This is a genomic window from Tateyamaria pelophila (assembly GCF_019966495.1).
Taxonomy (GTDB): Bacteria; Pseudomonadota; Alphaproteobacteria; order Rhodobacterales; family Rhodobacteraceae; genus Tateyamaria; species Tateyamaria pelophila.
In genome coordinates, this window is sequence record NZ_JAIMIA010000026.1 from 1 (window position 1) to 56109 (window position 56109).

The window sequence follows — 56109 nt, forward strand, 5'->3', positions numbered from 1 at the left end:
GCCTGTTCTCAGACGAGGAATGCTATAACTTCTTCAGAGCAGCAGGCTATGAGGCCAATTAAGTGCAACACGCTCTAGACGCTGTAGGGTATTTTCACGCAAGCGTCTGCCATTCGACGGCAGCGTCGAACATCGCCTCAGCCTGTTTTTTCAAGTCGAGCAGGGTCGATCGCGGGTCCATGGCCTCGTTGCCTTCAAAGCTACAGCGCGCGCAGACGAACCGCACGAAGGGCGGATCGGCGCTACCTTTGTCGGCAAGCATGAACTGCATTTCCTTCGTGCAGATTTCCAGTTCGTCTGCCAAATTGTCGGCAGCAAGAGATAGGTGGGTCATGGGTTTTTCCTTTCTGAAAAATCGCGTGTGTTTGCCCTGTCCGACGCTGCAGTAGAGTCCGGGGTCATGACAGCTTCTATTCGGCCTGGGCTCCATGTAGAGGGCTAAAAAGCGCTGAAACGAGACCGCGACCTGATCATCTAACAAAGGGCCAGTGGTACGAATAAGCGGGCTGATCGCACGGCACGACGGCGTCAGCGGAGTTCGCCGTCCTGACCTTTGCTCGGAAACGAACCCGAATTCGTTTCATTGATCCGAAAATTTGCCAGCCAACTCCATCATGGATACTGGCACGCTGCCGTAACTGACAATGACAATCTCCAGGCCACTTTTCTGAAACTTATGGAGTGCCGTCTCCATGGCTTCATCGATCCAAAAACTCCGGTTCCCGAATGCACCGCCGCCCAAGCGGGTTAGCAAGACCCTATTGGACCTACCGTTCATAGCGTTTTTCAGTCCCACCCAAAGCGTCGCTTCATAGGCAGCGTTTAGCACAAGTTTGGCGAGCGGTTCCCAATACTTTGCGTCAATTCCAGAATAGGCCACAGGCATCGCTGAGCAAAAGGCTTGGGTGACAAGCAGCGGTTCACGCGCCACCACGTCCGTGACTTCAACATCAGTATGAACGCCAATTTCGAGGTATTCAGCGAGCCTGTCTTGCTCTTCTGAGGGCATCTCGTCCAGTATGTTCGCAATTGCCAACAAGTTCGCATGAGTTGGTAAGGCGTATCCGTTCCTTACTGGGAGGATATCCTCCCCTCTTTTCCCCAGCAGCGCCCCAAGGCCGTCCGCCAAGCCTGTTAACCCGTTCATCTGGTTGGACGCGGTTTGCCCATATTTTCCGCCTACAGGGACAAAATAATTTCTGTAAATTGTCGCGGCTCCGGCCGCCATCGCACATGCTGGACCTTGCGTGCGATCAAATTGATACCTTGTGACACCGTCCTCTGGCGTGACATCTGGGCCTATCATTTCAAGCATGTTGACTTGCGAGGCGACTTGGAAAAGAGCGCCTTCATTCTCCGGGTCGGAATGCAGCTTGCGCACATCTGCAACGATGTTTGAGACATGCACTGGTTTTTCCTGATTGCATTCAATGCCAGAGTTTCGAAGGTCTCGCAGATTGGACAGAGTAAATTTGCCCACAGCAGATCGGCGATTATTTCTTGCGGAGACCAACGATCCCTCATTTACGGATAGCAGAGACTTGGTCGTCGCGTAGTCGATCTCGGTAAACCCCGTAATTTCGTAAAACCAGTCCACTTCCATTTCTCCTCTTACGTAAGTGAGTGCTAAGGTATTCTGCGCCCTAGCTTGGTTACTCAGCAGCCATCGCCACGACGGACGCTTCGACCCGAACCCCGTCGAGCCAATCAGCTCAGACTTGCATCATCGCCCGGCGTTCGACGCACCACGTCGTCCGATTATCCGACCGGGGGCATTGTTGTTTCGAACGGATACTATCAGATCACGCCCCCGCAGCGCACTCGACCCCAGCAACAAACAGCGCCTTGGCCTGCGCGTTCACATCCTCCAAGGACGTCAACGGCCCGAAAGCTTCCTCGCCCTCGAAGCCACAACGGGCACAGACGAAGCGGGCAAAATACGGATCACCCGAACCTTTCTCGGGAAACATGAACTGGAATTCCCGGTCGCAGATTTCTGCGTTGAGCGTTTCGATATCGGAAGCGAGCGATAAATGGGACATGAGCGGACCTTTCTGAGAAAAACGGTCGCACGGTATGGCATCCGCCAACACCAAAAGCAAACCCCATAAAACTGCCCACAGGTTGCCCACCCTGAGACAGCCACGATGGGCAAAATCTGCTTGATCTTTGATTTAATGGTGAGCCGTGCAGGATTCGAACCTGCGACCCGCTGATTAAAAGTCAGCTGCTCTACCAACTGAGCTAACGGCCCCACTAGGCGGGTCAATTAGAGAGGGTCAGAGCCCGGGTCAAGCCAAAAGCCAAAGGTTTCGCTGCGACATACTGGATTCCTTGAAATCACACCGCTATATGCGGCGGATGCACGATCACACTCCCTCTGATTGGCCGTTCATGAAAATGCACGGCCTCGGCAACGACTTTGTCGTGATAGATACACGCGTGTCTGCAGGCCGGGTGACGCCTGCTTTGGTCCAATCGCTCGCGGATCGGCATCGCGGTGTCGGGTTCGACCAACTCGCGGTGATCTCGGAAGGTCAGGATGTGACCATTACGTTTTACAATGCAGACGGTTCGCAGTCTGCGGCGTGCGGGAATGCCACGCGCTGTATCGCTGCCCGGGAAATGGCCCTGACCGGCGCTTCAAAACTTGACATAACAGTGACAGGGCGCGGCGCGCTTTGCGCTGTGCGGGGCGATGACGGCATGACTTCCGTCAACATGGGGCATCCTCAACTCGACTGGCAAGACATCCCACTGGCTCAGGTCACAGATACCCTGGCATTGCCCATTGACGGAACGCCCGTCGCAACCGGCATGGGCAACCCGCATTGCACTTTTTTTGTCGATGACGTGCATGCCATCGATCTCGCCCGGCGCGGTGCCGAGATGGAGCGTCACCCGCTCTTTCCCGAACGGACGAATGTACAATTTGCCCAGATCATCGGCCACGATCATATCCGCATGCGCGTGTGGGAGCGCGGCACAGGCATCACACTGGCCTCTGGCTCGTCCTCCTGTGCCACGGCCGTCGCAGCGGCGCGTCTGGGCCTCACCGGGCGGGCTGTGCGCATCGACCTTGATGGCGGCACGCTGCATGTGGAGTGGCGCGAAGACGGCGTGTGGATGTCCGGACCTACAGCACATGTTTTTGATGGCGTTCTGACACAAGCTTTCCTGGACGGGCTATGACGGCGCCCGTCTTCTCCAATCACGGGTGCCGCCTGAACGCCTACGAAACCAAGGCGATGCAGGAATTGGCAGCACAAGCGGGGCTTGGCAATGCCGTCGTGGTAAACACCTGCGCCGTGACGGCGGAGGCGGTGCGCAAAGCCCGTCAGGACATCCGCAAATTACGCCGGGACCACCCGGATGCAAAGATCATCGTCACAGGCTGCGCGGCACAAACAGAACCCGGTACATTCGCGGCCATGGACGAGGTCAATGCCGTCATCGGCAACACCGAAAAAATGCAGGCGGCCACGTGGGCAGGCCTTGCCGGTGACTTCGGAACCGAAGCCGTGCAGGTCGACGATATCATGTCCGTGACCGAAACCGCAGGACACCTGATTGACGGCTTCGGGACGCGCAGCCGGGCCTATGTTCAGGTCCAGAATGGGTGCGATCACCGTTGCACCTTCTGCATCATTCCGTTTGGGCGCGGCAACTCGCGCTCGGTGCCTGCCGGTGTTGTTGTGGACCAGATCAAGCGACTGGTGGACCGCGGCTTTAACGAGGTCGTGCTGACCGGGGTCGACCTGACATCATGGGGCGCAGATTTGCCTTCTGCTCCGCGACTGGGGGATCTGGTGTTACGGATCCTGAAACTGGTGCCCGATCTGGCGCGGCTTCGGATCAGTTCAATCGACTCGATCGAAGTGGATGATGCGTTGATGGAGGCCATCGCAAGCGAGCAACGGCTTATGCCACACCTCCATCTCAGCCTGCAACACGGCGACGACCTGATACTCAAGCGCATGAAGCGACGGCATTTGCGGGACGACGCAATCAACTTTGCGCAAGAGGCCCGGAAGTTGCGACCCGATATGACATTCGGTGCAGATATCATCGCGGGCTTTCCGACAGAAACCGAAGCGCATTTCGCCAATTCATTGAAATTGGTCGAAGACTGCGATCTGACCTGGCTGCATGTGTTCCCCTATTCGCCACGGCCGGGAACCCCTGCGGCCCGCATGCCTCAGGTGCACGGTGCCGTGATCAAGGACCGCGCCGCACAATTGCGAGCGGTCGGTACGCGACAGGTGACCCGGCACCTCGCGGCACAGATTGGACGGACCCATCAGATCCTGATGGAAAACCCGCATATGGGCCGCACCGCGCAATTCACCGAAGTCGCCTTCGATGCGCCGCAGTCCGAAGGGCAGATTGTCGCGGCCATGATCAAGTCTCATACGGAAACGCAACTCGTGGCCTGAGCGATGGCGTGGGATGCCTGCGCCCGATTGTGTTGGAGTGAACATTCCCTGATCTCTGATCTGATAGGGTTGCGAGATGGAAACCATCATAAGGTCAATAAACTGGAAACTATGGATATTGTCGGCATAGATATGGCGAAGAGTGTTTTTTAACTTCACGGCTCTAGCTCAAAGCCGCTGCCACTTTGGCGGGCATCGAAGACGTTCTTATGATCCCCAAAAGACAATTAGACTGACCGAGGCTATCCGGCTCTGGGCAATTCGCTGGATAATTGTGTCTGGCTGAAGGCCCCACTCTCTTAACGACAGAGTATTCGACACAATCCCGGCAAAGCTACTCGCGGTTTCAAAAGGAAACGCAATGACGTGCACGTCATTCTACATTTTGTACGGATCGATTTTGTCGGCAGAAAGTGCATACCCGATATCGGCAAGTTGGGTCGACAAGGATGACACCCCGAACATGCCAACCACGGTAACCGGCTCGAAGAGCCCGCTACTCTCATAGGGCTCTTCGGTTGTGACAAACACCAGTTGATTGGCGGGCGGCGGCGGAACATGCACGCAGGCCCCGACATAGGGAACAAGTATGAATGCAGTGACACCCACGCCTTGATAATCAATGGGAACAATAAAGCCGGATAAGCTGACTGTTTGACCGTTCCAATCTGGCCTCACACCGCTGGACTCCGGTTGTTGGCTCAAGAGCGGCGCGTTTTCATGCTCGATGACACCTTGCAGGACATCAGGCACAAAGGGTTCATTCTCTGGGAGCAGGTCACTCCAATTCAGAGTCACGATTTTCTCTGCAAAGGCGAGCTTCGGGAAGGCTACGGTTGCCGTGAGGACCGTCAGAACCGTACTGCGCGAAAGTGATCGTACAGTCGGAGTAGAGTTGAAGCTGAAAGACGTGGATCGCATTTCTAGTCCTCGATCTTGAGTGTGCTTTGCAATGCTGCATTCCGACCCTGTGCCACATAGACAGCAACCTGGAGAATATCCTGGCCGTTTGACAAGGCTCTTTCCCTGACGACCGATTCCAGCGCAAGCGCTTGGGACCAATCCTGGCGGTTTCCGAACTGGCGTGCAACAAGCGGTGCCGTCTCGGGACGCAAAGCGACAAGCCGGGCAATCGACGCGCTGATCACCGATCTCAGGTCCGGTGTGCCAATGTCGTTGTGAATGGCCAATGCTTCGACGACTTGCTCCAGTTTATCGAGCGGTTGGGAGGTGTCCGAAAGAAATTTCTCTTCCAACACTTCAACGCCAACGCCGCCGTCAATTTCCACCAACGCGGTTGCATAAGCCCCAAGGTTGTTCGCCCAGTTCCACGACGCGACGCGATCAATGAAATCGTACAGTTCGTCGCGTGCTTCCTGGTCATCCGTCAAGCCCAACAGCAGGACCCTGATCGGTTGATACGGATATCCGTTCAGGCTCCACAATTCCGCCAGCAAGTCATCTGTTGGAATACGAACATCCATGGTCCTGAGCAGGCCATAAGGGGCCTGGTCGATTTCCCGCAAGGCCAGCATACGAAGCACTTCATCTGGGTGATCCTGAAGCGCTTCGAAGAACTGGAAGCGATCGGGATCATACGTGTCCTGCCAGTTTGGTGCGCGTGCAAGCACCTCATCGACCACGTTTCTGTAGTCAGGCGTGAGATATGCCACAAACTTCCAGTCTTGCGCGTCCTGATCAAAGGCAAACAAAGAGGCATCCTGCGGGTTTGCCGCAAATCGGGTGCGCGTGCGCGTATCGACCAGATGGGTGATCTTGACGGATGGCGCTGTCCCGCGAAGCGTTTGCAGAACCTCAAACTGGAATTCATTTTCCGGCGAATTTCGGGCTACGATCAAATGATCGCTATTGATAATCCAATCCACGGCCGTTTTTTCTGGCAGATAGGTGTGAAATCCACAGGCCAGCGACGCTGTTGCTCCAAAAGTCATCATCACGGCGCAGACCGTTCCACGCAATTTGCGATCCCACCGCAATTGTTTGCGTGCGAATGCACTGTCGGCGTTGAAGGCTCTATTGCGAGGTTTGGTGACCATTCAAGAAACTCCATCTTGCCGACCTTGATTGGCGGTCAATTTCACCTGAAAACGGGCGTTATGTTTTAACCATCATACCATCCGCAAGGGACATCCGATAGGCCCGCAGGGCTGGCACCAAGCTCACAATTACGCCAGCGAGGACAACAACAAGGGTGACCCACACCTCGTGCATACTTGGGGCATCTATGGGAAGCCAAAGGCCAAACGCGCTGTCGACAAGCGGCCGCGCGAGACTGAGACCAAGGTAAAGCAGTGCAAGCCCCAGAACCGCACCAACGGCGGCCATCAACATCGCCTCCAACACCAACAGGCTCAGGATTGTCACCGGACTTGCTCCCATGGCGCGAAATATCGCCATTTCTCGACGTCGTTCATTCAGGCTGGAAAAGATCGTGGCCATCATGCCGATCAAGGCAGTGACTACCACCATGGCCGAAACAGCCAACAGCGCCGTCTCTGCAATGCCCACGATCCCCCATAGCTCCTGCAACGCGACACCGGGCAAGATCGCGAGCAAGGGTTCCTCGGGATACTCATTGATCGCGCGTTGCAGCGCAAAGGTTTGCAGCGGGCTGGCAACGCCAACCAAAGCGGCAGTCACGGCTTTGGGTTTCAGGTCCATCGTGCGAATGACGTCCGCCGGGGTTGCCTGACCGGGACGCTGTGCGCCGCTTTGCCAGTCCACATGGATCGCCTCGATCGCTTCAAGGCTGACGATGACTGTTCGGTCCACGGGTGTCCCGGTCTTGGCAAGAATGCCCGAGACCCGAAACGGGTGGTCTTCGTGCTCGGTAAAAGACGCAAGACCATGGGAGACCACGATAGGATCATCTACGCTATAGCCCAACGTAGATGCGACATCCGCTCCAATGACCGTGTCAAAAAGATCCGTCATGGTGGCGCCATCTGCAACTTCAAGTGCGCGACCCTGACGGTATTTGTAGTGTTCAAAAAAGCCCTGGGTGGTGCCCATCACGCGAAACTGTCGGTGACTGTCGCCAAGCGAGATCGGCACGATCCACTCAACGTCCGCGCGCGCCGCGATATCGTTGTAACTTTCCCAAGTGACATTGTTCGTCGCGTTCCCGATCCGAAAAACGGAATACAGCAGCAATTGCACTGATCCCGATCGGGCGCCCACAATCAGATCGGTGCCGGAGATTGTATCGGCAAAGCTGGCCTTTGCGCCCGTGCGTACCTTTTCCACACCAAGAAAGAGTGCAACCGAAAGCGCAATGGCGAGCACGGTCATGGCCACCGTAAGCGCCCGCGCGGCCAGCGATGCGATGGCAAGGCGCAGGATCACGCGGCAGCCCGTTCGATCTGGGCTATATCTTCCATGTGGACCACCCGGTCGAACCGCGCACTCAACCGCGGATCGTGGCTGACCATAAGCAGAGCGGCGTTGTTTGCCCGGGTCTGGGCAATGAGAACATCGAGAAATGCCGCCTGGCTGTTCGCATCCAGTGCCGAAGTGGGTTCATCCGCGACGATCAGCGGCGGTTGCCCAATCAACGCACGTGCCACTGCAACCCTTTGTTGCTGGCCGACACTCAGGGTATGGGCCCGCGTTGTGAAGAGGTCTTGTGGCAATCCTAGGGCAGCACAGAGGTCCACAGCGGTGGCCCTTGCGTCGCCCGCCCTCAGGCGCCGCTTTGGGGCAAAGCGCAGCGGTAACAGGATATTATCGGCAACCGTGCCAAAGGGCAGCAGGTTGAACTGTTGAAAGATCACCCCGATTTGCTCTGCCCGAAACCTGTCACGACCGCCACCTGACAGTGTCGCAAGGTCGGTTCCTGCAACAAAGACCTTTCCGTCATCGGCGAGCATGGTGCCGCAGATCAGTGACAGAAGCGTGGATTTGCCGGACCCGCTTTCTCCAAGCAGCAGCACCGTTTCACCCGACGCGACGCTGAAGTTCGGTACTGCCAAAGTAAAAGCCGCGCGGCCGGGCCATTGAAAGTGGACGCCCCTTAAATGCAGGACTCTGTCTGGCAATTTTAAAACAAGCTCCGCAAATCGAGAGTTGGTGCATCACGTTCCACTTCAAAGGCCTGAGCGCCGGATCCGGTTATGATCTGCACCTCAACCTCACGTGCATTTTCGAACGCGTCGAAATATGCAAACTCAATCTGCGTCAACGCTTCGGGCTGCGCGCAGGTGAGTGTGTACTCCGCATGAAATTCCGTATGACCAGACTGTTCGGCATGGTCGTCATCATCGGCATGCGCATGTTCGTCATCGTGATCGCTGTGGTCCGCGTGTGCGTCATGCCTATCGTGACCGTCGTCGCTCTCCAGTTCAGCGCTGGCCTTGGTGACGGAACACGCGGCCGCTGCGGGCAGCACAAACAGATCCAATGGGCGGGCAAGTGTTGCGACTGCGGCATCGACCGTGGCCCGGTCGGCTTCACTTTTTTGCGGCATACTCAAACCCGACAATATCAGCACCGGGGGCTTGAAACGCCATCACAACCGTCGGGCCGTCGATGGCAATGTTAAGCGCGCCAACACCGTGCTCGTGTGGGTCCAGCTGGCGGGTTTCATCGGCCAGCAGGGGGGGCGCGGAGAACATAAAAAGCAGAGGGATTATTTGTTTCATCGTCTGATCCAATGTTTTTGAGAGTAGAATGTTTCATCCGGTGCGCGCTCGGAACACTGCTTCATTCATATCTGTTGCAACCTGTTTTTGACGTTGCAATAGTTGTCTCGCAAATTCAACGCCGAACGCCTTGACGAGATCCGAAGACAGCACTCACAGGTGACATATTGGGCTGAAAACAACGATGGGCCATGGCGATATCTGTTTACAGAGCCTTGTTGCAAAGACCCTGCACGGTAAAGCTTGGAATCTCAAGGGTCTGAAAAATCGGTCTGACAATTCTCACTAACCGACACGGCGACGGGGGATGAATAATTACAAATCGCCCAGCCATTTGCAGCAATTTTCTGGCCATCCATGATCCTCCCGCCAACCTGTTTCACCTTTCACACCATGAAATGTCATCCACGGACGCCCGCGACAGGAGATCACTGGCCCTCCAAATCTGGCGCGATGTCACTTGTATTGAAGTGACGGTAAACTTCGATTGTCAGGCATCCGTGACCAACGTCAGGAAACTTTACGATACCATTTCGTCCTTATGACAAAAGCCTGCCTGCAAATGCGTTCAACGGCAATTTTTGGCTGCTTTAGAGGAAACACCCGCTGTCAGGCATCGCCATCCGTAAAGGTGCAAAACCATAGCCTGCTCTGCATGGCGCTACTGCGCATCATTCAGCAGATAACGTTAACTGCGGCTTGGCGGTCTCTGATTTGATGTGCAGGTCCTGCTGTGGGTAAGGGATGGAAATTCCCGCGGCGTCGAAGTTTTCCTTTATCTGCCGCGTGAGATCCCAATAGACATCCCAGTAGTCGGAAGTTTTCGCCCATGGACGACAAATAAAGTTGACGGAACTGTCGGCCAACTCATTCACGCGGATCACCGGTTCGGGATGGTCCATAACCAGAGGGTGTGCCTTTGTGGTTTCCTCTATGACCCGCAGCGCATCCGGGATCGAATCCTCGTATGCGATACCGAATACCAGATCAACACGACGCGTCAGACTCGCGGTCACATTGGTGATCACATTTCCCCAGACGTTTTTGTTTGGAATGACAATAACCTGGTTATCTGGGGTCACGACCGTCGTCGCCACGATACTCACGGATTTCACCGTCCCTGCGACACCGCCGACATCTACATAGTGGCCTTCGTCAAATGGCCGGTTGATCATGATCATCAAGCCACTGGCAAGGTTTCCCAAGGTGTCCTGAAAGGCAAATGCCATGATAAAGGACGCGCCGCCAATCAGCGCAAAAACCGGCGAGATATCTATGCCCAGGCCTGAAAGCACGACCATCAGGCCGATGGCCAGCACCAGCCAGTAAACTGCAGTGGCCAGAAAGACCTGCAACAGCTTGGACAAGTTTGGAACATGGACGAACCACTTGCGCGCAAATCCTCGCACGATTCTGGCAGCAATCAACAGTGCGGTCAGCGAGGCGACGATAATACCGACCTGGATCGCAAATTGAATGCCGCCCTCCCGATCCGTCGCCCAGCTCAGCACTTGCGAAGCCAACGTCCGGAAATCGGATGTCCGTTTTTCTTCCACAATAACCGACGAGCGATAGGCCCGATAATCAGATACGAGGGCTGGATCGCCTCCTTTTTTCTCAAAGGATGAAATTACCTTGGAATATTTCTCGAAAAGGAGTCCTCGCTCGCGTGCGAGTTCCGCCAGGTTTTCGCGCGCGGCACTTTCTACTTCACCCTCGGAACGGCTGATGGCAATCTGTGCGGACATGACCTCTTCGGTCTTTTCCCGCACGATCTCAAGCCACTTTTCAGCCAGCAGTTCGAGCTCGGGCTTGGTCATGGGTATCAGGCGCAGTTCGAGTTCTTGAGGATCGATTTCACTGTTTAGGACTTCTTGCGTGAGACCGGTTTCAACATCTCGTGCCGATTGGTCCACTGCCGCCGAGGTGGCCGCATCTGCCGCGTTGGCCGCGGCTGCTTCCTCAGCGGTTTGCTGAGCATTCGCAAGCTGTGGCAAAAGCAGGAACGCCATCGCAACCAAAACGGAAGCCAAAAGGCGGAGATTTGTCAATGAAACGCGGTTCAATCCTCGTTCGAGCATGTTGGACTTCCATTTTAACGTTTATGCCAACAAAGTTTATAACGCATGCAAACAGACCAACAAGACGTAAATTGGGCCGTTTTCCCCTGCATGAAAACCAATTGCTGCGGGTCTTACGCGCCAAAAACGGCCGCGATTTCGATCAGGCAAAACAGCTTGCTTAAGACGCTCGCTTGGCCTGCGGAGACGCTCCACAGAGACCTGACAGCATCAAGCAGATAAATCGGTCGGCAGCCCGAGGGAGTCCTGTCTCATTCAAACAGTGTACTTTGAACGTTTTCTTCGTCTGTCATCCTTTGGTAGAGATGCTGGTTCCAATATGGGGTCCATGAAACAAGAACTTTTCCAGTCCCCTCATAAACTCTGAGACGATCTTGTCCGGATATCAGGTTTCGTGGAAATGACGCCGCCCGTTGTGACTTGAACTTCAAACCACTCGTTCGTCCGATGACCAAGCGCCCCTGAACTTTAATTTCGCCATTGTCGACTTCAATGACTTCTACAGGCCCCGGCGCGTTCACGGCCGCTTGCCCGCTCCCTGTCATGGTCGTTTTCCATGCGAAAATCCCGTCACCCGCCCACAAACTTGCCCAGAAAGGCTCTTTGGTCACACCGAGTTCTACGCCACCTTCGCTGGCCCAATACGCACCTGTCTCGAGGATCCAGCGTTCTTCTGGACGCACTTGAAAGACGTGGAACCCACGAAGGGAGGGTTGAAGGTTGATCGAACCAGTTCCCCTGTAATACGGGCGAATTCGCGATTCCCGAGTGAAGATGGCGCGAAAGAAGTCACCGAACTTGGGCAGGCGGGGCGTGAACCGGATGGTGCCATTCATGTTCGACAATGCGCCATAGGCTGCACGTACGGTTTCATCGGTGATATCAATGGAGAGCTGCCGCATTCCCTCGACTTCCCGGACACGAAAAGTTGCCATCAAATACTCTCCTGTTCGACGGGCTCGTCCCAGATCATCAGGCGGTCCCATAGCAATTCATATGCGAATGGAGAAAGACCGGATGGCCCGCGCAGAGGACGATCGAGCGTGACAATAACGAACAGGATAACGCCCAGAAAAAAGGCGATAATCGATCCAAGCACAAAATGCGGCAGCACTCGCATCTTCAGTAGGACCAGCAAAAACATGTTGATCCCTGCTCCCACAATGACGGCATACCAAAGCACGGCCGGGATCTCGGTTGTGACGCCGGTCAGACGCTTTTGCCTTTCCGTTGAGAATTCTTGAAACGAAGCCATCGCCTGATAGTGTATGACCCGCTCCCTTTCGGTTTCTGGTTCAAATTGTGACAAGGATCGCCGGATCGCATCTGCCCGGTTGAACCCTCCGTTCAGAATTTCACCTTGACGGTGGGCCGGCCACTCTTCGTAGATTGTGTAAAGGGTGTAGTCACGCATGAGCCATTTTACTTCCGAGCGTATCGGCTCTGGATAGGCCGCAATCTGAGCATACAAACTGCCCAGAGAGGTCGCTTCGTTGGTGATGCTTTCCCGCACTCTTTCAAGGTTTTGGTAGGCTGCAACCGTCAGAAGGCCAAGCAGAAGGCCGTTGAACAGGCTGAAGCTGGATGTCGCATAATTGACGGAACTATTGAAATCAGGACCGGTTCCGATCAGGACACGGAAAACCGGCTTTACAACCAACAGGCCCACGACCATCACGCAAATCGCGAGAACCGAGGACCAGACCGCAAGCGTTGCAATCGGCATGTCATAGACAAAATCCGGCATTCTTTGTTTTCCCATCGCTAATCGTTTGCACTGGGGCTGTTTGGCTTTGCCCAATCTGACGCATTTTTTTCCGAGCTGAAAGGCGTATTTCAGCAATGGACGTCATCCTGAATCCAGACTAGCGTCCCGGCAACGTCGACGTTGTTTTCCGGGTGGAATATTCGAATGATACGTTTTGCCTTTGCTTCTGTGCTGGCCATCTTTGCCTCAACGGCAAGCGCTCAGGATCTTACCTTCATCAATATCGGCGCCGGAGATCTCGGCGGCGGGTATTACGCGACCGCCAAGGCTTTGTGCGCACCGATCAACCTGGCAAATGTCGAAACGGTCAGATGCAGCCCGGAGCCGACAAGCGGTTCGATCTATAATTTGAAGATGCTTCATCAAGGGGAGTTGGATTTTGCATTTGCTCAATCTGATTGGCAGCTTGCGGCATATGAGGGCACAGGTCCGTTTGCAGGCAACGCCATGCCCAACCTGCGCAGCGTTTTGTCGCTCTATCCAGAGGTGGTCACAATCCTGGCAGGGCGTGACAGTGGAATATACCGATCCGAGGATCTGCCCGGCAAGCGGGTCGACATTGGATTGCCGTCGTCAGGACGTCATGCGACAGCAAAGGCGATACTGAGCCGCGCAGGAATGAACGTGAACGAATTCGGCGTGTTTTCTGAATTGACGACGGCTCAAGCCGTTTCCGGTCTCTGTGATGGTACAATTGACGCCACCTTTTTTGTTGTTGGACATCCATCCGAAAGTGTCGCTCGTGCGTTGGCGGAGTGTGAGGCAAGAATAATAGCGCCCTCAGGGCCAATCTTTACGAGAGTTTTTTCGGATTCCCCGGGCTTTGTTGCTACGGAAATCGCTGCCGATACGTATCCCCTGCAACGACAGGCGATAAAGAGCTACGCAGTGTATGCAACACTTGTGACACGCGCGGACGTCCCGTCTTCCAAAGTTTCCGTCATAGTTGAAAGCACTTTGAAAAATTTGACTGCTCTCACAGATCATGTGTCACAATTGTCCGATCTGAATGTGCCGAATATGAGCATGAGAGGCCTGAGTGCCCCTTTGCATTCCGCATCTTCAGTGGCGCTTGAAGAGGCAAGCAGGAACACGGACGGCGACTAAATCGAAATCCAAACGATGCATCACCTGCGCCATCAGCCGTGAAATGCTCCAACACGTATGGATCCCCCGGTTGCTGCGAGTGAATTCAGAGTCTTGGAAACGCCTGATCGGGTGCAGGCATATATCCTGCCTCTGATGTGCTACGCGGTCAGGCGGCGACCTGAGTTCCGCCACCTTCAGGCTAGCGCCTGATCAAGCGTCACCAACGTCTGCGCATATCTGCATTTGGTCCAGGATCCGACGAAAGATCCGATGGATATGACTCCCATCTACCATGTGTGCAAAGTTTAGATGGCTTCATTTCAGATCTGGCAGACCTGGATGCACGAAACCCCGCTGCCTCTGGGCAGAGAAACTCAAGTTCCTCGAGCCGTATGTCAGCCTATGCATTGGAATGGAGCGGATTAGCGATGCGATTCTGAAATGGTTGAATCTCACGGCAGCATATCACTGCGAAAACAACTTTGAGACCTTACCGCCTTCGCGCTTTGGAAGCGATGTGAAACGTAACGCGATCGCCAGATCATTTCGCCCTGTTGCCACTGGCCGATATCCAACCAACCGCACCGCACGGCTTGCACTGTTGCTGACGAAAGTCTACTCCGCCTCTGAGCGAGCGCGGAGTAAACACTATGGATGATCTCAAAGCGAAATACCTGTCTCAGATTGCCGAGGCCTCGGATGAGGCTGTGCTGGAAGACATTCGCCTGGCGGCTGTTGGCAAGAAAGGCGAAGTGTCGCTCAAAATGCGCGAATTGGGGCGCATGACTGCAGAAGAACGTCAGGTTGCAGGCCCGGCACTGAACGCACTGAAGGCTGAGATCAATTCTGCGCTTGCAGCGAAAAAAGCGGGCCTTGCGGATGCCGCTCTGGATGCGCGCCTGCGGTCTGAATGGCTGGATGTGACATTGCCGACGCGTCCGGACCGTCATGGCACCATCCACCCCATCAGTCAGGTCACCGAAGAGGTAACGGCCATTTTTGCCGACATGGGATTTTCCGTTGCCGAAGGTCCCCGCATTGATACCGATTGGTACAATTTTGACGCGCTCAATATTCCAGGCCACCATCCTGCTCGGGCCGAGATGGACACGTTCTATATGCACCGGGCCGAAGGCGACGATCGCCCGCCCCATGTGCTACGCACCCACACCTCGCCTGTTCAGATCCGCTCGATGGAAGCCACTGGCGCGCCCATGCGAATTATCTGCCCCGGCGGTGTGTACCGCGCGGATTATGACCAGACCCATACGCCCATGTTTCATCAGGTCGAAGGGCTTGCGATCGGCAAGGACATTTCCATGGCGAACCTGAAATGGGTTCTGGAAGAGTTCGTGAAGTCCTATTTCGAGGTAGATGGCGTCGACCTGCGCTTCCGAGCCTCGCATTTCCCCTTCACCGAACCCTCGGCCGAGGTCGACATTCGCTGTTCCTGGGAGGGCGGTACCCTGAAGGTCGGCGAAGGTGACGATTGGTTGGAAATTCTGGGCTCCGGCATGGTGCACCCCAAGGTTTTGCTGGCTGGCGGTATTGATCCGGAGCAATGGCAAGGCTTTGCCTTTGGCATGGGAATCGACCGGATTGCGATGCTGAAATACGGCATCCCGGACCTGCGGGCCTTCTTCGACAGTGACCTGCGCTGGTTGCGGCATTATGGATTTGCGGCTCTGGACGTCCCGACGCTGCATGGCGGTCTGAGCCGTTAAGGCAAACCATCGCCGATTGGGCGAAATGACGGGCCGGGCAAAAACACCGGTCCGCCCTTGTCTATTCCCCCAAAATCCCCTCCGGAGGGTCGGCTTGCTGCCCAAATGCGCGGGGGGGCTGGCGTTTCATTGGCTGTTTGAGAAAACTGCTCTACTTTCGACGTATGGTCAAATTCATAGTTGCGTGCATAATCGGACTGATCGTGATCAGTCATGTTTTCCTCTGGCGATCCGAGATGGCGCCCGGATTGAAACTGACATTTACGATGATCAATGCTGTGGGCTGGACAATCGTCTTTGCGCCCATCGTTCTGGTGGACCGATGGTTGGAAACAATCAAGGCCCGCAATTCGGAGACGTCAAATGACCTGTGAGCCAATACACCTGAGTAGAAGCCGTGTTCGAAATTGATGATACCAAATTCAGGTTCAGCGCGGCCATCCGTTTTTTCTTACTTCTATCGTGCGCTTTTCTGGGGCATCGGTGATCTCCAAAACGCGGCTGTCTGTACGCGGTTCTGTTCGCCTTGCATGCAAACCCAGCATCCGGGTTTGGCGCGAAATGCTCTTGCGTGCCAAAAGGGATTCGAATGTTGGAACAATGCACAAGGGGCGCGACGACCGACGCAATTTTGAGATGACAGGACTTCATTGGACTGTAGGGTCGCGGCCATGAAATATGTTTTTGTTCTGTTGGCTTGTCTTTGGGCCGTCCCCGCTGCTGCAGTCGAACCGGAGTGCCAGCTTGAGGTGCCCTGCCAGATTGGCGATCGATCTTACCATGTCAACGTGCCGGACGGATGGGATGGGCAAAGTCCGTTGCCTGTGATGCTGCACTTTCATGGCTGGGCACGGACCGGGGCGTTGCCTGTCCAGCATCAACGGATATCCGGCGCAACCGGGCGGCGCAGCGTGTTGCTGTTGGCGCCGAACGGAGTGAACAAGACCTGGGATTTCTGGACCAGCGATACCGAGGATGTGGCCTTTGCCGCGGCAGTGATTGAGGACGCGGCGAAACGGTTTCCGATAGATCGCGAGAACATATTTATTTCGGGCTATTCTTACGGCTCGGCGATGGCGTGGCGCTATGTCTGCGAAAACGGCAACGACGTGCGGGCGTTGCTCGCGGTCGCGGGCACCCTGCCTCAGTCGGAAAACTGCCCGCAAGCCCCGCAAGAAGTTCGGCATGTGCATGGGATAAAAGACACGGTCATGGACTTCCCGATGGGACCGGGGGGAGATGTCACCTATCCGGTTGCATTGTGGCGCGCGGCATTGGGTTGCGATCACGTTCAGGCACAGTCGATTGGCTCTTGGAGCCAGGTGGAGTTTCTGACCCTTGAACGGACCGTTTGGGAGGCCTGCCAGCACGGCCGTGTCAGCCTCGATCTGCACAATGGCGGACATTTCATTCCGCACGGATGGTTTGCCCGCCAACTCGATGAGCTTTTGGGTTTGCCTCCAAGTTACCCTTGATCCGGGCGGACGATGCGTCCGCCTTACGGGCTGGCGGTCACCGCCGTGTACAGAATCCCCGTAAGGCGTATCCTGATACGCCCAGCGACCTTGCACCTTGGACTGATCTTTGCCATTGCAGGACGACCGCGCACGCAAGGGCTTTGACCGATGAAATTCACGCTTTCCTGGCTAAAACAGCACCTCGACACGACAGCATCCGTGGACGAGATCACATACGCATTGACCGACCTCGGCCTTGAAGTCGAAGGTGTCGAGGATCGCGGCGCCAAGCTGGCCGATTTTACCATCGGCAAAGTTGTGAGCGCCGAAAAGCACCCGGATGCGGATCGCCTGCGGGTCTGTCAGGTCAACACCGACGAGGGCATGAAACAGATCATCTGTGGCGCGCCGAATGCCCGCGAGGGCATCACCGTAGTTGTTGCCAAACCAGGTGTCTATGTGCCCGGCATCGACACCACCATTGGCGTTGGCAAGATCCGTGGCATCGAAAGCTTTGGCATGATGGCCTCCGAGCGCGAGATGGAGTTGAGCGAAGAGCATGACGGGATCATCGAACTGCCCTCGGGCGAGGTCGGTGACCGCTTTGTCGATTGGCTGGCTGAGAACGATCCTGCCAAGGTCGACCCGGTGATCGAGATTGCCATTACGCCGAATCGCCCCGACGCACTGGGCGTGCGCGGCATCGCCCGTGACCTCGCGGCGCGTGGCGTGGGCAAATTGAAGCCTGCATCCCAGCCGTCACTGGAAGGGGCCTTCCCCTGTCCGATCACAGTTTCTATCGACGACGACACGCTGGGACAGTGCCCGGTGTTCTTCGGCCGCCTGATCCGGGGCGTCACGAATGGCCCCAGCCCGCAGTGGTTGCAGGATCGCTTGCGTGCCATTGGCCTGCGCCCGATTTCCTTTCTCGTGGATGTGACCAACTATTTCACCGTTGATTGCAACCGCCCTTTGCACGTCTTTGACGCTGACAAGGTGGCGGGCAATACCTTGCGCGTGCACCGCGCCAAGGGGGGCGAGACCCTCGTCGGTCTGGATGAAAAAGAATACACTTTCAGTTCGGATATGACCCTGATTTCCGATGCCGACGGTGTCGAAAGTATCGGCGGTGTCATGGGCGGCCTGCGCAGCGGCTGCACCGAAGAGACCGTGAACGTCTTTGTCGAAGCGGCTTACTTCGATCCGGTGCGCACTGCCTATACAGGCCGTGCTTTGCGGATCAACTCGGACGCCCGCTATCGGTTTGAGCGGGGCATCGACCCCGCCTTCACTCCCGTCGGGCTTGATCTGGCCTGCGAGATGATTGTCGAACACGCGGGGGGCGAAGTGTCGAGCCGCGTGCAGGCAGGGGCTGTTCCGGATACCACGCGGGCCTATCGGCTGAATGCAGCACGGGTGCAAAGCCTCGTCGGCATGGACATTCCTGAATCCGAGCAACGCCAGACCCTGACCGCCCTTGGCTTTCGTCTGGACGGCGACATGGCCCATGTGCCCAGCTGGCGCCCCGATGTCATGGGCGAAGCTGATCTTGTCGAAGAGGTCGCGCGTGTTGCGTCCCTGACCAAGCTGGTGGGCAAACCCTTGCCTCGTGTGACAAGCGGCGTGCCAAAGCCGGTGATGACCCCGATGCAACGGCGCCAACAGGCGGCGCGTCGGACAGCAGCGGCCCTGGGCTATAACGAATGCGTAACCTACAGCTTTATCGATCAGGCCTCGGCCGCGCTGTTTGGTGGCGGCGATGATGCGACAAAACTGGAAAACCCGATCTCCAGCGACATGAGCCATATGCGGCCCGCATTGTTGCCCGGTCTTTTGCAGGCCGCCGCCCGCAACCAGGCACGTGGCTTTATGGACATGGCCCTGTTCGAGGTTGGCCCTGCTTTCCATGGCGGCGAGCCCGGTGAAGAACACCTGCTCGTCAGTGGTTTGCTGGTCGGCCGGACTGGCCCCAAGGATGTGCACGGCGCATCGCGCCCAGTCGATGTCTATGACGTCAAAGCGGATGCCGAGGCTGTGCTGGCCGCGATGGGAGCGCCTGCGAAGGTCCAGATTTTGCGCGGTGCATCGGATTGGTGGCATCCGGGCCGTCACGGCATGATTTGTCTGGGTCCCAAGAAAGTTCTGGGCATTTACGGCGAACTGCACCCCCGTGTGCTGGACGCCATGGACATCAAAGGCCCGGCGATGGCCTTTACCCTGTGGCCACAGGAGGTCCCATTGCCGCGTAAAGCGGGTGCAAACCGGGGTGCTTTGGCGATCAGTGATTTGCAGGCGGTCGAGCGCGATTTTGCCTTTGTCGTCGACGCGGATGTTGAGGCGCTGACGCTGGTGAATGCCGCGAGTGGTGCGGATAAGGCGTTGATCGAGGACGTGCGCGTTTTTGACGAGTTCATCGGCGGATCATTGGGCGAGGGCAAGAAATCGCTTGCCATCACGGTGCGGTTACAGCCCCGCGACACAACGTTGAAGGACGCGGATATCGAAGCCGTGGCGCAAAAGGTAATCGACAAGGTGACCAAAGCTACGGGCGGAAGCTTGCGCGGCTAGGGGTCGGCCAGCATTTCGGCGATCAGATCGAACACCAGCCGGATTCGTCGGCTGGTGTGCAGTTCGCGGTGCGTGACCAGCCAGATCGGAAAGGTGATAGCCGGGTGATCCGGCAAGACCTGGACGACGTAAGGGAACTGCGCTGCGATATCGTCTGACATCGGCAGGATGCCGAAGCCCCGTCGCACCAGTTCCCACGTCGTGATCCCGCTGGTGGAACCTGAGCGCATGTTTTGCGGCGGTACGATGATCCCTCGGGCGGCCAGTGCCTCGATCAGTCGAATATCGTCGCCGAAGCTTATGAAATCGTGCGCGGCCAGATCTGCGACGGTCTTTGGCGCTCCGCGTGTGGCAACGTAATCTTTGGAGGCATAGAGATGCCCCGTTGCCTCGCGGACCAGTCGCGCGATCAGGTCGGGTTGGTCGGGTCGCACGTGACGGATTGCGATATCAGCCTCGCGCTTGAGGATGTCACGGATATCATTGGCCGCGATGACATCGATGCGCAGTCGCGGTGCGATGCCGCGCAACTGCAACATGATGTCAGGCAAAACGTAGGCACTCATCATGTCGCTGGCGGTGACTTTCAACGTGCCGTCCAGTGCTTGTGCGCGTGCTTGCGCAAGCAGTGTGATCCGCCCTGCTGCTTCGCCCATTGCACGCGCCTCGATCAACAGGTCGCGCCCGGCGTCTGTCAGCGCCATGGAGCGGGCTGTGCGCTGAAACAGGATCAGACCAATCTCTTCTTCCAACGCGGTGACCTGGCGGCCCAAAGTGGGTTGGGTCAGGCCCAAATGCCGGGCCGCGGCCGACAATGATCCGGTTTCTGCGGTGGCCAGAAAGGCGCGCATTCGGTTCCAATCAAAAGAGCGTTCCATGCAAATTTGTATATTCGATGAACAGATTTAGGCAATGCAAAGTAGGACGGTCACCAGTTATATGCATCTGTGAAGGAGAAACCTCATGAAATCCAAAGATACATTCTGGGACGGAATTGCCGTGAGTTACGCAAACCGACCCATTTCCGATATGGCCGCCTACGAACAAACACTGGAGCGGGTCGTCTCGCACCTGACGCCTCAAGCACGCGTTCTCGAACTTGGCTGCGGCACAGGCAGTACAGCTTTGCGCCTCGCGCCGCATGCTGCAAACATTCTTGCGACGGATTTTTCGGCAGGCATGATCGCACAGGCAGAAGCGCGCGAGGGCGCTGATAATGTGCAGTTCTTGCGGGCGGATGTGTTTGATGCGGGGTTGGATGCTGGTGGGTTTGATATTGTGATGGGCTTCAACTTGTTGCATCTCATAGAAGATGTGCCGTCGACTCTGGCCCGCATTCACAGCTTGTTGGCACCGGGTGGCCTGTTCATCTCGAAAACACCCTGTCTGGCAGAGCCTTCGCTGGGGTGGAAATTCAGTCTGCTCAAACGCCTTATTCCTGTGATGCAGTGGATCGGCAAAGCGCCATATGTCAAGTTCGAGAGCATTGCCGGACTTGATCGGCAAGTCGAAGCGGCGGGGTTTCGCATCATTGAAACGGGCAACTACCCGGTGCGTCCGCCCAATCATTTCGTGGTTGCCGAACGCGCGTGACCTTGCATTTGCGGCGTTGGGATGCAGGGTATATCCCAACGCACAAAGGAGCTTTGTTATGACACTGAACGTATATCTTTCCGGTGAAATCCACACCGACTGGCGAGAGCAGATCGTAGATGGAGCCGCGGGGATGGATGTGGCGTTTTCTGGCCCTGTCACGGACCATGCGGCCAGCGACGATTGCGGCGTCGCAATTTTGGGTGCTGAGCCGAACAAGTATTGGCATGACCACAAAGGGGCGATGGTGAATGCAATCCGGACGCGCAAGGGTATCGCGGATGCCGATATCGTTGTCGTGCGTTTTGGCGAGCAGTACAAGCAATGGAATGCCGCTTTTGATGCGGGGTATGCCGCAGCCCTTGGCAAGTCGCTGATCATTTTGCACGGGCCGGATCATGCCCATGCATTGAAGGAAGTGGATGCTGCCGCCCTGGCCGTGGCGCAGGACCCGGCGCAGGTTGTCGAGATATTGCGCTATGTTCTGACGGGCAGTTTGCCGGGATAGCCGCCAGGTGGCTCTGTTTCGGGCCCTTGGCCCGAAATGCGCCCACCCGCCGACCCAGTGGCATGCTTGCGTCGCGCGCGCCCCTTTTAGGCTTAAAGCCGGAGGAGGGTGTCCTTGAAGTTTGACTATGTGATTGTTGGCGGGGGGTCCGCGGGATGCGTGATGGCATCCCGTTTGAGCGAGGACGCAAGCGTTTCGGTCTGTTTGATTGAAGCAGGTGGACTCGGAAGAAGCATTCTGGTGCGCGCGCCTGCACTGATCGCAGGCATGATCTCCGGGCGACCCAAGATCAACAACTGGGCTTTTCAGACGGAACCGCAGGCGGGCCTGAATCGGCGGCGCGGGTTTCAGCCTCGGGGCAAGGTGTTGGGCGGATCCAGCGCGATCAACGCAATGCTGTATGTGCGGGGTCATCCCGGCGATTATGACGAATGGGCTGATTTGGGGTGCGAAGGTTGGGATTGGAGCGGTGTTCTGCCCTGGTTCCGAATGGCAGAGGGAAATGAGCGCGGCGCCGATGATTTGCACGGCGCGGATGGGCCATTGCAGGTCGCCGAGCAATCTGAGCCGCGTGCAATCACCCAAGCCTTTGTCAAGGCCGCCGCGCAGCAACAGATCCGTGTAAACGATGATTTCAACGGGCCCGATCAGGAAGGCGTCGGCCTGTATCAGGTAACCCAGTACCATAGCGGCCCTGCCAGGGGCGAGCGGTGTTCGGCTGCGGCGGCCTATTTGCCGGACGCCGTGATGCGCCGCAGCAATCTGACTGTGTTGACCCGTGCGATGGCCCAAAAGGTCGAGACGCAGGATGGGCGCGCCGTGGGTGTTCGGGTGCAACATGGCGGCAAGACCAAACGGATTGAGGCAGGCCGTGAGGTGATCCTGTCCTCCGGTGCCTTTGGGTCGCCACAGTTGTTGATGCTGTCGGGAATCGGGCCGCGAGATGAATTGGCCGACCATGGGATCGACGTAGTTCAAGAGCTGCCCGGGGTTGGCCGGAACCTGCAGGACCATCTGGACTACACCCTGAGTTACCATTCCAAACGTGATGATGTTGTTGGATTGGGTCTCAAGGGCTTGATGAAACTTGGACAGGCGGGGTTGCGCTGGCGCAAGGATGGTTCCGGACTGTTTGCATCTCCCTTTGCCGAGGGCGGTGCGTTTCTGAAATCAAGCCCTGAGGTGGCCCGCCCAGATCTGCAACTGCATTTTGTGATCGCGATCGTGGATGATCATATGCGCAAGATTCATGTGAAGTTCGGATATTCCTGCCATGTGTGCGTGTTGCGACCTTGGAGCCGTGGGCATGTGGGTTTGCAGTCGTCCGATCCCGCAGCGCCACCACGCATTGATCCTCAGTACTTGAGCGATCCGCGTGATCTGAGCGTGTTGATGAACGGCGCCCGCCAGATGGAGAGCATCTTGACGGCTGCACCGCTGGATCTGTGGCGTGGCGAGAGGCTTTATCCCCATGACGGAACAGATGCCGCGCTGGAAGCGGACATTCGTTCCCGGGCCGATACGATTTATCATCCGGTGGGGACCTGCAAGATGGGCATAGATGATATGGCCGTCACCGACCTTGCAGGCCGCGTGCGGGGTGTGAACGGGTTGCGCATCGTGGATGCGTCACTGTTTCCCCGTCTGATTGGCGGCAACACCAATGCGCCGACGATCATGATCGCGGAAAAGATATCAGCGCAAATGCGTGGGCTCGTTTGAGATGTACTGTAACGCGCTAAGGATTTGCGCCGGGTGGGGGCTCTGGCCCCGCGGCCTTACGGCTCCCCCGAGATATTTTGGGCCGAAAGAAAATGTCAGGGGCGAGCAGGTATGTTCATGGCCCGGGCGACTGCCGGACGGGCCATGAAACGATCGAGGTAGGCGATCAGATTTGGGTGGCTCTCCCAGTCGACGAGATCTTTGGTCCCATAGTAATTCAAAGCATTCAGCCAAGGCGCGATTGCGATATCTGCGATTGAAAAAATGCCTGCGATCCACTCGCGGCCATCGAGTTGATTTTCGAGCACGGCGAGAAGTCGTTTTGCCTCATTCGCATGGCGCTGTCTTGGCCGTTTGTCCTCCCATGCGGCGCCCGCAAACTTCACGTAGAAACCCAATTGTCCCAGCATCGGGCCGAGGCCGCTCATCTGGAACATGACCCATTGAATGATGGTGGCCTTATCTGCGGCGGTGATGCCGATGAGCTTGCCGGTCTTTTCGGCCAGATAGAGCAGGATGGCGCCGGATTCGAACAAACCCAATGGTCCGTCTGGCCCATTGGGGTCGATGATGGCCGGGATTTTGGCGTTCGGGTTCAGGGAGCGGAATTCCGGGCTTTTGACATCCGCCTCTGACAGGGTCACCAGATGCGCCTCAAAGGGGACCTCCATTTCTTCGAGGGCGATCGATATTTTGACACCGTTCGGGGTTGGGAATGAGAACAGTTGCAGGACGTCCGGGTTCTTTGGCGTCCACTTCTGAGTGATTGGGAAAGCGCTGAGGTCGGCCAGTATGTATCTCCTGACGGTGGTGATTCTGGATGGACGGGTATGCCGGTCAAAACTTTTGCCACCCTGTGGGCAGATGTGCGTGCGCTAAAGCTTGAGGGCGAGGTTTGGGGACAACACATCGATCCCCAGCGCCTTGCCGACAGCATAATATGTCAGCCTGCCTGCGTGCACGTTCAGCCCGGCGAGGAGATGGTCGTCATCTTCGCAGGCTTGCCGCCATCCCTTGTTTGCCAACGCCAGCATGAAGGGCATCGTTGCGTTCCCAAGGGCGATGGTCGAGGTCCGCGCGACGGCTCCGGGCATGTTGGCTACGCAGTAGTGCATGATGCCATCCACGTCATAGATCGGGTCTTCGTGCGTCGTGGCGCGAGATGTTTCAAAGCACCCGCCCTGATCGATGGCGACATCGACGATGGCGGCTCCGGGTTTCATGGTCCCAAGCTGTTCTCGCGTTACCAGTTTTGGCGCGGCGGCACCGGGGATAAGCACGGCACCCACAACCATATCGGCCAGTGCGACCAGTTCCGCCGTGTTGCCCTTGCTGGCATAGCTGGTCTTGAACTGCGTCCCGAACACATCGTCGAGGTAGCGCATGCGCGGCAATGACCGATCCAATACGGTGACGTCTGCCCCCATACCTGCGGCAACGCGCGCGGCGTGCGTGCCGACGACGCCGCCGCCGATCACAACCACACGAGCCGGGCCGACGCCCGGGACGCCACCCATCAACACGCCACGTCCGCCATTGGCCTTTTGCAGCGTCCACGCGCCGACTTGTGGCGCGAGGCGCCCCGCCACTTCGGACATCGGGGCCAGCAACGGCAGGCCGCCTGCGGAATCTGTCACCGTTTCGTACGCGATGGCGGTGCAGCCAGAGGCCAGCAAGTCGTGGGTCTGGTCCGGGTCAGGTGCCAGATGCAGATAGGTAAACAATACTTGCCCTTCGCGCAGCATCTTGCGCTCTACCGCCTGTGGTTCCTTGACCTTGACGATCATGTCTGCCGTTGCAAAAACCTCTTCGGCCGTGTCCACGATCTGTGCGCCCGCCTCGATATAGTCTGCGTCGGGAAACCCGGCTCCCTCGCCTGCCTTTGTTTCGATGATAACGTGGTGGCCGTGCGCAACGGCTTCTTGGGCGGCGTTGGGCGTCATGCCCACGCGGAATTCCTGTGGTTTGATCTCTTTCGGGCAACCGATTTTCATTTGGATCCTCCTGCTTTGAGATGAGTATCATGCGAATGCCGTGCAAGGGGATGCGAAAATGGTCCTGTCTTTGAGGGTATTTATCGAATAATCTTGTTGTAATCTTCAGTTTAGAGAAAGAAATCACGGTCCATGACCCTTGATGCAACAGATCGACGTATCCTTTCGGCGCTTCAGCGACGGGGGCGCATGTCCAATGCCGACCTGAGTGAGGCCGTCAATCTATCTGCCTCCGCCTGCCACCGCCGGGTGCAGCGATTGGAAGAGGCAGGGTACATCCGCGATTACGTGGCCCTGTTGGATGCGCGCATGATGGGCGTACCGACCACTGTGTTTGTCGAAATCACGCTGCAAGGGCAGGCAGATGAGGTGCTGGAGGCGTTCGAAAAAGCCGTGGCGCGCATTCCCGATGTGCTGGAGTGCCACCTGATGGCGGGGACGGCGGATTACATTCTGAAGGTGGTGGCGGAGGGAACCGAGGATTTCGCCCGTATTCATCGCCAATATCTGGCGCGGCTGCCAGGGGTGGCGCAGATGCAGTCGAGCTTTGCCTTGCGCACCGTTTTCAAAACGACGGCCTTGCCGGTTTGATCCAAATCTGAAGTGTTGCCGGGCTTTTGCGACAAAGCCCGGCAACGCGTTTCGCGGCGTTTAGCCGACGAGATTATTGTCGTCGCGCTTGACCGTCACGATGGCCGAGCGGGGCAGGCTGCCTTCGCCATCCGGGAAGGGGCTGCCCGGGTGCTGGATGCCGACAAACATGGTCCGCCGATCTGTCGACCATGTCAGGCCGGTCACTTCGGAGCCGTTCGGGCCGGTCAGGAACCGCCGGATTTCGCCGGTGACAGGGTCGCCTGCGAGCATCTGGTTGTTCCCCATGCCCTCAAACTCGCCTTCGTTGCCGTCATCGCCATCGGTCTGGATCCACATGATGCCCGCGCTGTCGAACATCATCCCGTCGGGCGAGTTGAACATGTTGCCTTCGTTCACGTTGGACGACCCTTTGTAGAGACCTTCCTGATTGGTGGGGTTGCCCGCCATCACGTAAAGATCCCACTCGAACGTGTTCGAGGCATGGTTATTGCCCGATGGACGCCAGCGCACGATTTGGCCGAAGTTGTTGGCATCCCGAGGGTTTGGACCGTTGGCAGATGTATCATCGCCACCGGCGTTCGGTGCCACACCCCGGTTCTTGTTATTGGTCAGGCAGCAATACCCCTCGACCGCGCGCGGGTTCACCGCGACCCACTCGGGACGGTCCATCGTGGTTGCCCCAAGCTTGGACGCCGCCGTACGTGTAAAGATCGCGATTTCAGCTTCGGACATGCCTGTTGCCGCCGGTGTCAGCGCCATCCATTCGCCGCTCATGTCGTCATTGAATTTGGCGACATAAAGCTGACCTTCGCTAAGCAGGGTCGAGGTGTCACCGCCTGGCACATACAGATCTCGGCTGAGCCACTTGTACATGAACTCGCCACGCTCGTCGTCCCCCATATAGATGATCAGACGACCATCGGGCGACAGCGCATAGGCCGCGTTTTCATGCTTGAACCGTCCCAGAGCCGTATGCTTGACCGGGGTCGAGCTTGCATCCGATGGATCGATTTCGACGATATATCCGACGCGGTGCGGCTCGTTCGGGTTCTGGCTCACGTCAAAGCGGGCGTCCCATTTGTGATAGTCGTAGCCCCAGCCATCCGGGCCGACGCCATAGCGGGAATATCCGGCGGCGGTGGCTTCGTCCGTTGGCATGTCGCCGGTTGCTCCGAAGTAACCGTTGAAGTTTTCCTCGCAGGTCAGATACGTGCCCCAGGGCGTGCGGCCGGCGCCGCAGTTGTTCATCGTGCCCAGCGACATTGTGCCCGATGGATCATCTGCGGTTTTCATCAGGTCATGGCCTGCCGCGGGCCCATCAATGGTCATGGGTGTGTTGTGCGTGATCCGGCGGTTGAACGGGCTGTCGACAACGACCGACCACCCCTCCGGGCCTTCTGCGAGTTCAAAGACAGTGACCCCCTGCAGGTTTTGCAGCAACAACACATCGTCGGCGTCTCTTGGAACCCCGTCTTCCGCGTTGGGCAGATTGGTCTTGCGGTTGGCGTATTCGCTGTTGACCGCGATCACCTCGTGCCCGTCGATATGGTAGAGTTCCATGCCGTCGGTATTTTCACCAAAAACGCGGTCGGAGCCTTCGGTTGGATGGCCATTTACGGGGTCAAATTCTGGCGCATCGGAAAAGAGCGGATCGCCCCAGCGCACCAGTACATCCCAGTTGTAGCCTTCGGGGACGTGTACGGTACCATCCGTTTGGATCGGCAGTTGGGCAAAGGCAAAGCGATCCGATTGCGAAGCCATCGCCGTCGTACCCTTGAGCATCGACGCGCCCATCACGGCGGCGCCCGATCCGAACGCAAGTGCCCCGCCCAGGAATCCACGGCGTGATATGGCGCGTTCTACGACATCGTCGAAATCATGGGTTTCGGGGCGTGGAAAGTTGATCTCGTCCCACTCGTCGGCGGACAATTCGGCTGTATTCTGATCGATCATGGCTCTCTCTCTGTTGAATAGGTCCAGGCTAAAACAAGTCTGTAAGTCTCGTGACTCGCGCGGATATTATCGAAGTAGAGGCACAGATTTGTGACGTAAAACCCCTCTGCGAACATGAACCGTTCGGAAAGCGGTCAAGATCGCGCATGTTCATGGTGGATTGACGCTGGCGTATGGGTCAAGCGCCGGCAATTCGCTGGCGGAAGTTCGCTTATAGCGAGAACCGAAAAGCTGATCTTGCAGTCTTATGTTTTCTGGGCTGGGATTCAGAATTCCAGTTGGCAAGGAAAAAGCGGCTGCATTTTCGGACCTTGCATCGTCCTGCGCTGACGGGCCCGTCACCATGAAATGAATTTGCCACCAACCTGACTGACGACAAAAACAAACCCCCGCAGCATGGCTGCGAGGGCTGTAACTTTCAGAGCATTGCTCGGATGATTTACATCATACCTTCGCGTTGCGCTTTTTTGCGTGCCAACTTACGAGCACGGCGGATCGCTTCAGCTTTCTCGCGCGCTTTTTTCTCGGAGGGCTTCTCGAAATGTTGCTTGAGCTTCATTTCGCGGAAAACGCCTTCGCGCTGCAGCTTTTTCTTCAGAGCGCGGAGCGCCTGATCGACATTGTTGTCGCGAACACTAACCTGCATGTGGTTTTCACCACCTTTCTAGATATGAGTTGCAAGGATTTGCAGGAATTGGTCGCCTAACAAACTTTTCCGCAGTTGTCCAGCATTTTGCAGTCGGATCAAAAGGACAAAACGTTGGCGGGTGGCCCTGCGGTCATGCCTGCCAAGACTGCCGTGCTCGCGTTCAGGTTGGCAAGCACCATATTCTGAACTGCTTTGCCGCTCAAAATATCATGGCCTTTAAGTCTGTTCGGTTTTGGCGGGCTTTCCACATGAAGGAAATGGCGGCGCGTTCTACGTGCTCTTGCCCGCATGGGCTGATCGCCCTAGGTGTATTCCATGACAGAAAACCCGAATGATAAAATTGATCGGTTGCTGGACGCTGCTTTGATGCATGTGCCCTTTGACGGCTGGTCCGAAGCAACTTTAAAAGCCGCTGCAAAAGATGCGGAAATCGACTTGGCGATGGTGCGGGCGCTCTGTCCGCGCGGTGCCCTTGATTTTGCGCTGGCCTATCATGCGCGGGGTGATGCCGCGATGATTGCGCGAATGAAATCGGGAGACTTGCCAGAACGGTTTCGCGACAAGATCGCGGCCGCGGTGCGGTTCCGCATCGAGGCGGTTACGGACAAGGAAGCTGTGCGCCGCGGTACGACGCTTTTTGCCTTGCCCATGCACGCGGCAGACGGGGCCAAGGCAATCTGGGGTACCGCCGACAAGATCTGGGATACGCTGGGTGACCGTTCGGATGATGTGAACTGGTACACCAAACGCGCCACGTTGTCCGGCGTGTACAGTGCGACGGTTTTATATTGGCTGGGCGATGACAGCATCGACAATCAGGCGACGTGGGAATTTCTGGACCGGCGGATCGAGGACGTGATGCGGATCGAGAAGGTCAAGGCGAAGGTCCGAGACAACAAGGCGCTGAGCGCACTCTTGACAGGACCGAACTGGTTGCTGAGCAAAGTCAGAGCGCCAATGAAGGTGCCGGATATTGATTTGCCAGGCAGTTGGGGACCGCGCCGGTAATACAGGCGTCGCTGAAGCGCGCGCCTGACCTGCATCGTCGCCGACGGCATCGCGAGACTCATCACAATGGTTTTCATACCGCGCTGTGCTTGATACCCAAAGGGCAGCAAAAAGGATGACCCGATGACCACAGAAATGCGCGCCGTTGAAATCAGCAGCCATGGCGGACCGGAGGTGTTGAAACCCGTTTCGCGCCCGCGGCCCGTGCCTGGACACGGGCAGGTCGTCATTGAAGTTGCCTTTGCCGGCGTGAATCGTCCCGACGCCTTGCAACGCGCGGGTCTCTACAATCCGCCTGACGGCGCAAGTGATCTGCCGGGCCTTGAAGCGTCCGGCACCATCTCGGCTGTTGGTACCGGCGTCAGTGAATGGGCGGTGGGCGACCAAGTTTGCGCGTTATTGCCCGGTGGCGGCTATGCCGAATATGTGGCGACCCCCGCGGCCCATTGCCTGCCGGTGCCCGAAGGATTGAGTTTGAAAGAGGCGGCTTGCCTGCCAGAGACCTTTTTCACCGTCTGGTCCAACGTTTTTATGCGCGGTGGCCTGAAGGGCGGAGAGCGGTTTTTGGTCCATGGCGGATCCAGCGGGATTGGTACAACTGCGATACAGTTGGCGCACCATTTCGGCGCGCGCGTTTTTGTGACGGCCGGATCGGATGAGAAATGCCAGGCGTGCCGAGGCTTGGGCGCGGAGATCGCGATCAATTATCGGGACGCCGATTTTGTTGAGGTGGTAAAGGCGGAGGGTGGAGCGGATCTTATCCTCGATATGGTTGGCGGGCCCTACATTCCGCGCAACCTGAGTGCTCTGGCGGATGATGGGCGTTTGGTTCAGATCGCGTTTCTACAAGGTCCGAAGGTCGAGTTGAATTTCGTACAGCTCATGACCCGCCGCCTTACGATGACGGGCAGCACCTTGCGCCCGCAAAGCGACCTTGCCAAGGCGCGAATCGCGCAAGATCTGCGTGAAGCGGTTTGGCCGCTATTGGCGGCGCGCCGCATTGGCCCCGTCATGGATTCGGAATTTGCGTTGGCCGATGCCGCTGACGCGCATGCGCGCATGGAGAGCAGCGGCCATATTGGAAAAATCGTTTTGGACGTCGCGGGCTGAGAAAATTCGGCGAATTTTCTTGGGGGCGTTGCCCCCCGGCCTTTGGCCTCCCCCCAGAGTTTAACCGGCAAAATGAAGAAGGATCAGAGCATGGCTAAGACTGCAATTATTGAGGGCCATGGTGGCCCGGAGCAATTTCGGATCGTGGACCGCCCTGTGGGCGCGCCTGGGCCGGGAGAAATCTGCATCGCACATAAGGCGATCGGTTTGAACTTCATCGATGTTTACCAACGCACGGGCTTGTATCCGATGGAATTGCCGCACGCATTGGGTATGGAAGCCGCGGGCGTTATTGAGGCTGTGGGTGAGGGCGTGACGCATTTGGCAGCCGGTGATCGCGCGGCCTATGCCGCGATGCCGCCCGGTGCCTATGCCGAAGCCCGCGTGATGCCGGCCGCACATGTCGTGAAACTGCCGGACGAGGTGCCGTTTGACGTTGCTGCCGCCATGATGCTCAAGGGGTTGACGACGGAGTACCTGTTTCATCGCACCACGCCGATCAGCGCAGGTGATACCGTCTTGTTTCAGGCCGCTGCCGGTGGCGTCGGCTTGATTGCATGCCAGTGGGCGAAGTCGGAGGGCATTACCCTGATTGGCACTGCGGGCGGCCCTGAGAAGTGTCGGATGGCGTTGGAAAATGGCGCGGCGCATTGCATTGACTACAAAGCTGAGGATTTTGTGCCCGTGGTGCGTGACCTCACAGGGGGGAACGGCGTCGATGTGGTCATGGACGCAGTCGGAAAGGATACCTTTGACGGCTCGCTCGATTGTTTGAAACCGTTGGGCATGTTCATTTCCTTTGGCAATGCGTCTGGTCCGGTTCCGCCGTTGAACATCGGAATTCTGGGGCAGAAAGGATCGCTCAAGATCACGCGCCCGACGCTGTTTACACATATTAGCGCGCCCGAAACTCTGCGTGCCATGGCGGAGCGATTGTTTGAAAAAGTTGTGAAGGGCGATGTCACTTTGCGTATCGATCAGCGGTTCAAGCTGGACGATATTGCGGATGCCCACCGGGCTTTGGAGGCGCGTCAGACGACGGGCTCGACCGTGATCGAGCTTTAGCGCACTGGCGTAAATACCGCGTCGCGCGCGGTGCAATCGCGTACAACGTCCTGCCCGCAAGGGACAGGTTCAAGCGTGCGCGACAAGCAAATTCGGGCCTCCTGGATATGTCCGGCGCGGCAGGTGATGGTGACACCATCCCGCTGAAACTCTGGATTGGATTGCAGGAATGCGTCTTCAACGACGGATGCGGGCAATTTCACGGTCTGGTCCAACTGCCGAAACACGGGCGGTCGGACGACGCGTCCGTAGGCTTCGCGCGACAAGGCGTAGTAAGCGGGCGCGGAGAGTCCTGTGCAGGTGCCGTGTTTCTTCCATTGATGCCATGCGAGGCCGCCGGTGCCCATGATGTCGGCCATGTCCGCCGTCATACGTCGTGATGGGGGCCGTTCGCCGGATTGGCAATACGAAGGGTAGCCGCGATGAAATTGGGGCCAGAGCCCATGCAGGATCCATCCATGATCGTGACGTGCGTCGCATTGCTCGGACCCGCGTGCATCGCCCTCATAGGCACACCAGTTTGGCGACCAGCTCAGGCTGAGGACGTAATAGTCGAATTCACCTGCTCTTTCTCCGTCGCTCAGGGCGGGCAGAGCCATCATCAGCCAGATCAAGAGCGCACGCATTGGGCTTTCCTTTTTCATCCGTGGCGACTATATCCCACTCAAGTTCCCCCACAACGGAAACCCGCCTTGGATGCCAAGGCCGCCTATTTCAGGCGACGGGAAAGATATGCGCGAAGGAGCACGCAACATGGCAAAACCGATCATGGCCAAAGCCACCGCCGTCTGGCTGGTGGACAATACGACATTGAGTTTCAAGCAGATCGCCGATTTCGTCGAGATGCACGAACTGGAAGTTCAGGGTATTGCCGACGGTGATGTGGCCGCGGGCGTCAAAGGCTTTGATCCTGTGACAAACAATCAGCTGACACAGGACGAGATCGACGCGGCGGAGAAAAACCCGCTTCACCGGCTGACGTTGAAATTCAACGCCGCTGCCGTTGGCGAGGAAAAACGCCGGGGCCCCCGCTACACTCCGCTGTCCAAGCGGCAGGACCGCCCGGCTGCGATCTATTGGTTGGTCAAGTTCCATCCGGAGTTGACCGATGGTCAGATCTCCAAGTTGGTTGGCACCACCAAACCGACGATCCAGTCGATTCGCGAGCGTACACACTGGAACATTTCCAACATCCAGCCGGTTGATCCCGTCGCCCTTGGTCTGACCAAGCAGTCCGAACTCGACGCCGCTGTGCAAAAGGCCGCCGCCAAGAAAGCCGCTGATGCGCCTGTGATGACGGATGATGAACGCCGCAAACTGGTCAGCACCGAGCAGAGCCTCGGCATGGAGTCCGAGCCCAAGATACCAACGGCGATTGAAGGGCTGGAGACATTCTCTCTCTCCATGGATGTGGACGACGACGAGGAAGAAGAATCAACGCTTGTTGACGCCGATAGCCTGTTCAACCTGCCCAAGGGCGGCAAAGACGACGAAGATGAACAGCCGTGATCTGATCGTCATTGCCGACGGAAATCGTCTTTGGATTTGAAGTGGGCGCGCCTGGAGAAAGGCGCGCACGTTTTTTTCAAAATCACCTGACAAACCAATACGCATCTGTACCGGAGGCAACGGTTGTACCTGTGGTTTGTGACCTGCACAGTGACAGGATATCTGCGCGTGATACTGCCGTGTCGGCGGCAGAGGTCGGCGACAGTGTCTATGGCGAGGACCTGACCGTCGATCGGCAGGAGGCCGTTCCGGCCGCCATCAAGGACAGTAGCGATCCGCGCCAGGCCGCGACTTGGTTGGTCGCGCTTGAGACCCCCCATTTGGGGACGTCCCGTGCCTCTATCGCCGTTTCAGCCCGTCGCGCATGAGGGGCTGCGTGTTGCAATCTTCAATTTTGAAACGGTTTTTGGCTGAAGCAAGGTTTGGCGGCGCAGTTGGGTTGTCATGGACACTCTTTCCCTTCATCTTTTGCATGAACAGCCATGGTACTCCCACATGTGTGGCAATGATAAGGAAGGACTGACAATGCATCCGACCGAAAAAATCGTGCGGCAATTTCATGAATCGTGGGATATGCGGGACCCGGAACGCGGCGCCGCCGTGATCGCGGAAGATTGCGATTTCGAAGATATTGCCCGCGCCGAGAAGCTGCCGGGGAAAGACGCTTACAAGGCGGACTATCATCGCTGGCGCGAGGCGTTTCCGGACGGGCTTTGCAAGGTTGAAAACGTGATCGTCAGCCAATGCGGGGAATGGGCGACGGTCGAATTTCGAAACACCGGCACGCATACAGGTGTTTTGCGTTCTAGTCTTGGAGATTTCGCACCCACCGGCAAGCGGGCGGAGGTCCGTTATTGCTCGGTCATGCGGGTCAGGGACGGACTGGTTGTCGAAGGGCGAGATTATTATGACAGTGCGACGATCGTCCGCCAGCTGGGGTTGAGCGGCTAAGCTCGTTCAGACCGACTTGCGCGCTCTGAGCGCTGCGGTGATCGTACCGTCGTCCAGATAATCCAACTCGCCGCCGATTGGCACGCCTTGCGCGAGGGAAGTGAGCGACACCTGTCCGTCAAGCTGGTCGGCGATGTAGTGGGCCGTGGTTTGGCCGTCAATTGTGGCGTTCAGGGCCAGTATCACTTCGGTGATATTCTCGGTCGCCACCCGGTCGATCAAGCGCGGGATGCGCAGTTCCGATGGGCCGATGGCGTCCAGCGCAGATAACGTGCCGCCCAGAACGTGATAGCGCCCCTTGAACGAACCGGAGCGTTCCATGGCCCAGAGGTCGGCGACATCTTCGACGACGCAAAGCTCGCCAGTGGCCCGCTTTTCCGAGACACAGATATCGCAGACGTCCGCCGTGCCCACATTGCCGCAGTTCAGGCATTCCCGCGCGGTGGCGGCCACCGTCTGCATCATGTCTGCCAGCGGTGTGAGCAACAGGGCGCGCTTGCGGATCAGATGCAGCACCGCGCGCCGGGCCGAACGCGGGCCGAGGCCCGGCAGTTTGGCCATCAAGTCGATCAGGGCGTCGATGTCGCGTGTGCTGCTCAAATGACATTCCATGATGCGCGGGAGGGAGCCTCCGGCGGGAGTTTACTTGGCAAGATGAAGCAATGGGTTCATCCTAGAACGGAAGCTTCATGCCCGCAGGCAGGCCAAGCCCTTCGGTCAGCTTCCCCATTTCTTCCTGCGCTTTTTCGCTTGCCTTGACTTGCGCGTCCTTGATGGCGGCGAGGATCAGGTCTTCGACCACTTCCTTGTCGTCGCCGTTGAAGATCGAAGGGTCGATGTCCAGCGCTGTCAACTCGCCTTTGGCAGTGGCCGTCGCTTTGACAAGCCCTGCGCCGCTCTCGCCGGTGACCATGACGTTTTGCAGGTCCTCTTGCATTTCGGCCATCTTGGTCTGCATTTCCTGTGCTTTTTTCATCATCCCGGCCATATCGCCGAGACCGCCTAAACCTTTGAGCATGTGTTCGTCTCCAAGTGTCAGGCCCCGCTGCTGCGCGGGGCGGTGTAAAGAATAGTTGCCACACATATTGCAGCCACTGCCGCAATGAACAAGGTGGGCGAACCGACGCATCCTTCGGCCATGCCTAATTCGCGTGTGCCCGTTGGGTCCAGCATGGTCAGCATTGATACCAGAATGGTCCAGAGCACGACAACCACAACGCCGCCCCATTGGCTGCGAAACCGCAGGGTCAGGAGCGTCAGCGCGAGCAGGATCAGGGTAATGGGCGAAGACGCGAGTTGGAGCGCCTCGTCCATGCCGGACACGGGCCCGCCGTCCCAGTTGGGGCGCTGGAGCGCGCAAGTCTCGGCCAGCGCCGTCCCGGGCAGGGCCGCGAGGATCAATCCTCTTCGAAGGGGTCCCATTCATCGTCCACTTCGGGCAGCGCTTCGATATGGGCCTCGTTGGCGATATCTTGGGGCGTGCGGATGTCGGTGATCTTTGCCTTTGGAAAATGGGCCAGAACGGCCTGCACCAGTGGGTGGCTTTCGGCCTGGGTTCGCAGGGCGTTTTCGGCCGCGTCGCGCAGTTCGGCCACGGTGTCGGCGCCACCTTCGTTGACGACGGTCACGGCCCAGCGATTGCCCGTCCACATTTGCAGCCGCGCGCCCAGGCGTTGCGCCAGGTCGCGCGGGGCGCGGTCGGTGGGCACGAATTCGATGCGTCCGGGCTGGTAATTGGCCAGCCGCAGCGTTGTTTCAACGTCGACGAGCAGCTTCACGTCCCGGTTTGTGCGGATCAGTTCAAGCACATGCTCAAAGCTGGGATAGCGGGCGAGGGCCGCATTCTGGTCCTGGGCAAGCGCGGTGGTCTGGCCCGATGCATTTGGGTTTGAGACCATGCGTGTCTGTGCCTGCTGTACGGCGTGTGCGCCGGAGGGCGGCGATGGTGCGCTGGCTGTGCCTGTTGGCGTGGCCGCAGGCGCAGGCGCGGCGTTCAGTTTGCGCACCAGTTCTTCGGGGCTGGGCAGTTCGGCGACGTGGGTCAGCCGAATGATGGCCATTTCCGCGGCCATCATCGCGTTCGGGGCGGCGGCCACTTCGTCCAGCGCCTTCAGCAGCATTTGCCACAGCCGCGTCAGCACCCGCATCGACAGCGCTTCGGCCATCTGCTGGCCGCGGCTGCGTTCGTCGGGTGAGATCGTTGGATCGTCAGCCGCTTCGGGCGTGATTTTCACGACCGAAACCCAATGGGTGATTTCGGCCAGATCGCGCAGCACCGCCATCGGATCGGCCCCGTCGGCATATTGTCCGCCCAGTTCGGTCAGCGCGCCCGCAGCATCGCCCTTGAGGATCATATCGAACAGGTCGAGTACACGGCCCCGGTCGGCCAGACCAAGCATGGCGCGGACCTGATCGGCGGATGTCTCACCCGCCCCGTGGGAAATCGCCTGATCCAGCAGCGACGTCGCATCGCGGGCGGACCCTTCGGCGGCGCGGGTGATCAGCGCCAGCGCGTCATCTGCAATCTCGGCATTTTCACCAGCTGCGATTTTGCGCAGCAAGGCAATCATGACTTCGGGTTCGATCCGGCGCAGGTCAAAGCGCTGGCAGCGGGAGAGGACGGTCACCGGCACTTTGCGGATTTCGGTTGTGGCAAAGATGAATTTCACGTGGGCGGGCGGCTCTTCGAGCGTTTTCAGCAGCGCGTTGAAAGCGCTGTTGGACAGCATGTGCACTTCGTCGATGATATAGATTTTGTAACGGGCGGAGGCCGCGCGGTAATGCACACTGTCGATAATCTCGCGGATGTCGTTGACGGAGGTATTCGAGGCCGCGTCCATTTCCAGCACGTCAACGTGACGCCCTTCCATGATGGCGACGCAATGTTCGCATTGACCACAGGGTTCGGTTGTCGGTCCGCCTTCTCCGTCGGGACCGATGCAGTTCATCCCTTTGGCGATGATCCGCGCGGTCGTTGTCTTGCCTGTGCCCCGAATGCCCGTCATCACGAAGGCTTGGGCGATACGATCCGCTTGAAACGCGTTTTTCAGCGTGCGCACCATGGCATCCTGGCCCACCAGATCCGCAAAGGTCTCGGGCCGGTATTTGCGTGCAAGCACCTGATATTTCGGGGATGCGTCGGACATATGCCTGCTTTTGGATTCGGAGCGTTCCGCCAAACCTAATGGCGGTGGGCGGCGGCGTCTAGCACCGCTTGGCGTCGTGGTAACGTCAGGGAGTGGAATTCCCGGTTCCACCCCTTACTTTATCGGCAGGGCATTGGTTTGGAGCACCGCTCGCCGTCCTTGGATGTTGGGATTGCACTGAACGGGTCACGATCGCGCCGTCGAACTTTGATTGGACGTGCACTGGCCATGCCGACCCGTCTCACGGCGTAGAACAGAATCATCGCCAGAAGGCTTAAGTGCAAGACCGACCGAGTTTGGATTTGGTCTGCGACACGTGCTGGTTATGGCGGTGAATAAGCTTGCATTTTCCATGTAAAAGCACAGGAAACCAAGTGCCGTTGCCCCGATTGCCAAGGCGTAGGTGAGAGATTGACATCGACCCAAGCGGGGCTCGTTGCGGCTGCTTCCTTCCGGATCTGACCGGGTTGGCGAGGCGCTTGCCCGCGCCAACCTCTCAAAGCGTGATATAAGCGGCCTTGGGCTGGCACGCAAGGGCTGCTCATATGGTGACGCGTATCTGCAAAAAACCATCGTTCGTCAGCCCGACCGGATCTGGATCAAAGCAGGATATGTCATCGAGGTGGCGGGCCGCGTCCGGCGACGTCTCGATGATCACCTGTCGGTTCAGGCCGGAGACAAAGCGCCACGCCGTTGGGGCCGGATCATCGCTCACGGGTGTTTCGCTGAGGTCCCTGTGCATCGCTTTTGCCAAATCGGTCTTCGTTTGCAGAATTGTCTCGGCGGTCGAAAGTCCGGGAAAGCTCCCTCCGCCCGCGCCACGGTAGCTCGACATCGCAATGAGGTATCTTTCGTCCGCTGTTATGTCGTGCCCATTGAAGCGCAGTGCGCATATGCGGCGAGCATTGGGATCAATCAGCCCTCCTGACACATCATAGCGCGGTGGTGCGAAAGGATCGATCACGGCCTCCAGCCCCATTAAGCTGTCAAAGCTGAAAAACGGCGCATCCGGATTGGCCAAAGCCGAAGTGGTTTCGCGGCTGGCCCCAAAATATGCGGCAGAACGCTCCGCCCAGTTCCATAGATCGGCCCCAGTCAGAACCGCCGCCCAGATGTCGTTCTGATAGGGGCAAATCATCGCAACATGGCGCGCAAGGATTGGTCCCTTTGGGATATCGATGAAATTGGTTACACCGCCATGTCCGCCTACCGCCGAAGATGAAACGGATGCGATCAAGGGCAATGCGGCGTGTGGCGTATCCTTGACATACTCCGCGATGACACCGGTCATCGTACGCGCGACCAGCGCATGTTCTGTCCCGGTTTGCAGTGCGTTAAAGTAGCTGTGAATGTGGTGCCCCGTGGCCGAGACGGGTGTTTCCATGATTGCACGGGTTGCCGCGATGGATGGAGCGGCCAAGTGACTGATCGAACGATCCGTATCCGAATGGGCGGCGGACCGCAGTGACACCGTATGACGTGCCACATGCCAGCGGCCTCCTTCCCATGTCAGAACGCGGTCAATGATCCCAAGCGATCGGGCCGCAAATTCCGGCATCACCGCAGGTAGCCCTGCAAGTGTTCCTTGAACCGGATCTGCCAACGGGCCGATCCCATGATCCTCATCCGGAAAACGGCGATGGGTGTGCCCCATGATTATTGCATCTACCCCCGGTACCTGACTGGCCACCTGGGCGGAAAAGTTCTCTGTGTTGGCCTCGGTTTTGGCGGACAGGCCACTGTGGCAAAGCGCCACGATCAACTCGGCGCCGACATTGCGCAAACTATGCACGGCGCGGGTGGCAGCATCGACACCGGTGTCGAAAGTAATCCGCCCTGACAGATTGCTGTGGTTCCAGATGAGCGTTTGCGGCGGAAGCACGGAAAAGACCCCGACGGACAGCGGACGGCAAACCCCGTCATCGCATTCCATCATCAATGGGATTACCGCTCCGGGAAGTACGCCGTTGATATGCCCCTCGGAAATGCTGGCACATATTACAGGTGCAGTCAGCCGATCGACGATGGTTTCAAGAAACCCCAACCCGTAGTCAAAATCGTGATTTCCCAAGCCCAGGGCGTCATAGCCCAGAGCGTTGGCGACGGCGGGCCAGGGATGCGGCGTTTTGCTTTCGGATGCGGCGCAGATGTCCGCCTCAGCTGTGCCTTGCAATACATCGCCGTTGTCGAACAAAAGGGTCTGGCCCTGTGCCTTATCGCGGGCCTCTTGAATGGTGATCGCCAGCCTGTCCAGCCCTAGCCCTGTCCTCATTCTTTTCTGGCGGGCGTCCCAACCCGTCATGTGCGCATGGACGTCGGTTGTTGCAAGGAGGCGGAGATGGGCGCTCGCAAAGCGGGAAGTGCGACTGGAAAAATCAATCATACCGAGAGTTTGGCGCGTGTCTGAAAATACTCAAGTCATAAAGTGAGCCGGGCTTAATACGTTTGCAACCCATTGCACCGCAGACACGCTCGTGCCACTCGGTGACAGGTTTGCCACAAAAATAAGGTCCAACGGAATGCGCCACGCGGAATCAGTGACATTTGGAGGATCTGGACTTGATCGTGCCGCAGAGGTGCGGGGCGATCCATGCGCTCTGGAAGCGGCACGGCGTGATCCGGACGCGCGTACGATTTTGCTGTGGCGCGGCAAGGTCTTGATTGTGCGCACCCGTCCGGCGCATGTGTTGCAAGTGCCATTGGGCCATCCGGTCTTGACGGAGGTCGATACACGGTCGATTTTTCTGGGGCGCGAAGACGGCGCGCCGCGATTTGCCCATGACCTGTCGGCATGGGAACCGGAGGACCTCGATGAGGGATTGCTGGGCGGTTTTTTGGATCCGACAGAACAGCATCACCCGGCCTTTGATCAGATCGAGGTTTTCGTTGAACTGCGCCGTATCATGACGTGGTTGACACCAAGGGACGCGGAACTGGCCGCGACCGCCAAGGCAATATTCGGCTGGCATCAAAGTCACCGGTTTTGCTCCAAATGCGGGGCCGCGTCCGAAGTGACCCAGGGGGGATGGCAAAGTACATGCCCTGCATGCGGAGCGCATCACTTTCCGCGCACCGATCCGGTTGTCATCATGCTGATCACCCATGGCAATTCAGTCCTGATGGGTCGGTCGCCCGGTTGGCCAGAAGGGATGTATTCCTTGCTGGCCGGTTTTGTCGAGCCAGGCGAAACGCTGGAAGCCGCTGTGCGGCGCGAAGTGTTCGAAGAGGCGGGTGTGACCGTGGGAGCGGTTGACTATCTGGCCAGCCAGCCCTGGCCCTTTCCGGCGTCCTTGATGTTTGGCTGTCGTGGCCAAGCCACAAGCAAAGAGATCATCATAGATCCGACCGAAATCGAAGACGCCATGTGGGTTACGCGCGAAGATATGATGACCATCTTTGCCGGTGATCACCCGACTGTGCTGCCCGCACGCAAAGGCGCAATAGCACATTTTTTGATTGAAAACTGGCTTGCGGACACCTTGGATTAACCTAATTTGATCGAAAACAAGAAACATAGACACAACAAGCACAGGCGTTTTAGATGAAGTTTTCGACCAGAGAAGATATCAATGCGCCGATTGAGCAGGTGTTTTCAGCACTATGTGATTTTGAGGGGTTTGAGCGACAGGCCATGCGGCGCGGTGCCGAAGTGCAGCGAATCGATACATTGCACGAACCCGGTGTCGGAATGCGGTGGCAGGTCGATTTTACCATGCGGGGTCGCCAGCGGAATGTAGAATTGGAGTTGTCGCGTTTTGACGTGCCGAACGAAATGGTGTTTTCGGCCAAATCTGCCGGGATGGACGGGACGTTTTCGATTGAACTCATTGCGTTGTCGCGCACCAGAACGCGCATGTCGATTGCACTGGAAATGTTGCCGTTGAACCTTTCGGCACGGTTGTTGATTCAATCTCTGAAGCTGGCAAAGGTGACCCTCAGCAAGCGATTCAAGTTGCGGGTTGCGGATTATGCCAAAGGTCTCGAAGAGCGGCTCGAACGCTCGGCCTGACGTCGCCTGCGGTCAATCGCGCCGGGCTGCCGCCGGATAGACGCCGAGAATATCAAGCTTGTTTGTGAAATAATCCAACTCTTCCAATGCCCGCGCGACGGCAGGATCATCGGGGTGACCTTCGATATCCGCGTAGAACTGGGTGGCCGTGAATGTTCCGCCCACCATATAGCTTTCCAGCTTGGTCATGTTGACGCCATTGGTCGCAAAACCACCCATCGCCTTGTAAAGCGCTGCGGGGATGTTGCGCACTTCGAATACGAATGTGGTGATCATGTGGGCCGCGCGCGCGCGATGATCTGCCAGCGGTGACATCAGCAGGAACCGCGTGGTGTTATGCCCTTGATCTTCGATGTCACGCGACAGGATTTCCAATCCGTGGATGTCCGCCGCAACGGCAGAGGCCAGCGCGCCGACACCCATTTCGCCTGCTTGCGCGATATCCGCCGCAGCACCAGCACTGTCTGCCGCCGCCTCGGCGGTGATCCCGTGGGCGTTCAGGAAGGCCTTGGCTTGCGGAATCAGTACCAGATGGGCGCGCACATGTTTGATATCACCCAGCGTCTGCCCCGGCATCGCCATCAGCGAAATACGCACCCGGACAAAGGCCTCGTCCACGATGTGCAGCCCGCTTTCCGGCAGAAGGCGGTGGATGTCGGCGACGCGGCCATAGGTCGTGTTTTCGACAGGCAGCATGGCCATGTCGGCGCGCCCTTCACGCACTGCACCTATAACGTCTTCGAACGTGGCGCATGGGACGGGTGTTGCCTCTGGGCGGGCCTTCAAACAGGCCTCGTGACTGTAAGCGCCCAGGTCTCCCTGGAACGCAATCCGTTGTGGCATCCGACGTCCCTCGTGGCTTTGTGCCCCAATCTTTTTTGGACAGGGCGATTGGTCGCGGTTAGTATAGCTTGCCAGCGACGAGGGGAAGCAATAGATACCCGCCGAAGCAAAGATGACAATCCACGAAAGTGTAAGCCTTATGTTTGACACGATGACCTTCACCAAAATCGCGGGCAGTTTCTGCGGTGCGTTGCTGATCCTGTTGCTGGGAAAATGGGCGGCCGATGCACTATTTTACACAGGCAGTCACGGCGGAGTGCAGTCCTACGTGATCGATACCGGCGAGGGCGAGCCGGAACCCGAAGTGGCCGAAGTGCCATTTGCGGAGGTTCTTGCATCTGCTGATATTGGCGAAGGCGCGAAAGTATTCCGCAAATGCAGCGCGTGCCACAAAGCCGAAGCAGGTGCAAATGCGACCGGTCCTTACCTTCACGGCGTCGTCGGCCGCGCGGTCGACTCCGCGACGGGCTTCACATCTTATTCCGGCGCGTTGGAAGAGGTCGCCGAAGTCTGGACACCTGAAAATCTCAATGAATTTCTGATCAACCCAAAAGGCTATGCGCCTGGCACCTCAATGGGCTTCAACGGTCTTCCCAAGGTCGAAGACCGAGCAAATGTGATCGCATATCTCGACAGCCTCGACGACTGATTGTTTCAGTTGGAACCATCAATAGGCCGCGCGCAAAGATGCACGCGGCCTTTTTTTGTGCCTGATGTTACAGGGTGCTCACAGTTGCGGCACCAAACACACTTAATCGCACGTTGCATATTGGTGATTGTCGTCATTACCTTAAATCCAAGATCGAGGCTCAGTCGCCGTTCAACAGAGGAGACCGCAATGCACAATATCCGTCCACGTGCCCATGCCACTGCCCGTGTCACCACGACCAGGAACAGTTTGTCGATGTGGGGAGGGCTAGGCCTGTTCGGGCTGTTGCTTACATTGCTCGCGACGACTGTCGTCCGTGCCGACGAACATGAGCCCATCACAACGACACACGGATATTCGTTTTACGGCGACCTGACATATGACGAAGATTTCACCCATTTCGATTACGTGAACCCAGACGCGCCAAAGGGTGGAGAAATCTCTTTGGGCACGGTTGGCACCTTTGATTCGATGCACCCCTATACGCGCAAAGGGCGAGCCGCGGCGCTGTCGTCATCGATCTATGAGAGCCTGTTGGGTGAAGGGGTCAACGGAACCTCGGCGCCGGCAGATGTTTACGGCGAGTATTACGGTTTGCTGGCGGAGCGGATTGAATATGACGACGGGAAAAACTGGGTCATTTTCCATATGCGGCCCGAGGCGCGGTTTTCTGACGGCACACCCGTAACGGCGCATGATATCGCCTTCAGCCACAACCTGCTGCTGGATGAAGGGCTGAAGTCCTACGCGGACGCGGTGCGCCAGCGTATTCCCAAGGTCGAAGTGCTGGATGATCACACCATCAAGTTCTATTTCACCGAAGGTATCTCCCGTCGGTCCCTAATCGATCAGGTAGGATTTGTGCCCGCATGGTCCAAGAAATGGTACGAAGAGACCGGCGCTGGCCTGGATGAAAGCCGTTTGGAGATTTCACCGGGCTCGGGTCCATATGTCGTTGATAGCGTCGATGTGAACCGTCGCGTGGTCTACAAGCGGAACCCGGACTATTGGGGGAATGATCTGCCCTTCAACGTTGGCCGCAACAATTTCGATTCGATCCGGATTGAGTACTTCGGTGATGCCGAAGCGGCGTTTCAGGCGTTTCTGGCGGGTGAGTTTACCTTCCGCACAGAGAATGATTCAAAGAAATGGGCGACCGGCTATGACAATCCCAAAGTGCGTAGCGGTGCGATCGTAAAGGCCGATTTGCCCGATGGCTCTCCTCCGGTCCCGACGGGTATCGTTTTTAACCTGATGCGTCCGCAGTTGCAGGATCGCCGGGTGCGCGAGGCCATCGCGCTGGCCTATAATTTCGAGTGGACCAATGCGTCGCTGCAATACGGTCTGTTCAAACAGCGTTCATCCTTTACGCAAGACACACCGCTCATGGCGACAGGGTTGCCGGAAGGCGACGAGTTGGCATTCCTGCAAAGCCTCGGCGACCTGGTTCCCGAAGATATGCTGACCCAAGCCGCCCGCATGCCCCATACGTCGGATGAGGCACGCCTGTTTGATCGCCGCAACGCCCGCAAAGCCATGGCGCTGCTGGATGACGCCGGATGGCTCGTTGGCGATGACGGCATTCGCCGCAACGCAAACGGTGAAGTGCTGTCGCTGAACTACCTGTTCAACTCTTCGTCTCCGGACACGTTGAGCGGCGCGATGGAAAACTTCGTGTCCAACGTCCGAAAACTCGGTATCGAGATTGAGTTCGAAAAGGTGGATTCGTCTCAGTACACCTCGCGTGAACGGGATCGCGACTATGATCTGGTCTATGATGCCTATGCGGCGTTTCTGGGGACGGGCACAGGGCTGATGCAACGGTTCGGCTCTGAAGCGGCGGAATTCTCCTTGTTCAATCCGGCCGGTCTGGCCAGCCCGCTGGTCGATGCTATCATCGAAGCATCGCTCAGCGCCGAAACCCGTGCTGAGGAAGAGGCATCGTTGATGGCGCTGGACCGCGCATTGCGGCACGAATTCATCATGATCCCGGTTTGGTATAATCCGTCCCATTGGGTGGCTTATTACGACATGTTTGAACATCCCGAAACGATCCCGCCCTACGCGTTGGGCCAGCTTGATTTCTGGTGGTACAACGAGGAAAAGGCCGCAGCCCTCAAAGCTTCGGGGGCATTGAGGTAATCCCATGGGACCTTATATTCTGCGACGAATGCTCTTGGTCATTCCGACCTTGCTGGGCATCTTGTTGGTCAACTTCAGCCTCACCCAATTCGTACCGGGTGGCCCGGTCGAACAAGCCATTGCCCGTGCGCAAGGCGGCGGCGATGTGTTTAGTGGATTTGCCGGCGGCAACACCGATGGTGGTGCAGATGAGCTGAATACGGCGTCCGACAGCACCTATGTGGGCGCCCGCGGTTTGCCGCCGGAATTCATCGCAGAATTGGAAAAAGAGTTCGGTTTCGACAAGCCACCGGTTCAGCGTTTTCTGAACATGGTCTGGAATTACGTCCGATTTGACTTCGGAGAAAGTTATTTCAGGTCGATTTCGGTCATAGATCTGGTGCTTGAAAAGTTGCCGGTGTCGATCACGCTGGGGCTGTGGTCGACGATCATCGCCTATCTGGTATCGATCCCCCTAGGCATCCGAAAGGCGGTGAAGGACGGCACTCCCTTTGATACCTGGACCAGCGGGGCAATCATCGCCGCCTACGCCATCCCGGGATTTCTGTTTGCGATCTTGCTGCTCGTGCTGTTCGCCGGCGGCACCTATTGGCAGATTTTTCCGCTCCGGGGCCTGACATCGGACAATTTCGACGAGCTTTCCGCTTGGGGTAAAGTGGTTGATTACTTCTGGCACATTACCTTACCGGTCCTTGCGGGGACGATCGGGGCGTTTGCGACCCTGACATTGCTCACCAAGAACAGCTTTCTGGACGAGATCAAAAAGCTTTACGTCATGACGGCGCGGGCCAAGGGCCTGTCGGAACGTTCCGTTTTGTATGGCCACGTCTTCCGCAACGCGATGCTGATCGTGATTGCCGGGTTCCCGGCGGTCTTCATCGGGGTGTTTTTCGGCGGCTCCCTGATCATCGAAACGATATTCAGCCTTGATGGTCTGGGGCGCCTCGGGTTCGAGGCGGCAGTGGCGCGCGATTACCCGATCGTCTTTGGTACGCTCTATATCTTTGGCCTCATGGGCCTGCTGGTCGGTATCCTGTCGGACCTCATGTACGTTTTGGTCGATCCGCGCATCGACTTCGAGCGAAGGGAAGGCTGATGGCGCTCTCTCCTCTCAATCAACGGCGCTGGCGCAATTTCTGCAAGAACCGCCGGGCATATTGGTCTCTGTGGATCTTTGGCATTCTGTTTGGCCTGAGCCTGTTTGCCGAATTCCTTGCCTATGACAAACCAATCCTGATCCGTTTTCAGAACGAGTTTTTCACGCCGATCTGGAACTTTTATCCCGAGACGGCTTTTGGCGGAGACTTCCAGACCGAGGCGTCTTATCGCGATATCGAGGTCAAGTGCCTGATCGTTTCCGGTGGCCTTGACGCCTGTTTTGACGACCCCGAAGGTGTGATCGAAGACGCGCAGGACGGTTTCGTCAATGGCGAACCCATTACCAAAGGCTGGGCGATCTGGCCGCCGATCCCATACAGCTTCGACACCGCGGTCGACCGGCCCGGCGCGGCCCCGCTCGCGCCGAACCGTGATAACCTGTTGGGCACGGATGGAACCAAGCGGGACGTGTTGGCGCGGGTGATCCACGGGTTCCGACTGTCGGTGCTGTTTACGCTGATCGTGACAGGGGCATCCGCCGTGATCGGGATTATGGCGGGTGCAGTGCAGGGTTATTTTGGCGGTCGGACCGACCTGATCTTTCAACGCGCCATCGAGATCTGGTCGTCAACGCCAAGCCTTTACGTGATCATCATCATGTTCGCCATTCTGGGGCGAAGTTTCTGGCTATTGGTCTTCTTGCTGGTCCTGTTTGGCTGGACTGGCCTTGTGGGCGTTGTGCGCGCTGAATTCCTGCGCGCGCGCAATCTTGAATATGTGCGGGCAGCGCGCGCCTTGGGTGTCAGCAACCTGACGATCATGTTCCGTCACATGTTGCCGAATGCGATGGTTGCGACACTGACGATGCTGCCCTTCATCATTACGGGTACGATTTCGTCGCTTGCCGTCCTGGATTTCCTCGGCTTTGGCTTGCCGTCCTCTGCGCCGTCGCTTGGCGAATTGACCTTGCAGGCCAAGCAGAACCTGCAAGCGCCATGGCTGGCCTTCACGGCCTTCACCGTTTTTGCCCTGATGCTGAGCTTGTTGATCTTCATTTTTGAAGGTGTGCGCGATGCCTTTGATCCACGAAAGACGTTTTCATGACAGCACTCCTTGAGGTGAAAGACCTGCGGGTGGGTTTCCGGCAGGATGGCCACCTGACTGAGGCGGTCAGAGGCGTTTCGTTTTCCGTTGGACGCGGTGAAACTGTGGCGTTGGTGGGCGAATCCGGGTCGGGCAAATCGGTGTCGGCCTTGTCGACAGTTTCTTTGCTGGGGGACAGCGCCGAGGTGTCCGGCTCCGTGACCTATGATGGTCAACAGATGATCGGGGCGGATGAACGGCTGTTGCGCAAGGTGCGTGGCAACGACATCTCGTTCATCTTTCAGGAGCCGATGACCTCGCTCAACCCGCTGCACACCATTGAAAAGCAATTGGGCGAAAGCCTTGCCTTGCATCAGGGGATCATGGGGGCAGAGGCCCGTGGCCGCATTCTGGAATTGCTGGATAAGGTGGGTATTCGCGATGCCGAGTCCCGCCTGAACGCCTATCCGCATCAGCTTTCGGGTGGGCAGCGTCAGCGCGTCATGATCGCGATGGCCCTGGCCAACAAGCCGGACGTCCTGATTGCGGACGAGCCGACGACAGCGCTGGACGTCACCATTCAGGCTCAGATCCTTGATCTGTTGGCCGAGCTGAAAGACACCGAAGGCATGGGTTTGCTGTTTATCACCCATGATCTGGGCATTGTCCGGCGCATCGCTGACAAGGTCTGTGTGATGCAGAATGGTCTGATCGTGGAGGCCGGTCGCACAGGTGAAATTTTTGACAATCCACAGCACCCTTATACGCAAAAACTTCTGGCTGCCGAGCCTTCAGGCCAGCCTGATCCGGTGCCCGAAGAGGCGGAGGTTGTGGCAGAGGCAGAACATCTGAAGGTGTGGTTCCCGATTACGGCAGGCTTGCTGCGTAGGACTGTGGGTCATGTCAAAGCGGTCAATGACGCGAATTTTCAGGTCCGAAAGGGTGAAACCGTCGGGATCGTCGGCGAAAGCGGATCGGGCAAGACCACGCTGGCGCTTGCGATAATGCGGTTGATTCCGTCGGAGGGGCGCATTGTCTATATGGGACAGGACATCCGCGGATGGTCCGTGCGGGAATTGCGCCGGTTGCGCAAGGACATGCAGATCGTGTTTCAGGACCCGTTCGGGTCGCTCAGCCCGCGCATGACCTGCATGCAGATCATTGCCGAAGGTCTGGGGGTGCACGGGATCGAAGACGGTCGGCCTTTGCGGGAGGTGGTCGCAGAAGTCATGACCGAGACCGGCTTGGACCCTGCCACGATGGACCGATACCCGCATGAGTTTTCAGGGGGTCAGCGCCAAAGGATAGCCATCGCGCGGGCAATGGTTTTGCGCCCCAAGCTTGTGGTTCTGGACGAGCCGACATCGGCTTTGGACATGACCGTGCAGGTTCAGATCGTGGACTTGCTGCGCGGGCTGCAACGCAAATATGGACTGGCGTTTTTGTTCATCAGTCACGATCTAAAGGTTGTGCGCGCGATGAGCCACAAAGTGCTGGTGATGAAACAGGGAGACATTGTGGAGCAGGGCACCGCAGACGACCTGTTTGAGCGCCCCGAGACCGATTACACGCGGCTATTGTTGCAAGCGACGCATTAATCGCCGGTGATTAGTGTTTTCCGCAGCCGGATGGACGCTGTACGGCGCTCTTTGGCCGCTGGCGCGGCAAAGACGCCCCGCCCACCGTCCCATTTCAGATCGCTGACGCGTGTCTGCCCTCTTGCACTGTATAAGTGTCAAAGTGACGGGCAACCAGGCGCGTCAGGGCATGCGCGTCCAAAGGGATGGCCAGTTTATCATTCTGAAGAACAATTGCGCCGTCGAAGGCCTGTTCGGCAGATTGCATCCAATCACGGACCTTTTCTGCATCTGGACCGAATTCACCTGCAGTGACTTCGAAATCGCACATGATCCGTTCGATGATCCGCGCGCGCAGAAGGTCGTCTCCGCTGAAGGCATGGCCGCGGCTTGTCGCGAAAGTCCCGCTTCGAATGGCGGCAACATAGCGCGATGTCGCCGGGTTGTTTTGCGCATATCCTTGGGGAAAGCGGGAGATCGACGAGGCTCCAAGCCCAATCAGGGTGTCACTTTGGTCATCCGTGTAGCCCTGGAAATTGCGACGGAGTTTTCCGGCGGCTTGCGCTTTGGCAAGGCTGTCACTGGGCACGGCGAAATGGTCTATTCCAATCTGGAGATATCCGTCCCAGTCAAAGAGTTTACGTGCAATTTCAAAAAGGTTCAGACGCTCGGCGGGAGTCGGTAGCGCTTGTGATGGAATCAGCGATTGCCGCCGCGCCATCCATGGGACGTGTGCGTAACCGTAAAGCGCCACGCGGTCGGGATTGAGGGACAACAGCTTGGTGACGCTGTCGGTGATTCGTTCGGGCGTTTGATGGGGCAGGCCAAACAGAATGTCTGCGTTCAGGCTGTGTATCCCTGCAGTTCGCAGTTTCTCGACAGCTTCGGCCGTTGTCTCAAAGCTTTGATCGCGCCCGATGACCGATTGGATATGGGGGTCGAAATCCTGCACGCCAATCGACGCGCGCGTCATGCCCGCAGCCACCAGCGCATCGACGCGCGCTGTGTCGATTTCATTGGGGTCGATTTCGACGGAAAATTCGGCACCGGGTGCGAAGGGGAGCACCTTTGCGATTCGCTGTGCCAATATTTCGATCATCTCGGGCGTGAGCAATGTGGGCGTGCCGCCTCCCCAGTGCAGACGATTTAGCGTGACGCCTTCTGGAAGTGTTTCGGCCAGTAGGTCGATTTCCGCATAAAGCGTTTCGAGATAGGCCGCCACGGGGGCCGCCGTGGCGGTGCCTTGCGTGCGGCACGCGCAAAACCAGCACAATCGCCTGCAGAAGGGAATATGGATATAGAGCGAGATATGCCCGCCGACGGGTACAGCCTGAACCCATTCGCGCATCTGGCCTGATCCGACCCGGTCAGAAAAGTGCGGCGCAGTCGGATAGCTGGTGTAGCGTGGCACTTTCGCGTCAAATAGTCCGAGACGTTCGAATTTGGTTTTTGTTTTCATGCATTGAACGCTAGGTTGGGCAAAATGAGTGCGCTTTGACGCAGATCAACTTTTGAGATCTAAAATGTCTATGATGACCCCCGACCTGGCCAAACAGAATTGTGCGGATTGCCCGATCCGCCACCGCGCTGTGTGCGCGCGCTGTGAGCCGAGTGAATTGAAGCTGCTTGAGGATATCAAGTATTATCGCACCTACGAACCGGGCCAGACAGTTGCATGGGCCGGAGATAAGATGGATTTTGTCGCCTCTGTGGTTTCGGGGGCTGCGACGTTGACGCAAACCATGGAAGACGGCCGCAGACAGATGGTTGGATTGTTGCTGCCCTCTGATTTTGTCGGGCGTCCAGGCCGCAGCAGTATCAGTTATGATGTGGTCGCGGTTTCGAAACTGGTGATGTGCTGTTTTCGCAAGCCACCGTTTGAGCAGTTGATCCAGACAACGCCACATATCGCCGAGCGCCTGTTGGAGATGACGTTGGATGAGTTGGATGCGGCGCGTGAATGGATGCTCGTTCTGGGACGCAAGACGGCACGGGAAAAGATTGCATCCTTGCTGTCCATCATTGCACGTCGTGATGTGCCGAGTGCTGCGGATGGGTCACGGTCTCTGACGTTCGACCTGCCGCTGACCCGTGAGGCGATGGCGGATTATCTGGGTTTGACGCTGGAGACGGTCAGCCGTCAGGTGTCTGCCTTGAAGCGCGATGGCGTTGTCGTACTGGAGGGTAAGCGCCGGGTGCACGTGCCGGATCTGGACCTGTTGATGGAAGAGGCGGGCGATGACAGCGACGGCGGAACTCTGATCTAGGCGACAGAAGGGCCGCTGAGACGGCGCGCTTTGCCTGCTGGCACAGCAAAGACGCCCCGCCCACCGTCCCCGGCGATCAGGGCTTCCAGATCTAGTGCGCCATGAACAATGGCACCGGGCAGTTTTCCAGCATGTCCCGCGTGGCGCCTCCAAACATCGCTTCTGACCAGCGTGCCCGGCCATAGGCCCCCATGACAAGCATATCAATATCACGATCGGTCAGATGACGGATCAGAATGTCGCTGATATGCGGCATGCTGCGAGTCAGAACATCTATCTCACAGCGGACCCCATGTCGGGCCAGATACTGGGCCACGAGGCCGCCGGGATCGGACCGATCCTGCCCGTGTTGCGGTGGGTCGATGACCGACACAAAGGTGGTCGCCCCCGCAACAAGCATGGGAATGGCGCTGCGTACCGCGTGCAACGATTCGTCGCTTTCGTTCCAGCCGATGGCCGTCCGTTGTGGTTGTACCCAGTCCGACATTCCATCCGGAATGATCAGCACGGGAACCTGTGCGTCGAACATGACAGATTCGGCGATCGCGGGTTCTTCGTAATTGGCATTTGGACCGTAGGGCTTGGGCAAGACGACAAGGTCGGAAAACCTGGCGTGCCGTCGGATAACCCCTGCCATCATCCCAAGCGAACTGACGATCTTGGTCACCCCTGCGCGCAGGCCAGTGTTTTTCAGCCGCGCATTAACGCCTTCTTCGAGGTCTTCAGCTTCGGTTTGCGCTCCCTTCAGCCCAACCTCAAGCATTGATGCGCTCATCTCGGCATAGGCGAAGCCCTGCACGGATCTGTCTATTCCGATGGCCAAAACCTCCAGATGCGCATCATGGGCGGAGGCCAGCGCGATGGCTGTATCCAATCCGCGCAATGCGCCGTCGCCATGTGTCACTACCGTCAGAATGGAAGAATATGTCATGTTTGACTCCGCGATGATTTTTGCAGTGCAATCAAAATACTGCCCATACGTGCGCCCTGCATTGATCAGCGTCAAACGATTGTCCGCTAAATCTTGACCCAGATCAAAGACCCCCCTCCTGAAACCACGTCAAAAGGGACAATCGAAACAAGAAAGTGCGCGCCAGGATTCTGGCCTTTGGCATTTTGATAAGAAGGGAACGCAATATGGCACAGACCATAAAGCTGATTGCGCTGGGTTTGATTACCCTGTGCGCGATGATCGCGGCGAATTATGCGCGCGACGTAGCTTACCAGGTTCATGCCATCCTGATCATGTTGATCGCGGGTGGTATGTTTTTGTGGCAAGTACGACAGACTGGTGAGGAAGCCGCTCCGCCAGCGCCACAAAATGAGTATATGGACGGGGTCGTAAGGGCAGGGGTTGTTGCCACCTGTTTTTGGGGCATAGCCGGTTTCCTGGTCGGTGTCATCATTGCGTTTCAGCTGGCATTTCCGGCGCTCAACTTTGATTGGGCCCAAGGATATGCCAACTTTGGTCGGCTGCGTCCCCTGCATACATCTGCGGTCATTTTTGCCTTTGGCGGCAATGCGTTGATTGCGACGTCCTTCTTTATCGTTCAGCGCACGTGCGCGGCCCGGCTTTGGGGTGGCAACCTGGCGTGGTTCGTTTTCTGGGGCTTCCAGCTGTTCATCGTGATGGCCGCAACGGGCTATCTGCTAGGTGGAACCCAGTCCAAAGAATACGCCGAGCCCGAATGGTATATCGATATCTGGCTGACGATCGTATGGGTCAGCTATCTGCTCGTATTTCTTGGTACGATCGTCAAGCGTCGCGAACCGCATATCTATGTGGCCAACTGGTTCTTGCTCAGCTTTATCGTGACGGTTGCGATGCTGCACCTGATCAACAACATCTCCATTCCGGTCAGCATCTATGGCTCCAAATCCGTGCAAGTCTTTAGCGGCGTGCAGGATGCGATGGTGCAGTGGTGGTACGGCCACAACGCGGTTGGCTTCTTCCTGACGGCCGGCTTCCTGGGGATGATGTACTATTTCATCCCCAAACAGGCCGAACGTCCCGTGTTCAGCTACAAGCTGTCGATCATCCACTTCTGGGCGCTGATCTTTCTTTATATCTGGGCGGGTCCGCACCACTTGCACTACACTGCACTACCGGATTGGGCAGGTACGCTGGGTATGGTGTTCTCGATCATCCTGTGGATGCCAAGCTGGGGTGGTATGATCAACGGTTTGATGACCTTGCAAGGGGCCTGGGACAAGCTGCGGACCGATCCGGTCATTCGGATGATGGTGACGTCGCTGGCCTTCTACGGCATGTCAACGTTCGAAGGGCCGATGATGTCCATCCGGGCGGTCAACAGCCTCAGCCACTATACCGACTGGACCATTGGTCACGTGCATTCCGGTGCGCTGGGTTGGAACGGGCTGATCACCTTTGGTGCGCTCTACTATCTGACTCCGGTCTTATGGAAACGCGAGCGTCTGTACAGCCTGAGCCTCGTCAGCTGGCACTTCTGGCTCGCGACCATCGGGATCGTCCTTTACGCCTCTTCGATGTGGGTGACCGGGATCATGGAAGGCCTGATGTGGCGTGAAGTCGATGCCTACGGGTTCCTCGTGAACAGCTTTGCCGACACCGTCAGCGCCAAGTTCCCAATGTACGTTGTCCGTGCTCTGGGCGGGGTTCTGTTCCTCTCTGGTGCCATCATCATGTGTTATAACCTTTGGATGACTGTCAGGGCAGCACCGGCTAAAGCGCCGCTGTCCACAGCCGTCCCTGCTGAATAAAGGAGGGACCAATGGGTATTCTCGACAAACACAAGATCCTTGAACGCAATGCGAGCCTGCTGCTGATCTTCAGCTTTCTGGTGGTGACGATCGGAGGGCTGGTACAGATTGTGCCGCTCTTCTACCTCGAAAACACCATCGAGGAAGTGGAAGGCATGCGGCCCTATTCTCCGCTCGAACTGGCAGGGCGCGATATCTATGTTCGCGAGGGGTGCTATGTGTGTCACAGCCAGATGATCCGGCCTCTGCGGGACGAGGTCGAGCGCTATGGCCACTATTCGCTGGCGGCGGAATCCATGTATGACCACCCGTTCCAGTGGGGATCCAAGCGGACCGGGCCAGATCTGGCCCGCGTTGGGGGGCGGTATTCGGATGACTGGCATCTGGTTCACCTGCGTAATCCGCAATCTGTCGTGCCAGAGTCCGTGATGCCAAAATATGGCTTCCTTGAGCGCAAGCAGATCACGGGTCGCTACATTCAGGACTTGTTGGAAACGCATCAGCTGGTCGGTGTGCCGTATACGGACGAGATGATCGAACTTGCGAGCGCTGACTTCCGCGCCCAAGCGGACCCCGACAGTGACTTTGACGGGCTGCTCGAAAGGTATCCCGGTGCTCAGGTGCGCAACTTTGATGGTGCTCCGGGTATTTCAGAGGCGGATGCGCTGATCGCTTATTTGCAAATGTTGGGCACTCTGGTCGACTTCTCGACCTTTGTCGCCGATGCAAGCCGTTAAAGGGAGAGCATAACATGGAAACGTATAGCTTGCTCCGCGAGTTCGCAGACAGTTGGATGTTGCTGGTAATGTTCTCGGTCTTCGTGGGTGTGGCCATCTGGGTCTTTCGCCCATGGGCCCGCGACATGTATCGCGACACTGCCGAAATCCCTTTTCGCCATGACGATGCCCCCATGGGTCCAGAGGAGGACCAGAAATGAGCAAAGACAAAAAGCCGAACGAACCCGATACCACCGGCCATGAATGGGATGGCATCGAAGAGTTGAACAACCCTTTGCCACGCTGGTGGCTCTGGTGCTTCTATCTCTGCATTATCTGGGGGATTGGATACACGATTGCTTATCCCGCATGGCCCATGATCAACAGGGCCACTGCCGGGGTGCTGGGGTATTCCACACGCGCCGAGGTTGCGGCCGATATTCTGGCCGTCGAAGAGGCCAACGCCCCGATCAACGCACGCCTCGTGAGTACTGAATTAACTGAAGTCCCGCTGGAACCTGAGTTGATGCAATTTGCCACTGACTCGGGTGGCGCCGTTTACCGGACGTGGTGCACGCAATGTCATGGCTCTGGTGCTGCCGGCGCCGTGGGTTATCCCAACTTGCTGGATGATGATTGGCTGTGGGGGGGCGACATCGACGCGATCTACCTCACCATCGCCCACGGTATCCGCAACGAGGAAGATCTTGATTCCCGGTACTCAGAGATGCCCGCCTATGGCGAAATCTTTGAAGAGGAAGAGATCGCTGCGGTCGTCCAATACGTCAAATCTCTGTCCGGTACGCCGGATGATGCAACCGTGCTGCCCGCCGGTCAGGAATTGTTCCTGGACAATTGCGCGGCGTGTCATGGTGATGACGGGTTGGGGAATTATGAACTGGGCGCGCCCAACCTTGCGGATGCGATCTGGCTTTATGGCGGCGATACCGAGACCCTCACAGAGACGGTCACCTATTCCCGCTATGGCGTCATGCCGCCGTGGCAGGGACGTCTTTCCGAGGCGCAAGTACGTGCCGTGGCCCTGTACGTGCACAGCCGCGGCGGTGGGCAATAGTCCCACATCGCAGGCGGCCGGGAGGAGAACCAGGCCGCCTGTGAACACTTCAGGTGCTTATATCATCCGTATAGCGGATCTTGACGTAGGCACCTGATAATCCGGCCACAAAAGCTGCGTGCACCTGACCCGTGCTCAGGTCAGTGTGTCCAAAACTGGCAGGCCTTTCTGCGCATGCATCCGCTTCGATGAAATAGTCAGGATTGCGTCCACGCACTGTGCCCGTGCATTTGCCTCCTTCGAACTAGGCAGCACACCCATTAATTCTTGTTTGATTGCATAGTTTTGTGATTCAGTTTCGTTCAAACAACGGGCGGGAGGA

At 57.4% G+C, this 56109-nt stretch carries 56 protein-coding genes, 1 tRNA gene and 1 other RNA gene; 29 read left to right on the plus strand and 29 right to left on the minus strand.

Going from position 1 to position 56109, the window contains the following annotated elements:
- Window positions 1-94: 94 nt before the first annotated feature.
- The 4 genes from LC354_RS10485 to LC354_RS10500 all read right to left on the minus strand — a co-directional run bounded on the left by LC354_RS10485 (window position 95) and on the right by LC354_RS10500 (window position 2254).
- Window positions 95-334, minus strand: coding sequence for a hypothetical protein (locus LC354_RS10485; RefSeq protein ID WP_223423584.1), 240 nt, complete (start codon window positions 332-334; stop codon window positions 95-97).
- A 246-nt stretch (window positions 335-580) separates the two neighbouring features.
- Window positions 581-1603, minus strand: a complete 1023-nt coding sequence (locus tag LC354_RS10490) for a hypothetical protein (RefSeq protein ID WP_223423585.1) — start codon at window positions 1601-1603, stop codon at window positions 581-583.
- A 199-nt stretch (window positions 1604-1802) separates the two neighbouring features.
- Window positions 1803-2042 carry a hypothetical protein gene (locus tag LC354_RS10495; protein ID WP_223423587.1) on the minus strand — a complete coding sequence of 80 codons (240 nt, stop codon included), beginning with the start codon at window positions 2040-2042 and terminating at the stop codon, window positions 1803-1805.
- A gap of 136 nt (window positions 2043-2178) precedes the next feature.
- Window positions 2179-2254: transfer RNA gene (locus LC354_RS10500), tRNA-Lys, on the minus strand.
- Between the two features lie 107 nt (window positions 2255-2361).
- Between LC354_RS10500 and dapF the strand changes: the two genes are divergently transcribed.
- Together dapF and mtaB are read left to right on the plus strand one after the other, a co-directional pair.
- The gene (dapF, locus tag LC354_RS10505; RefSeq protein WP_399203351.1) at window positions 2362-3192 is read left to right on the plus strand and encodes a diaminopimelate epimerase; all 831 of its coding nucleotides are present in this window, start codon (window positions 2362-2364) and stop codon (window positions 3190-3192) included.
- Window positions 3189-4436, plus strand: coding sequence for a tRNA (N(6)-L-threonylcarbamoyladenosine(37)-C(2))-methylthiotransferase MtaB (mtaB, locus tag LC354_RS10510; protein WP_223423588.1), 1248 nt, complete (start codon window positions 3189-3191; stop codon window positions 4434-4436). The genes dapF and mtaB overlap by 4 nt, the downstream gene beginning before the upstream one ends.
- A 378-nt stretch (window positions 4437-4814) precedes the next feature.
- On the opposite strand, the gene LC354_RS10515 is transcribed toward mtaB, so the two are convergent.
- From LC354_RS10515 to LC354_RS10550, 9 genes are all read right to left on the minus strand, one after another.
- Window positions 4815-5234, minus strand: a complete 420-nt coding sequence (locus LC354_RS10515) for a DUF3299 domain-containing protein (RefSeq protein ID WP_317849305.1) — start codon at window positions 5232-5234, stop codon at window positions 4815-4817.
- A gap of 125 nt (window positions 5235-5359) precedes the next feature.
- Window positions 5360-6493, minus strand: a complete 1134-nt coding sequence (locus LC354_RS10520; protein ID WP_223423592.1) for a hypothetical protein — start codon at window positions 6491-6493, stop codon at window positions 5360-5362.
- 58 nt (window positions 6494-6551) lie between these two features.
- The gene (locus LC354_RS10525; RefSeq protein WP_223423594.1) at window positions 6552-7802 is read right to left on the minus strand and encodes an ABC transporter permease; all 1251 of its coding nucleotides are present in this window, start codon (window positions 7800-7802) and stop codon (window positions 6552-6554) included.
- Window positions 7799-8494, minus strand: a complete 696-nt coding sequence (locus LC354_RS10530; RefSeq protein WP_223423596.1) for an ABC transporter ATP-binding protein — start codon at window positions 8492-8494, stop codon at window positions 7799-7801. The genes LC354_RS10525 and LC354_RS10530 overlap by 4 nt, the downstream gene beginning before the upstream one ends.
- Window positions 8495-8496: 2 nt before the next feature.
- On the minus strand, window positions 8497-8922 hold the full coding sequence (locus LC354_RS10535) for a DUF2796 domain-containing protein (protein WP_263289377.1): 426 nt from the start codon (window positions 8920-8922) through the stop codon (window positions 8497-8499).
- Complete coding sequence (locus tag LC354_RS27690; RefSeq protein WP_263289378.1) at window positions 8906-9097, minus strand: DUF2796 domain-containing protein; 192 nt, start codon at window positions 9095-9097, stop codon at window positions 8906-8908. The genes LC354_RS10535 and LC354_RS27690 overlap by 17 nt, the downstream gene beginning before the upstream one ends.
- Before the next feature lie 671 nt (window positions 9098-9768).
- Window positions 9769-11178, minus strand: a complete 1410-nt coding sequence (locus LC354_RS10540; RefSeq protein WP_223423598.1) for a mechanosensitive ion channel family protein — start codon at window positions 11176-11178, stop codon at window positions 9769-9771.
- Between the two features lie 251 nt (window positions 11179-11429).
- The gene (locus tag LC354_RS10545) at window positions 11430-12113 is read right to left on the minus strand and encodes an AIM24 family protein (protein WP_223423600.1); all 684 of its coding nucleotides are present in this window, start codon (window positions 12111-12113) and stop codon (window positions 11430-11432) included.
- On the minus strand, window positions 12113-12853 hold the full coding sequence (locus LC354_RS10550) for a bestrophin-like domain (RefSeq protein ID WP_223423602.1): 741 nt from the start codon (window positions 12851-12853) through the stop codon (window positions 12113-12115). Before LC354_RS10550 ends, LC354_RS10545 begins: the two co-directional genes overlap by 1 nt.
- A gap of 237 nt (window positions 12854-13090) precedes the next feature.
- Between LC354_RS10550 and LC354_RS10555 the strand changes: the two genes are divergently transcribed.
- From LC354_RS10555 to pheT, 5 genes are all read left to right on the plus strand, one after another.
- Entirely contained in the window at window positions 13091-14053 is a 963-nt protein-coding gene (locus tag LC354_RS10555; protein ID WP_223423604.1) for a TAXI family TRAP transporter solute-binding subunit, read from the plus strand.
- Window positions 14054-14685: 632 nt separating this feature from the next.
- On the plus strand, window positions 14686-15759 hold the full coding sequence (gene pheS, locus LC354_RS10560; protein WP_223423605.1) for a phenylalanine--tRNA ligase subunit alpha: 1074 nt from the start codon (window positions 14686-14688) through the stop codon (window positions 15757-15759).
- Between the two features lie 203 nt (window positions 15760-15962).
- On the plus strand, window positions 15963-16133 hold the full coding sequence (locus LC354_RS10565; RefSeq protein ID WP_223423607.1) for a hypothetical protein: 171 nt from the start codon (window positions 15963-15965) through the stop codon (window positions 16131-16133).
- Window positions 16134-16430: 297 nt separating this feature from the next.
- Window positions 16431-17234: an alpha/beta hydrolase family esterase gene (locus LC354_RS10570; RefSeq protein ID WP_223423609.1), complete on the plus strand. Its 804-nt coding sequence runs from the start codon at window positions 16431-16433 to the stop codon at window positions 17232-17234.
- Window positions 17235-17384: 150 nt separating this feature from the next.
- On the plus strand, window positions 17385-19784 hold the full coding sequence (gene pheT / locus LC354_RS10575; RefSeq protein WP_223423611.1) for a phenylalanine--tRNA ligase subunit beta: 2400 nt from the start codon (window positions 17385-17387) through the stop codon (window positions 19782-19784).
- Here the strand turns inward: pheT and LC354_RS10580 are convergent.
- Window positions 19781-20662 carry a LysR family transcriptional regulator gene (locus LC354_RS10580; protein ID WP_223423612.1) on the minus strand — a complete coding sequence of 294 codons (882 nt, stop codon included), beginning with the start codon at window positions 20660-20662 and terminating at the stop codon, window positions 19781-19783. The genes pheT and LC354_RS10580 overlap by 4 nt on opposite strands.
- 85 nt (window positions 20663-20747) lie before the next feature.
- Here LC354_RS10580 and LC354_RS10585 point away from each other — a divergent pair, with 85 nt between their 5' ends.
- The 3 genes from LC354_RS10585 to LC354_RS10595 all read left to right on the plus strand — a co-directional run bounded on the left by LC354_RS10585 (window position 20748) and on the right by LC354_RS10595 (window position 23607).
- The gene (locus LC354_RS10585) at window positions 20748-21377 is read left to right on the plus strand and encodes a class I SAM-dependent methyltransferase (protein ID WP_223423614.1); all 630 of its coding nucleotides are present in this window, start codon (window positions 20748-20750) and stop codon (window positions 21375-21377) included.
- A 58-nt stretch (window positions 21378-21435) separates the two neighbouring features.
- Window positions 21436-21885 carry a YtoQ family protein gene (locus LC354_RS10590; RefSeq protein WP_223423616.1) on the plus strand — a complete coding sequence of 150 codons (450 nt, stop codon included), beginning with the start codon at window positions 21436-21438 and terminating at the stop codon, window positions 21883-21885.
- A 114-nt stretch (window positions 21886-21999) separates the two neighbouring features.
- The gene (locus LC354_RS10595; RefSeq protein ID WP_223423617.1) at window positions 22000-23607 is read left to right on the plus strand and encodes a GMC family oxidoreductase; all 1608 of its coding nucleotides are present in this window, start codon (window positions 22000-22002) and stop codon (window positions 23605-23607) included.
- A gap of 95 nt (window positions 23608-23702) precedes the next feature.
- On the opposite strand, the gene LC354_RS10600 is transcribed toward LC354_RS10595, so the two are convergent.
- Together LC354_RS10600 and ald are read right to left on the minus strand one after the other, a co-directional pair.
- Entirely contained in the window at window positions 23703-24398 is a 696-nt protein-coding gene (locus LC354_RS10600; protein ID WP_223423674.1) for a glutathione S-transferase family protein, read from the minus strand.
- Window positions 24399-24482: 84 nt separating this feature from the next.
- Window positions 24483-25601 (minus strand): alanine dehydrogenase, encoded by a 1119-nt coding sequence (ald, locus tag LC354_RS10605; RefSeq protein ID WP_223423619.1) that lies wholly within the window; start codon window positions 25599-25601, stop codon window positions 24483-24485.
- Between the two features lie 132 nt (window positions 25602-25733).
- Between ald and LC354_RS10610 the strand changes: the two genes are divergently transcribed.
- Window positions 25734-26192, plus strand: coding sequence for an Lrp/AsnC family transcriptional regulator (locus LC354_RS10610; protein ID WP_223423620.1), 459 nt, complete (start codon window positions 25734-25736; stop codon window positions 26190-26192).
- A gap of 60 nt (window positions 26193-26252) precedes the next feature.
- Here LC354_RS10610 and LC354_RS10615 read toward each other — a convergent pair whose 3' ends face one another.
- Window positions 26253-28148: a PhoX family protein gene (locus LC354_RS10615; RefSeq protein ID WP_223423621.1), complete on the minus strand. Its 1896-nt coding sequence runs from the start codon at window positions 28146-28148 to the stop codon at window positions 26253-26255.
- 439 nt (window positions 28149-28587) lie between these two features.
- The gene (gene rpsU, locus LC354_RS10620) at window positions 28588-28794 is read right to left on the minus strand and encodes a 30S ribosomal protein S21 (RefSeq protein ID WP_007118112.1); all 207 of its coding nucleotides are present in this window, start codon (window positions 28792-28794) and stop codon (window positions 28588-28590) included.
- 318 nt (window positions 28795-29112) lie between these two features.
- On the opposite strand from rpsU, the gene LC354_RS10625 reads away from it, so the two are divergent.
- The 3 genes from LC354_RS10625 to LC354_RS10635 all read left to right on the plus strand — a co-directional run bounded on the left by LC354_RS10625 (window position 29113) and on the right by LC354_RS10635 (window position 31980).
- On the plus strand, window positions 29113-29805 hold the full coding sequence (locus LC354_RS10625) for a COQ9 family protein (protein ID WP_223423623.1): 693 nt from the start codon (window positions 29113-29115) through the stop codon (window positions 29803-29805).
- Between the two features lie 123 nt (window positions 29806-29928).
- Entirely contained in the window at window positions 29929-30915 is a 987-nt protein-coding gene (locus LC354_RS10630) for an NAD(P)H-quinone oxidoreductase (RefSeq protein WP_223423625.1), read from the plus strand.
- A 90-nt stretch (window positions 30916-31005) separates the two neighbouring features.
- The gene (locus tag LC354_RS10635) at window positions 31006-31980 is read left to right on the plus strand and encodes a quinone oxidoreductase family protein (RefSeq protein ID WP_223423627.1); all 975 of its coding nucleotides are present in this window, start codon (window positions 31006-31008) and stop codon (window positions 31978-31980) included.
- Here the strand turns inward: LC354_RS10635 and LC354_RS10640 are convergent.
- Window positions 31977-32606, minus strand: coding sequence for a ribonuclease T2 family protein (locus LC354_RS10640; RefSeq protein WP_223423629.1), 630 nt, complete (start codon window positions 32604-32606; stop codon window positions 31977-31979). The two genes, LC354_RS10635 and LC354_RS10640, sit on opposite strands and share 4 nt — an antisense overlap.
- 127 nt (window positions 32607-32733) lie before the next feature.
- Here LC354_RS10640 and LC354_RS10645 point away from each other — a divergent pair, with 127 nt between their 5' ends.
- The 3 genes from LC354_RS10645 (at window position 32734) to LC354_RS10655 (ending at window position 34440) form a co-directional block, all read left to right on the plus strand.
- Complete coding sequence (locus LC354_RS10645) at window positions 32734-33489, plus strand: DUF1013 domain-containing protein (RefSeq protein ID WP_223423631.1); 756 nt, start codon at window positions 32734-32736, stop codon at window positions 33487-33489.
- A gap of 179 nt (window positions 33490-33668) precedes the next feature.
- A complete protein-coding gene (locus LC354_RS10650) occupies window positions 33669-33857 on the plus strand; it encodes a hypothetical protein (RefSeq protein WP_223423633.1) in 189 nt (62 codons plus the stop codon).
- A gap of 157 nt (window positions 33858-34014) precedes the next feature.
- Window positions 34015-34440: an ester cyclase gene (locus tag LC354_RS10655; RefSeq protein ID WP_223423634.1), complete on the plus strand. Its 426-nt coding sequence runs from the start codon at window positions 34015-34017 to the stop codon at window positions 34438-34440.
- Between the two features lie 6 nt (window positions 34441-34446).
- Here LC354_RS10655 and recR read toward each other — a convergent pair whose 3' ends face one another.
- The 6 genes from recR to LC354_RS10685 all read right to left on the minus strand — a co-directional run bounded on the left by recR (window position 34447) and on the right by LC354_RS10685 (window position 39969).
- A complete protein-coding gene (gene recR / locus LC354_RS10660) occupies window positions 34447-35040 on the minus strand; it encodes a recombination mediator RecR (protein ID WP_223423636.1) in 594 nt (197 codons plus the stop codon).
- A gap of 73 nt (window positions 35041-35113) precedes the next feature.
- Window positions 35114-35458, minus strand: a complete 345-nt coding sequence (locus LC354_RS10665) for a YbaB/EbfC family nucleoid-associated protein (RefSeq protein WP_223423638.1) — start codon at window positions 35456-35458, stop codon at window positions 35114-35116.
- Between the two features lie 17 nt (window positions 35459-35475).
- The gene (locus LC354_RS10670; RefSeq protein WP_223423639.1) at window positions 35476-35862 is read right to left on the minus strand and encodes a hypothetical protein; all 387 of its coding nucleotides are present in this window, start codon (window positions 35860-35862) and stop codon (window positions 35476-35478) included.
- Window positions 35838-37586, minus strand: coding sequence for a DNA polymerase III subunit gamma/tau (locus LC354_RS10675; protein WP_399203363.1), 1749 nt, complete (start codon window positions 37584-37586; stop codon window positions 35838-35840). Before LC354_RS10675 ends, LC354_RS10670 begins: the two co-directional genes overlap by 25 nt.
- Before the next feature lie 401 nt (window positions 37587-37987).
- Window positions 37988-38085, minus strand: an RNA gene (gene ffs / locus LC354_RS10680) — signal recognition particle sRNA small type.
- Between the two features lie 42 nt (window positions 38086-38127).
- Window positions 38128-39969: a 5'-nucleotidase C-terminal domain-containing protein gene (locus LC354_RS10685; protein WP_223423643.1), complete on the minus strand. Its 1842-nt coding sequence runs from the start codon at window positions 39967-39969 to the stop codon at window positions 38128-38130.
- Between the two features lie 136 nt (window positions 39970-40105).
- Here LC354_RS10685 and nudC point away from each other — a divergent pair, with 136 nt between their 5' ends.
- Together nudC and LC354_RS10695 are read left to right on the plus strand one after the other, a co-directional pair.
- Entirely contained in the window at window positions 40106-41074 is a 969-nt protein-coding gene (gene nudC, locus LC354_RS10690) for an NAD(+) diphosphatase (protein WP_223423645.1), read from the plus strand.
- 53 nt (window positions 41075-41127) lie between these two features.
- Window positions 41128-41595 (plus strand): SRPBCC family protein, encoded by a 468-nt coding sequence (locus LC354_RS10695; protein ID WP_223423647.1) that lies wholly within the window; start codon window positions 41128-41130, stop codon window positions 41593-41595.
- A gap of 12 nt (window positions 41596-41607) precedes the next feature.
- Here LC354_RS10695 and LC354_RS10700 read toward each other — a convergent pair whose 3' ends face one another.
- Window positions 41608-42438: a prephenate dehydratase gene (locus LC354_RS10700; protein WP_223423649.1), complete on the minus strand. Its 831-nt coding sequence runs from the start codon at window positions 42436-42438 to the stop codon at window positions 41608-41610.
- 139 nt (window positions 42439-42577) lie between these two features.
- On the opposite strand from LC354_RS10700, the gene LC354_RS10705 reads away from it, so the two are divergent.
- The 5 genes from LC354_RS10705 (at window position 42578) to LC354_RS10725 (ending at window position 49008) form a co-directional block, all read left to right on the plus strand.
- A complete protein-coding gene (locus LC354_RS10705; protein ID WP_223423651.1) occupies window positions 42578-43087 on the plus strand; it encodes a c-type cytochrome in 510 nt (169 codons plus the stop codon).
- 189 nt (window positions 43088-43276) lie between these two features.
- Window positions 43277-45229: an extracellular solute-binding protein gene (locus LC354_RS10710; protein WP_399203367.1), complete on the plus strand. Its 1953-nt coding sequence runs from the start codon at window positions 43277-43279 to the stop codon at window positions 45227-45229.
- 4 nt (window positions 45230-45233) lie between these two features.
- Entirely contained in the window at window positions 45234-46325 is a 1092-nt protein-coding gene (locus tag LC354_RS10715; protein WP_223423653.1) for a microcin C ABC transporter permease YejB, read from the plus strand.
- Window positions 46325-47431, plus strand: coding sequence for an ABC transporter permease (locus LC354_RS10720; RefSeq protein WP_223423655.1), 1107 nt, complete (start codon window positions 46325-46327; stop codon window positions 47429-47431). The genes LC354_RS10715 and LC354_RS10720 overlap by 1 nt, the downstream gene beginning before the upstream one ends.
- The gene (locus tag LC354_RS10725; protein WP_223423657.1) at window positions 47428-49008 is read left to right on the plus strand and encodes an ABC transporter ATP-binding protein; all 1581 of its coding nucleotides are present in this window, start codon (window positions 47428-47430) and stop codon (window positions 49006-49008) included. Before LC354_RS10720 ends, LC354_RS10725 begins: the two co-directional genes overlap by 4 nt.
- A 94-nt stretch (window positions 49009-49102) precedes the next feature.
- Here LC354_RS10725 and hemN read toward each other — a convergent pair whose 3' ends face one another.
- Window positions 49103-50446, minus strand: coding sequence for an oxygen-independent coproporphyrinogen III oxidase (gene hemN / locus LC354_RS10730; protein WP_223423659.1), 1344 nt, complete (start codon window positions 50444-50446; stop codon window positions 49103-49105).
- A gap of 70 nt (window positions 50447-50516) precedes the next feature.
- Here hemN and fnrL point away from each other — a divergent pair, with 70 nt between their 5' ends.
- Window positions 50517-51254 carry a transcriptional regulator FnrL gene (gene fnrL / locus LC354_RS10735; RefSeq protein ID WP_317849307.1) on the plus strand — a complete coding sequence of 246 codons (738 nt, stop codon included), beginning with the start codon at window positions 50517-50519 and terminating at the stop codon, window positions 51252-51254.
- A 91-nt stretch (window positions 51255-51345) separates the two neighbouring features.
- Here fnrL and LC354_RS10740 read toward each other — a convergent pair whose 3' ends face one another.
- On the minus strand, window positions 51346-52185 hold the full coding sequence (locus LC354_RS10740; RefSeq protein ID WP_223423662.1) for a universal stress protein: 840 nt from the start codon (window positions 52183-52185) through the stop codon (window positions 51346-51348).
- A 206-nt stretch (window positions 52186-52391) separates the two neighbouring features.
- On the opposite strand from LC354_RS10740, the gene ccoN reads away from it, so the two are divergent.
- Genes ccoN through ccoP form a run of 4 tightly spaced genes read left to right on the plus strand, consistent with a single transcriptional unit; the run spans window position 52392 to window position 55787 of the window.
- On the plus strand, window positions 52392-53996 hold the full coding sequence (gene ccoN / locus LC354_RS10745) for a cytochrome-c oxidase, cbb3-type subunit I (RefSeq protein ID WP_223423664.1): 1605 nt from the start codon (window positions 52392-52394) through the stop codon (window positions 53994-53996).
- An 11-nt stretch (window positions 53997-54007) separates the two neighbouring features.
- Complete coding sequence (ccoO, locus tag LC354_RS10750; protein WP_223423665.1) at window positions 54008-54733, plus strand: cytochrome-c oxidase, cbb3-type subunit II; 726 nt, start codon at window positions 54008-54010, stop codon at window positions 54731-54733.
- Between the two features lie 14 nt (window positions 54734-54747).
- Complete coding sequence (locus LC354_RS10755; protein WP_223423667.1) at window positions 54748-54933, plus strand: cbb3-type cytochrome c oxidase subunit 3; 186 nt, start codon at window positions 54748-54750, stop codon at window positions 54931-54933.
- A complete protein-coding gene (gene ccoP / locus LC354_RS10760; protein ID WP_223423669.1) occupies window positions 54930-55787 on the plus strand; it encodes a cytochrome-c oxidase, cbb3-type subunit III in 858 nt (285 codons plus the stop codon). The genes LC354_RS10755 and ccoP overlap by 4 nt, the downstream gene beginning before the upstream one ends.
- Before the next feature lie 135 nt (window positions 55788-55922).
- Here the strand turns inward: ccoP and LC354_RS10765 are convergent.
- On the minus strand, window positions 55923-56109 hold a 187-nt coding region (locus LC354_RS10765), incomplete at its 5' end, for a hypothetical protein (protein ID WP_223423670.1).

Bases quoted from the DNA above. Each gene is read 5' to 3' on its own strand.
- LC354_RS10485 (WP_223423584.1), bottom strand. From the start codon at position 334: ATGACCCACCTATCTCTTGCTGCCGACAATTTGGCAGACGAACTGGAA.
- LC354_RS10490 (WP_223423585.1), bottom strand. From the start codon at position 1,603: ATGGAAGTGGACTGGTTTTACGAAATTACGGGGTTTACCGAGATCGAC.
- LC354_RS10495 (WP_223423587.1), bottom strand. From the start codon at position 2,042: ATGTCCCATTTATCGCTCGCTTCCGATATCGAAACGCTCAACGCAGAA.
- dapF (WP_399203351.1), top strand. From the start codon at position 2,362: ATGCACGATCACACTCCCTCTGATTGGCCGTTCATGAAAATGCACGGC.
- mtaB (WP_223423588.1), top strand. From the start codon at position 3,189: ATGACGGCGCCCGTCTTCTCCAATCACGGGTGCCGCCTGAACGCCTAC.
- LC354_RS10520 (WP_223423592.1), bottom strand. From the start codon at position 6,493: ATGGTCACCAAACCTCGCAATAGAGCCTTCAACGCCGACAGTGCATTC.
- LC354_RS10535 (WP_263289377.1), bottom strand. From the start codon at position 8,922: ATGCCGCAAAAAAGTGAAGCCGACCGGGCCACGGTCGATGCCGCAGTC.
- LC354_RS27690 (WP_263289378.1), bottom strand. From the start codon at position 9,097: ATGAAACAAATAATCCCTCTGCTTTTTATGTTCTCCGCGCCCCCCCTG.
- LC354_RS10540 (WP_223423598.1), bottom strand. From the start codon at position 11,178: ATGCTCGAACGAGGATTGAACCGCGTTTCATTGACAAATCTCCGCCTT.
- LC354_RS10545 (WP_223423600.1), bottom strand. From the start codon at position 12,113: ATGGCAACTTTTCGTGTCCGGGAAGTCGAGGGAATGCGGCAGCTCTCC.
- LC354_RS10550 (WP_223423602.1), bottom strand. From the start codon at position 12,853: ATGGTCGTGGGCCTGTTGGTTGTAAAGCCGGTTTTCCGTGTCCTGATC.
- LC354_RS10555 (WP_223423604.1), top strand. From the start codon at position 13,091: ATGATACGTTTTGCCTTTGCTTCTGTGCTGGCCATCTTTGCCTCAACG.
- pheS (WP_223423605.1), top strand. From the start codon at position 14,686: ATGGATGATCTCAAAGCGAAATACCTGTCTCAGATTGCCGAGGCCTCG.
- LC354_RS10570 (WP_223423609.1), top strand. From the start codon at position 16,431: ATGAAATATGTTTTTGTTCTGTTGGCTTGTCTTTGGGCCGTCCCCGCT.
- pheT (WP_223423611.1), top strand. From the start codon at position 17,385: ATGAAATTCACGCTTTCCTGGCTAAAACAGCACCTCGACACGACAGCA.
- LC354_RS10580 (WP_223423612.1), bottom strand. From the start codon at position 20,662: ATGGAACGCTCTTTTGATTGGAACCGAATGCGCGCCTTTCTGGCCACC.
- LC354_RS10585 (WP_223423614.1), top strand. From the start codon at position 20,748: ATGAAATCCAAAGATACATTCTGGGACGGAATTGCCGTGAGTTACGCA.
- LC354_RS10590 (WP_223423616.1), top strand. From the start codon at position 21,436: ATGACACTGAACGTATATCTTTCCGGTGAAATCCACACCGACTGGCGA.
- ald (WP_223423619.1), bottom strand. From the start codon at position 25,601: ATGAAAATCGGTTGCCCGAAAGAGATCAAACCACAGGAATTCCGCGTG.
- LC354_RS10610 (WP_223423620.1), top strand. From the start codon at position 25,734: ATGACCCTTGATGCAACAGATCGACGTATCCTTTCGGCGCTTCAGCGA.
- LC354_RS10615 (WP_223423621.1), bottom strand. From the start codon at position 28,148: ATGATCGATCAGAATACAGCCGAATTGTCCGCCGACGAGTGGGACGAG.
- rpsU (WP_007118112.1), bottom strand. From the start codon at position 28,794: ATGCAGGTTAGTGTTCGCGACAACAATGTCGATCAGGCGCTCCGCGCT.
- LC354_RS10625 (WP_223423623.1), top strand. From the start codon at position 29,113: ATGACAGAAAACCCGAATGATAAAATTGATCGGTTGCTGGACGCTGCT.
- LC354_RS10630 (WP_223423625.1), top strand. From the start codon at position 29,929: ATGACCACAGAAATGCGCGCCGTTGAAATCAGCAGCCATGGCGGACCG.
- LC354_RS10635 (WP_223423627.1), top strand. From the start codon at position 31,006: ATGGCTAAGACTGCAATTATTGAGGGCCATGGTGGCCCGGAGCAATTT.
- LC354_RS10640 (WP_223423629.1), bottom strand. From the start codon at position 32,606: ATGCGTGCGCTCTTGATCTGGCTGATGATGGCTCTGCCCGCCCTGAGC.
- LC354_RS10645 (WP_223423631.1), top strand. From the start codon at position 32,734: ATGGCAAAACCGATCATGGCCAAAGCCACCGCCGTCTGGCTGGTGGAC.
- LC354_RS10655 (WP_223423634.1), top strand. From the start codon at position 34,015: ATGCATCCGACCGAAAAAATCGTGCGGCAATTTCATGAATCGTGGGAT.
- LC354_RS10665 (WP_223423638.1), bottom strand. From the start codon at position 35,458: ATGCTCAAAGGTTTAGGCGGTCTCGGCGATATGGCCGGGATGATGAAA.
- LC354_RS10670 (WP_223423639.1), bottom strand. From the start codon at position 35,862: ATGGGACCCCTTCGAAGAGGATTGATCCTCGCGGCCCTGCCCGGGACG.
- LC354_RS10675 (WP_399203363.1), bottom strand. From the start codon at position 37,586: ATGTCCGACGCATCCCCGAAATATCAGGTGCTTGCACGCAAATACCGG.
- LC354_RS10685 (WP_223423643.1), bottom strand. From the start codon at position 39,969: ATGATTGATTTTTCCAGTCGCACTTCCCGCTTTGCGAGCGCCCATCTC.
- nudC (WP_223423645.1), top strand. From the start codon at position 40,106: ATGCGCCACGCGGAATCAGTGACATTTGGAGGATCTGGACTTGATCGT.
- LC354_RS10695 (WP_223423647.1), top strand. From the start codon at position 41,128: ATGAAGTTTTCGACCAGAGAAGATATCAATGCGCCGATTGAGCAGGTG.
- LC354_RS10700 (WP_223423649.1), bottom strand. From the start codon at position 42,438: ATGCCACAACGGATTGCGTTCCAGGGAGACCTGGGCGCTTACAGTCAC.
- LC354_RS10705 (WP_223423651.1), top strand. From the start codon at position 42,578: ATGTTTGACACGATGACCTTCACCAAAATCGCGGGCAGTTTCTGCGGT.
- LC354_RS10710 (WP_399203367.1), top strand. From the start codon at position 43,277: ATGCACAATATCCGTCCACGTGCCCATGCCACTGCCCGTGTCACCACG.
- LC354_RS10715 (WP_223423653.1), top strand. From the start codon at position 45,234: ATGGGACCTTATATTCTGCGACGAATGCTCTTGGTCATTCCGACCTTG.
- LC354_RS10720 (WP_223423655.1), top strand. From the start codon at position 46,325: ATGGCGCTCTCTCCTCTCAATCAACGGCGCTGGCGCAATTTCTGCAAG.
- LC354_RS10725 (WP_223423657.1), top strand. From the start codon at position 47,428: ATGACAGCACTCCTTGAGGTGAAAGACCTGCGGGTGGGTTTCCGGCAG.
- hemN (WP_223423659.1), bottom strand. From the start codon at position 50,446: ATGAAAACAAAAACCAAATTCGAACGTCTCGGACTATTTGACGCGAAA.
- fnrL (WP_317849307.1), top strand. From the start codon at position 50,517: ATGATGACCCCCGACCTGGCCAAACAGAATTGTGCGGATTGCCCGATC.
- LC354_RS10740 (WP_223423662.1), bottom strand. From the start codon at position 52,185: ATGACATATTCTTCCATTCTGACGGTAGTGACACATGGCGACGGCGCA.
- ccoN (WP_223423664.1), top strand. From the start codon at position 52,392: ATGGCACAGACCATAAAGCTGATTGCGCTGGGTTTGATTACCCTGTGC.
- ccoO (WP_223423665.1), top strand. From the start codon at position 54,008: ATGGGTATTCTCGACAAACACAAGATCCTTGAACGCAATGCGAGCCTG.
- LC354_RS10755 (WP_223423667.1), top strand. From the start codon at position 54,748: ATGGAAACGTATAGCTTGCTCCGCGAGTTCGCAGACAGTTGGATGTTG.
- ccoP (WP_223423669.1), top strand. From the start codon at position 54,930: ATGAGCAAAGACAAAAAGCCGAACGAACCCGATACCACCGGCCATGAA.